The 44,374-nt window shown below is 62.6% G+C and carries 41 protein-coding genes and 2 pseudogenes; 19 read left to right on the top strand and 24 right to left on the bottom strand.

From position 1 onward, the window contains the following. A partial coding sequence (locus tag ACR2J1_RS09615; RefSeq protein WP_434019103.1) for a septal ring lytic transglycosylase RlpA family protein occupies positions 1 to 550 on the bottom strand: 550 nt, incomplete at its 3' end. 245 nt (positions 551 to 795) lie between these two features. After that, complete coding sequence (locus ACR2J1_RS09610) at positions 796 to 1,104, bottom strand: hypothetical protein (RefSeq protein WP_434019102.1); 309 nt, start codon at positions 1,102 to 1,104, stop codon at positions 796 to 798. Positions 1,105 to 1,372: 268 nt separating this feature from the next. On the opposite strand from ACR2J1_RS09610, the gene ACR2J1_RS09605 reads away from it, so the two are divergent. Next, a complete protein-coding gene (locus tag ACR2J1_RS09605; protein WP_434019101.1) occupies positions 1,373 to 1,615 on the top strand; it encodes a DUF3072 domain-containing protein in 243 nt (80 codons plus the stop codon). Positions 1,616 to 1,707: 92 nt separating this feature from the next. Further along, a complete protein-coding gene (locus ACR2J1_RS09600) occupies positions 1,708 to 2,925 on the top strand; it encodes a lytic murein transglycosylase (protein WP_434019100.1) in 1,218 nt (405 codons plus the stop codon). Positions 2,926 to 2,942: 17 nt separating this feature from the next. Here ACR2J1_RS09600 and ACR2J1_RS09595 read toward each other — a convergent pair whose 3' ends face one another. Next, entirely contained in the window at positions 2,943 to 3,398 is a 456-nt protein-coding gene (locus ACR2J1_RS09595; protein WP_434019099.1) for a DoxX family protein, read from the bottom strand. Positions 3,399 to 3,742: 344 nt separating this feature from the next. Continuing rightward, positions 3,743 to 3,865, bottom strand: coding sequence for a hypothetical protein (locus ACR2J1_RS09590; protein ID WP_434019098.1), 123 nt, complete (start codon positions 3,863 to 3,865; stop codon positions 3,743 to 3,745). Positions 3,866 to 3,987: 122 nt separating this feature from the next. Between ACR2J1_RS09590 and ACR2J1_RS09585 the strand changes: the two genes are divergently transcribed. Then, positions 3,988 to 4,251 carry a hypothetical protein gene (locus ACR2J1_RS09585; RefSeq protein WP_434019097.1) on the top strand — a complete coding sequence of 88 codons (264 nt, stop codon included), beginning with the start codon at positions 3,988 to 3,990 and terminating at the stop codon, positions 4,249 to 4,251. Between the two features lie 20 nt (positions 4,252 to 4,271). On the opposite strand, the gene ACR2J1_RS09580 is transcribed toward ACR2J1_RS09585, so the two are convergent. From ACR2J1_RS09580 to uvrB, 3 genes are all read right to left on the bottom strand, one after another. Then, on the bottom strand, positions 4,272 to 5,936 hold the full coding sequence (locus ACR2J1_RS09580) for a formylmethanofuran dehydrogenase subunit A (RefSeq protein ID WP_434019096.1): 1,665 nt from the start codon (positions 5,934 to 5,936) through the stop codon (positions 4,272 to 4,274). A gap of 15 nt (positions 5,937 to 5,951) precedes the next feature. Beyond that, positions 5,952 to 7,244 (bottom strand): formylmethanofuran dehydrogenase, encoded by a 1,293-nt coding sequence (locus tag ACR2J1_RS09575; RefSeq protein WP_434019095.1) that lies wholly within the window; start codon positions 7,242 to 7,244, stop codon positions 5,952 to 5,954. Positions 7,245 to 7,326: 82 nt separating this feature from the next. Next, on the bottom strand, positions 7,327 to 9,666 hold the full coding sequence (gene uvrB / locus ACR2J1_RS09570; protein ID WP_434019107.1) for an excinuclease ABC subunit UvrB: 2,340 nt from the start codon (positions 9,664 to 9,666) through the stop codon (positions 7,327 to 7,329). A gap of 324 nt (positions 9,667 to 9,990) precedes the next feature. Here uvrB and ACR2J1_RS09565 point away from each other — a divergent pair, with 324 nt between their 5' ends. The 3 genes and pseudogenes from ACR2J1_RS09565 to ACR2J1_RS09555 all read left to right on the top strand — a co-directional run bounded on the left by ACR2J1_RS09565 (position 9,991) and on the right by ACR2J1_RS09555 (position 12,542). Continuing rightward, complete coding sequence (locus ACR2J1_RS09565; RefSeq protein ID WP_434019094.1) at positions 9,991 to 10,746, top strand: histone H1-like repetitive region-containing protein; 756 nt, start codon at positions 9,991 to 9,993, stop codon at positions 10,744 to 10,746. A 338-nt stretch (positions 10,747 to 11,084) separates the two neighbouring features. Continuing rightward, positions 11,085 to 11,443: pseudogene (locus tag ACR2J1_RS09560) on the top strand (DMT family protein); the annotation flags it as partial. Between the two features lie 409 nt (positions 11,444 to 11,852). After that, positions 11,853 to 12,542, top strand: a complete 690-nt coding sequence (locus tag ACR2J1_RS09555; RefSeq protein WP_434019093.1) for an SRPBCC family protein — start codon at positions 11,853 to 11,855, stop codon at positions 12,540 to 12,542. A 21-nt stretch (positions 12,543 to 12,563) separates the two neighbouring features. Here ACR2J1_RS09555 and ACR2J1_RS09550 read toward each other — a convergent pair whose 3' ends face one another. Further along, the gene (locus ACR2J1_RS09550) at positions 12,564 to 13,151 is read right to left on the bottom strand and encodes a hypothetical protein (protein ID WP_434019092.1); all 588 of its coding nucleotides are present in this window, start codon (positions 13,149 to 13,151) and stop codon (positions 12,564 to 12,566) included. Between the two features lie 393 nt (positions 13,152 to 13,544). Between ACR2J1_RS09550 and ACR2J1_RS09545 the strand changes: the two genes are divergently transcribed. The 7 genes from ACR2J1_RS09545 (at position 13,545) to ACR2J1_RS09515 (ending at position 20,605) form a co-directional block, all read left to right on the top strand. Continuing rightward, positions 13,545 to 14,036 (top strand): ferritin-like domain-containing protein, encoded by a 492-nt coding sequence (locus ACR2J1_RS09545; protein ID WP_434019091.1) that lies wholly within the window; start codon positions 13,545 to 13,547, stop codon positions 14,034 to 14,036. A 175-nt stretch (positions 14,037 to 14,211) separates the two neighbouring features. Continuing rightward, the gene (locus ACR2J1_RS09540) at positions 14,212 to 15,414 is read left to right on the top strand and encodes a pyridoxal phosphate-dependent aminotransferase (RefSeq protein ID WP_434019090.1); all 1,203 of its coding nucleotides are present in this window, start codon (positions 14,212 to 14,214) and stop codon (positions 15,412 to 15,414) included. Between the two features lie 28 nt (positions 15,415 to 15,442). Next, a complete protein-coding gene (locus ACR2J1_RS09535) occupies positions 15,443 to 15,652 on the top strand; it encodes a TOBE domain-containing protein (RefSeq protein WP_434019089.1) in 210 nt (69 codons plus the stop codon). Positions 15,653 to 15,679: 27 nt separating this feature from the next. Then, entirely contained in the window at positions 15,680 to 16,579 is a 900-nt protein-coding gene (locus ACR2J1_RS09530) for an alpha/beta fold hydrolase (protein WP_434019088.1), read from the top strand. A gap of 16 nt (positions 16,580 to 16,595) precedes the next feature. Next, the gene (locus tag ACR2J1_RS09525) at positions 16,596 to 17,000 is read left to right on the top strand and encodes a VOC family protein (protein WP_434019087.1); all 405 of its coding nucleotides are present in this window, start codon (positions 16,596 to 16,598) and stop codon (positions 16,998 to 17,000) included. Positions 17,001 to 17,202: 202 nt separating this feature from the next. Then, positions 17,203 to 19,251, top strand: a complete 2,049-nt coding sequence (locus ACR2J1_RS09520; RefSeq protein WP_434019086.1) for an elongation factor G — start codon at positions 17,203 to 17,205, stop codon at positions 19,249 to 19,251. A gap of 121 nt (positions 19,252 to 19,372) precedes the next feature. Further along, the gene (locus ACR2J1_RS09515; protein ID WP_434019085.1) at positions 19,373 to 20,605 is read left to right on the top strand and encodes an aminotransferase; all 1,233 of its coding nucleotides are present in this window, start codon (positions 19,373 to 19,375) and stop codon (positions 20,603 to 20,605) included. An 83-nt stretch (positions 20,606 to 20,688) separates the two neighbouring features. On the opposite strand, the gene ACR2J1_RS09510 is transcribed toward ACR2J1_RS09515, so the two are convergent. The 4 genes from ACR2J1_RS09510 to ACR2J1_RS09495 form a co-directional block, all read right to left on the bottom strand. After that, complete coding sequence (locus ACR2J1_RS09510) at positions 20,689 to 21,408, bottom strand: OmpA family protein (RefSeq protein WP_434019084.1); 720 nt, start codon at positions 21,406 to 21,408, stop codon at positions 20,689 to 20,691. 263 nt (positions 21,409 to 21,671) lie between these two features. Next, on the bottom strand, positions 21,672 to 22,484 hold the full coding sequence (locus tag ACR2J1_RS09505; RefSeq protein ID WP_434019083.1) for a lytic murein transglycosylase: 813 nt from the start codon (positions 22,482 to 22,484) through the stop codon (positions 21,672 to 21,674). Between the two features lie 327 nt (positions 22,485 to 22,811). Further along, positions 22,812 to 23,399: a BPSL1445 family SYLF domain-containing lipoprotein gene (locus ACR2J1_RS09500; RefSeq protein ID WP_434019082.1), complete on the bottom strand. Its 588-nt coding sequence runs from the start codon at positions 23,397 to 23,399 to the stop codon at positions 22,812 to 22,814. 59 nt (positions 23,400 to 23,458) lie between these two features. Then, positions 23,459 to 23,602 carry a hypothetical protein gene (locus tag ACR2J1_RS09495; protein WP_434019081.1) on the bottom strand — a complete coding sequence of 48 codons (144 nt, stop codon included), beginning with the start codon at positions 23,600 to 23,602 and terminating at the stop codon, positions 23,459 to 23,461. A gap of 703 nt (positions 23,603 to 24,305) precedes the next feature. On the opposite strand from ACR2J1_RS09495, the pseudogene ACR2J1_RS09490 reads away from it, so the two are divergent. Continuing rightward, positions 24,306 to 24,830: pseudogene (locus ACR2J1_RS09490) on the top strand (CreA family protein). 27 nt (positions 24,831 to 24,857) lie between these two features. Here the strand turns inward: ACR2J1_RS09490 and trxB are convergent. Both trxB and ACR2J1_RS09480 read right to left on the bottom strand, forming a co-directional pair. Further along, a complete protein-coding gene (trxB, locus tag ACR2J1_RS09485) occupies positions 24,858 to 25,820 on the bottom strand; it encodes a thioredoxin-disulfide reductase (RefSeq protein ID WP_434019106.1) in 963 nt (320 codons plus the stop codon). An 84-nt stretch (positions 25,821 to 25,904) separates the two neighbouring features. Next, complete coding sequence (locus ACR2J1_RS09480; protein WP_434019080.1) at positions 25,905 to 26,951, bottom strand: mitochondrial fission ELM1 family protein; 1,047 nt, start codon at positions 26,949 to 26,951, stop codon at positions 25,905 to 25,907. A 109-nt stretch (positions 26,952 to 27,060) separates the two neighbouring features. Here ACR2J1_RS09480 and ACR2J1_RS09475 point away from each other — a divergent pair, with 109 nt between their 5' ends. Further along, the gene (locus tag ACR2J1_RS09475) at positions 27,061 to 27,594 is read left to right on the top strand and encodes an Lrp/AsnC family transcriptional regulator (RefSeq protein ID WP_434019079.1); all 534 of its coding nucleotides are present in this window, start codon (positions 27,061 to 27,063) and stop codon (positions 27,592 to 27,594) included. Positions 27,595 to 27,657: 63 nt separating this feature from the next. Next, positions 27,658 to 28,698 carry an asparaginase gene (locus ACR2J1_RS09470; protein ID WP_434019078.1) on the top strand — a complete coding sequence of 347 codons (1,041 nt, stop codon included), beginning with the start codon at positions 27,658 to 27,660 and terminating at the stop codon, positions 28,696 to 28,698. Between the two features lie 75 nt (positions 28,699 to 28,773). Here ACR2J1_RS09470 and ACR2J1_RS09465 read toward each other — a convergent pair whose 3' ends face one another. From ACR2J1_RS09465 to ACR2J1_RS09445, 5 genes are all read right to left on the bottom strand, one after another. Beyond that, positions 28,774 to 30,120, bottom strand: coding sequence for a TIGR03808 family TAT-translocated repetitive protein (locus tag ACR2J1_RS09465; RefSeq protein WP_434019077.1), 1,347 nt, complete (start codon positions 30,118 to 30,120; stop codon positions 28,774 to 28,776). Positions 30,121 to 30,122: 2 nt separating this feature from the next. Next, positions 30,123 to 30,809 (bottom strand): pyroglutamyl-peptidase I, encoded by a 687-nt coding sequence (locus ACR2J1_RS09460; RefSeq protein ID WP_434019076.1) that lies wholly within the window; start codon positions 30,807 to 30,809, stop codon positions 30,123 to 30,125. Positions 30,810 to 30,844: 35 nt separating this feature from the next. After that, entirely contained in the window at positions 30,845 to 31,852 is a 1,008-nt protein-coding gene (gene meaB, locus ACR2J1_RS09455) for a methylmalonyl Co-A mutase-associated GTPase MeaB (protein ID WP_434019105.1), read from the bottom strand. Positions 31,853 to 31,918: 66 nt separating this feature from the next. Further along, complete coding sequence (scpA, locus tag ACR2J1_RS09450) at positions 31,919 to 34,078, bottom strand: methylmalonyl-CoA mutase (RefSeq protein ID WP_434019075.1); 2,160 nt, start codon at positions 34,076 to 34,078, stop codon at positions 31,919 to 31,921. Then, a complete protein-coding gene (locus ACR2J1_RS09445; protein ID WP_434019074.1) occupies positions 34,075 to 35,931 on the bottom strand; it encodes a methylmalonyl-CoA mutase family protein in 1,857 nt (618 codons plus the stop codon). Before ACR2J1_RS09445 ends, scpA begins: the two co-directional genes overlap by 4 nt. A gap of 154 nt (positions 35,932 to 36,085) precedes the next feature. On the opposite strand from ACR2J1_RS09445, the gene ACR2J1_RS09440 reads away from it, so the two are divergent. Then, positions 36,086 to 37,669 carry a helicase HerA-like domain-containing protein gene (locus ACR2J1_RS09440; RefSeq protein ID WP_434019073.1) on the top strand — a complete coding sequence of 528 codons (1,584 nt, stop codon included), beginning with the start codon at positions 36,086 to 36,088 and terminating at the stop codon, positions 37,667 to 37,669. 97 nt (positions 37,670 to 37,766) lie between these two features. Here the strand turns inward: ACR2J1_RS09440 and ACR2J1_RS09435 are convergent, their stop codons facing one another. The 3 genes from ACR2J1_RS09435 to ACR2J1_RS09425 form a co-directional block, all read right to left on the bottom strand. Further along, positions 37,767 to 38,369, bottom strand: coding sequence for a superoxide dismutase (locus ACR2J1_RS09435; RefSeq protein ID WP_434019072.1), 603 nt, complete (start codon positions 38,367 to 38,369; stop codon positions 37,767 to 37,769). 291 nt (positions 38,370 to 38,660) lie between these two features. After that, positions 38,661 to 39,215 carry a hydrolase gene (locus ACR2J1_RS09430; RefSeq protein WP_434019071.1) on the bottom strand — a complete coding sequence of 185 codons (555 nt, stop codon included), beginning with the start codon at positions 39,213 to 39,215 and terminating at the stop codon, positions 38,661 to 38,663. 108 nt (positions 39,216 to 39,323) lie between these two features. Beyond that, on the bottom strand, positions 39,324 to 41,426 hold the full coding sequence (locus tag ACR2J1_RS09425; RefSeq protein WP_434019104.1) for a S9 family peptidase: 2,103 nt from the start codon (positions 41,424 to 41,426) through the stop codon (positions 39,324 to 39,326). Between the two features lie 517 nt (positions 41,427 to 41,943). On the opposite strand from ACR2J1_RS09425, the gene ACR2J1_RS09420 reads away from it, so the two are divergent. Beyond that, positions 41,944 to 42,351, top strand: coding sequence for a MucR family transcriptional regulator (locus ACR2J1_RS09420; protein ID WP_434019070.1), 408 nt, complete (start codon positions 41,944 to 41,946; stop codon positions 42,349 to 42,351). Between the two features lie 205 nt (positions 42,352 to 42,556). Continuing rightward, positions 42,557 to 43,105: a PAS domain-containing protein gene (locus ACR2J1_RS09415; protein ID WP_434019069.1), complete on the top strand. Its 549-nt coding sequence runs from the start codon at positions 42,557 to 42,559 to the stop codon at positions 43,103 to 43,105. Positions 43,106 to 43,305: 200 nt separating this feature from the next. Here ACR2J1_RS09415 and ACR2J1_RS09410 read toward each other — a convergent pair whose 3' ends face one another. Next, positions 43,306 to 43,761 (bottom strand): SufE family protein, encoded by a 456-nt coding sequence (locus tag ACR2J1_RS09410; protein WP_434019068.1) that lies wholly within the window; start codon positions 43,759 to 43,761, stop codon positions 43,306 to 43,308. Positions 43,762 to 43,952: 191 nt separating this feature from the next. Next, positions 43,953 to 44,374: DUF5330 domain-containing protein (locus tag ACR2J1_RS09405; RefSeq protein ID WP_434019067.1), on the bottom strand; the 422-nt coding region annotated here is incomplete at its 5' end.

The following is a 44,374-nucleotide window of genomic DNA, read 5'->3' as shown; positions in this document are numbered from 1 at the left end:
TCCCGGTGCGCGACTTGGACGCCACGTGTTTCTTGCCGCTGCTCGACTTGGATGCGAGTGACGCCTTTCCACGCGAACGCTGATGGCTCGCAACGTGCTTTTTGCTGGAGGTCTTTGAAGCCACTTTCTTCGGCTTGGAGGGAACCGCAGCAGCGACTTTCTGCGTCTTCGCCGCAGCGGCGAGCGCACCGCCGCCAGCCTGGCTCACCCGAACCTTGGCCGTGCCCGAACCAACCATGCCGAGGACAGAAGCTGCACCCTTTGAGACGTCGATGATGCGACCGCCAACGAAGGGGCCACGATCATTGATGCGAACGACCACCGATCGACCGTTGCTCAGATTCTCCACGAGAACCTTCGTGCCGAAGGGCAGGGAGCGATGGGCTGCGGTCAATGCGCTCGGATTCATCTGCTCGCCGCTCGCGGTGCGGGAGTAGAGCGCATACCAGGAGGCGTGGCCGACCTGATTGGCCTGCGCGAAACTCACCGGCAGCAACATGGCAGCGGCCAACAGCCCCACCGTAATAATCTTGGCTCGCATCTTCGACATGCGTTGTGCTCCTAGTCCTGAACTTGTTTGGGAGGGGGACCGACGACGAGTCGAGCCGGTCAGCACGCACTGGTGCAATGCTGTAACCTAAGGAATAAAAAGGCGAAACATCGACTCAGAATAGGTTATCCCGGGGCCATTTGGGGGCGGTCTTGGTATCCTTCGCGTTAAGGTTGCTGGATGTTTAAAGGCGCCGAACCGTCGAGGGTTGCGGCGCCTTGGAGGTTTTGGAAGCGCTGTTGGCTTTAGCGGTATTGCTCTGGAGAGTACCCCGCGCAAGAGCCCTTCAGCCTCACATCCTTCCCATACACTTGGCAGAGATACACCTTCTTCAGCGGATTTTTGTGGACCTCAGCAGCAGTGACCTTCGCCCCGAAAGACCGGGCAACCTTTGCGATCTGCTCTTCCTCGCAATAGGGCGTAGCGATGGGGCCATTTTTCGTCATCTGAAAGTTGCCCTCGCAGCGAATCTTGGCCGACGCGGGGTAGGCCGTGCCGGCGAGTAAGCTAAGGGCGCATACCGCCGGAGCGAAGTACTTCAAATAAGTGATCATCGTCAGGGTCCTTCTTTCCTTGAGGCCAAGGCAAACGGGGGCACCTTCCTGTCCCAGCCATGCCAAAGACGGCCAAAAATCCGATGAACGGGCGGGTAGGGGGTCTAGGATCTCATATGGGTTCGTTTTCTGACCGCGTCATTTATTCGACGCCCGTTGAGGCAGGTTTTACACTGAATCGCCTAACCATTGCCCTTTTCAATACCTATCTAAGTATGGTGAACTCGAACACTGAGGAAACATAGGGGTGGGACGAGCCCAAACTAGGATGCCGAAGAAGAACACATCGGCGACACAGGCTACACAGCAACTTCATTTCGAGCCGTCGGCCATCGTCGCTGCGCGGGAGCCAATGACTCCGGCCCAAGCCGCGGATCTAAAGATTCTGGCTGAAGAGGTGCGCGATCCCGCGGCTTTCCAAAACGGGCTCAGCCAGACTCAAGCCTCGCGCCGGATCGACGTGCTAAAGGAAACGCTCAGGCTGGGCGAATTGCCGCCGCATACTGACTAAATGTCGGTTTTGGAGCGAGGCAGTCGCCACAAATATCCTCGTCATTCCATCTGGGCACTCCATCTGGGCACTCCATCTATGACGGAACCTTCATGACACGCATGATGCAAACCACCGCGCGCGCCGGGATGCTATGTGTGCTCCTCGCGGCGAATGGAGGGTTGGCGTTCGCCGCAGCCTGTCCTGGACCGGCCGGCTTCAGCGCGTGGCTCCAAAAATTCAAACAACAGGCGATCGCGCAGGGCATCTCGCCCGAGACGGTCTCTACCGCATTGGACGGCTTGGCCTACGATCCGGCGACGATCGCCAAGGATCGGGGGCAGGGCGTGTTCGCGCAGACCTTCGCGCAGTTCTCCGGCCGCATGGTGTCGGCCAATCGCATGCAGATGGGATCCGCGCTGCTGAAGAAAAACGCGGACACGTTTGCGCGGATCGAACAGGAATATGGCGTACCGGGTCCCGTGCTTGTGGCTTTCTGGGGACTGGAGACAGATTTCGGCAAGGTGATGGGCAATCTGGAGACGCTCCGGTCGCTTGCGACCTTGAGCTACGATTGCCGGCGTCCCCAGGAGTTCCAGGAGCAACTGCTCTACGCCTTGCGTGTGATCGAGCGCGGCGACCTATCGCCTCCCGAAATGCGCGGTCCTGCTCACGGCGAGGTCGGCCAGTTCCAGTTTCAGCCGAAGAACTATTTCGAGCACGCGGTCGACTTTGACGGCGACGGCAGGCGCGACCTGATCAGGAGCGCACCGGACTCGCTCGCCTCCGCCGCCAATTATCTCCAGTCCATCGGCTGGAAGGCCAAACAGCCGTGGCTCGAGCAGGTCCGCGTTCCTGCCGATCTGCCGTGGCAAGAGGCAGACGTCACGATCAAGAAGCCACTTGCCTTCTGGGCCCAGCACGGCGTCACCTATTTGAACGGCAAGACGCTACCCGCCGACGATGTGCCGGTGGGCTTGGTCCTGCCAATGGGGCGGAATGGGCCGGCCTTCCTCGCCTATCCGAATTTCGACATCTATCTCGAGTGGAACAAGTCGCTCGTCTATTGCACGACCGCCGCCTATTACGCGACGCGGCTGGCGGGCGGCCCGGTCCTCAGCAAAGGCAACGGACCGATCGAGCCGCTCACCCAGGCGCAGACCAAGGAGCTGCAACAGCTTCTCGCGCGGCAAGGCTTCGACGTCGGAAAGATCGACGGAGTGATCGGTGCGCAAACCCGCGACGCCATCCGCACCATGCAGGTAAAGTTCGGTCTTCCCGCTGACTCCTATCCCACGGCAGAACTGCTCGCGCGGATGCAGGGGCAGTAAGTCTTCCCATTTCGCGCTCAATGCGCGGGCACAGGCTCCTGGTGCAAGCGCCGCCAGAGAAGATGATCGACCGAGATAGCGCCGGGGCCGCGCGCCACGATCAACAGCAGCAGTCCAAACCAGAGAATGTGATCGGGCCAACCGTCCGGGTAGACGAAGAGCTGGATCACGGCTGCCATGAACATGAGCCCGAGCGCAGAAAGGCGCGACGCGATCCCGACCAAAAGGAAAACCGAAAGCGCGTGCTCCGCAATGGTGGCGAGGTAAGCGGCCAAGTCGGGTGCCAGGAGAGGGACGTTGTACTCTTCGCGGAACAGGAAGAAGGTCTGGTCGCGGAGTTGGAAGCCCGAGACCTTGGTCTGGCCCGAGCGCCAGAAGACGCTTGCGACTCCAATACGCGCCACCAGCGCGACGACACTATAGGGAATGCGCTCCGCAAGATTGCGGCCTGCTTCAACCCAGCTCAGCCACATGACCCTCTCCTCGCCCGCTTGAGTCGCTCCAAGCGGCGACGATACTCCGGGTAGGAGCGCGTGAGCGTTCAAGTCTCAGCCACATCTGCGTGAGCAGAAGAACACGAGCGGGCCGGATGCAGAATCGCTTGCGGGCATCCAGGCGGCGCGGACCTGGGCCTAGGCAGCCGCGACCGCCAGAGCCAGAGCGGGCAGCGTCAAAAAAGAAGCCCGGCCAAGCCGGGCTTTTCCTGTCGGAGCAGGAGTGCTTTTCGAACCGCGTCACCAGCGATGCAGGTTCGGTCGCCGACGCGCAAACTTGCGTCGAGGAGACACGGAAGCAGCGCCGGCGTCAGGCCTCACGCCTATTTGAAGGGCGGATTGTTTACCGGCGGGAGTTCCGCGGTGTAGACCTGCTGCCGGTGATGAAAGCAGCCGCCCATGACGACCGTGGCGGCAATGACGACGAAAGCTACGATGGTGCGCATGACTAAGTTCCCTCTACTGATGCTCGGGAGTGTCACGCATCCGGCTTAGAAAATAGTTAACACCCGCGCCATTTTAGCACTCTGTTAGGCCTAACAGACGTTAGCGTTGAAGAGGACGGACCATGCGATCCAAGAGGTTTTTAGCGGTTGGGGCCCTGGCTGCGAGTTTCGCCTCCGTCCAGTTCGCGGCCGCGCAGTCGCAGGATGCGCAGCTCTGCTTCGATATGTCGGACCGCGTCCGCGACGGTGAAACATTGGCCGACGTCGCGAAGCGAGCCGCACACGATGCTTGCCTGCGTGCTTTGGCGGCAACGTCCAACGTCGTGCAGAAATATCATTTGCAGGAGGCGGACTTCGACATCATGGGAACCCGCCCGAAGAATTAGAGCGGGCGGCCACGAAGGATTCAGGAAACGCGCGGGGCTGTCGGCTGCACGACGAGGCCGCCGCGTCCTCCGTCGATGATCTCCCCGTCGGCCAGCTTGAAGTTTTCCATCTGCACCGTGTGAAAGCGCGAGAAATAATCTTGGAGCGACTTTTCGAGGCCGCGGTCGAAGTCCGGGCGCGCGACGTGGGTGGCGCCGTGGACGACCTTCACGACCTTGCCGTTGCGTACGATCAACTCGCCGTTCTTGAAGACATATTCGGGCGTGGCGAACATCGCTTCGCGGTCGGCATTGTCCTCGTACACGGTGATGTCGCCTGAGGCGCCGGCGCCCAGTTGCCCGCGATCCATGAGTCCGAGGCTGCGGGCCGGACCGGCGCGCGTCATGATCGCGATCTCGTCGAGCGTGTATTCCCGCGTCAGGGAGGGCAGAATGCTCATGGCCGCGGCGTCCGGGTTGATCTTCTGAAACATGTCGTTGCGGAAGCTCTTGTCCATCAAGAGCCGGATCAGGTGTGGGTAGGTGTAGAAGGGCGCGCCGTTGGGGTGGTCGGTGGTGAGGAAAATCCGCCAGGGATCCTCCATCAGCAGAAACGTCTCCAGCCCGATCGCCCATTGCAGCGCGTTGACGTAGCTCTTGTCGCGATAGCGCATCGGCACGACACCGCAGCCGGCGTCGCATTCGATGTCCATGATGACTGATTTCTTCGGGCTGGCGCTGCGCGAGATCGCGTATTGCCGCATACTGTCGCCGGAGGCCGTGCAGGTCTGTCCGAACAGCACCTGGCCGACGTCGATGGAGATGTTCGGGCATTTGTTGACGAGGTCGACAACGCGCGCGGCGCCCGACGAAAATTTGCGGGGACCCTCGGTTCCGTAGCTGTGAAACTGGATATGCGTCAGGTGCAGTCGCAAGCCCTCGGCGGCGCGAATGGTGCCGAGCGTAGTCTCGACATTGCCGGGCACGCCGAGATTGCAGCCATGGACATGGAGCGGGTGGGTGACGCCAAGCTCGCCTAACGCGCGCGCGAGATTTAGGATGATCTGACGAGGCGTGACGCCGTAATAGACGTGCTGCTCGTCCAGATCCAGCTTGCGCTGATTAAACTTGAAGGCGCTGATGCCTCCGGGATTGACGACCTTAACCGCAATCGCCTGGGCTGCATGCATTGTCCAGGCGACGTAATCCTTGATCCTTTGGAAATCCTCTTTCTGCGTGAGCTGGCGCAGGAAAAAATCGTCACTGCCAAGCATGACGAAAGCGCCTTTGTCGATCATGGGCGTGTCGCCCATTTCCATATGCGCCTGGCGCGCATTGGCGGCGAGCATGGCCGGCTCGAAGCAGGCGGTGTAGCCCATTTCCGCATAGCGATAGCCGGTGATCTGGGTCGAAGGGATGGCATGTCCGCATCCGGCCCGCGTGAGATCGGTGTGCGCGACCGGGTCCTTCAAATGGTCCTCGGGCATCATCGTGCGCGCGATCGTCATCTTGCCGCCGCCGATATGGGTATGCGGATCGATGGCGCCGGCCATCACGACGCGGCCTGTTACATCGTAGGTCTCATCGGCACGCGCGCTCGGGTCGGCCGCGACGATCTTGCCGTCCCTGACGTAGATGTCGCGGACCTCGCCACTGACCCCATTGGCAGGGTCGTAGATTTTTCCGCCGGTAAGCTTGGTCAGCATAGGAGTCTCCGGCCTTTAGAGGGCGGCTTCGATGGCGGCGAGAACGTCGGCGGCTCGCGGCAGCTCAGCACGGCCGAGATCCTGCAAGGGTAGCGACACCACGTTGTCGACGCGGATGAGGCGTCCTGCGTGGTCCACGCCCGGCGTACCAATCGGGATGAAGACATCCGGGGCTTTGGGAAGCTTAAGGCCCGGAGTGCCGAGGACAATGGTTGGGATGTCCGTTGGCGGCGGCACGAGTTCCGTCCCGATGGAGGCGATCCAGGTCAGGACATCGCCTTCGCCGGCGGCGAGCATGCGGCTGATGTGGTAGCGGTAGGGGTCATAGTCGGGAGCCCCGCTCGCATAACTCGTGCGCAAGGGATAGCCGCTCTGCCAAGCGCAAACCGCGCCCGCCGTGATCGCGCCTTCATTGCCGCCAAGGGACAGACCCGCAAAGCGGGTGGATTGGTTCAGGTCCTTCACGAGCCCGGTGATCTGCTCGACGACGATTTCGGCATGCGGGAAATCTAAGCTCGGCGGCGCCCAGACCACGACGCCGTAATTCGCCTTGCGGCAGTGCTCTGCGAGCGCGTCGATCTCGGCGAGCTCGATTCCGGGCAGCGCCTTGTCGGCAACGCGGAAGCCCTTCAGGCGCGCGCGCAATACGCCGAGGACCTCACCGACGCGGTCGCAGGGGAGGTTGATCACATCGCCGATGGTTTTGCCGCTTGCGCAGGAGCGATCGAGATCCTTGCCGATGAACACGACGGTGCGCCTGGCGGGCGTCACGTCGAACATGGATTCGGCGGGACAGACGATACGCTCGAAGAAGCGCGGATGCAGCCTGTGGACGTCTGTACCCACCACGATGATCAGGTCGGCGCGATTGCGCGTCTCCGTCAGCGTGGAGGTGGTCCAGCCGGTCGATTGCAGCACCTGGAAATTGCGATACTGCGCCTCACTGAGGGCATGATCGACGACGCCGCCGGTGCGATCGGCAAGGGACATCGCCGCGCGCATGCCGTCCACGTCGGTCGCCAGGCCTCCATACAGAGGCAGATCAGCCTGCCTAATGATCTGCGCGGCCTCGGAGATCGCATCCGAAAGCAGCACCTCTTTGCCGCCCACCAACGGCGGCGCTGGCGGCAACTGACGCTCGAAGCCCGCGACGGCCCGGCCACAGCCATTCTTCAGAACCTCAAGCCCCCTATCATTCCGCTCGATTTCGAGGTCGTCGCAAAGCATGCCGCAAAAAGGGCATGTGACGTTCTTGAATCGGTCGCATGGGTTGCGCTCGCCTGTCTTGGGCGCGGTCGAAGCTTGCATACCCTTCCCCTTAGAGTTGGCAGAAGAAAGCACGGGACGGCGGCCAACACAACGCGGAGGGTTGAGCCCGGCAGTGACTTGGCTAGCGGCTCTTGCCCTTGAACGCGTGGGTGCCGGGCTTGCCGGCCTTGGAGCGGGGGCGAGACTTATTGGCGAGGGGTATCTCGCGATTATGCGGGCCCATCTCGTCGAGGGTCGGCTTGTGGGGACGCGCCAAATTTGGTGCCGCGGTCTGGCGCCTTGCGTCCCGTTCAAGCTCGCTCTGGCGCGCCAAAGGATCGTTCGCGATGGCAAGTTCCATCTGGCGCAAGCGCTTCACCTCGTCCCTCAGCCGCGCTGCCTCCTCGAATTCGAGGTCGGCCGCGGACGCACGCATGCGCTTCTCCATGTCGGCGATAACCGACTCGAGATTGTGGCCGATCATCGCCTGATCGCTTTCGCCGAAGCCCACGCCAGCATCCACCAGCACATGGTCGCGCTCGTAAACGCTCGCCATAACGTCGCCGATGTTCTTTTTCACGCTTTCCGGCGTGATGCCGTTGGCTTCGTTCCACGCGGTCTGCTTCTCGCGCCGGCGATTGGTCTCCGCCATGGCGCGTTCCATGGAGCCGGTGATGTGATCCGCATAGAGAATGACGCGGCCGTCGAGGTTGCGCGCCGCGCGGCCGATGGTCTGAATGAGAGACGTTTCCGAGCGCAGAAAGCCTTCCTTGTCGGCGTCGAGAATCGCGACCAGCCCGCATTCGGGAATATCGAGGCCTTCGCGCAGGAGATTGATGCCGATGAGCACGTCAAAGGCGCCAAGACGCAGGTCTCGGATAATTTCGATGCGCTCCAGCGTCTCCACGTCGGAATGCATGTAGCGCACGCGGATACCCTGCTCGTGCATATACTCGGTGAGATCCTCCGCCATGCGCTTGGTGAGGGTCGTCACAAGCGTGCGGTACCCTTGCGCGATCACGTTGCGCGTCTCGTCGATAAGGTCGTCGACTTGGTTCGTGGCCGGACGCACGGTCACCGGGGGATCGATAAGGCCCGTCGGGCGGATGACCTGCTCGGTGAAAACCCCGCCGGTCTGTTCCATCTCCCAACTGCCGGGTGTCGCGGAGACATACACGGTCTGCGGTCGCATGGCATCCCACTCCTCGAAGCGGAGCGGGCGATTGTCCATGCAGGACGGCAGCCGGAAACCGTATTCGGCGAGGGTCGATTTGCGCTTATAGTCGCCGCGGAACATGCCGCCGATCTGCGGAATGGTGACGTGGCTTTCATCCACGAAGACAAGCGCGTCGTCGGGCAGATACTCGAACAGTGTCGGCGGCGGCTCGCCGGGTTTGCGCCCGGTGAGGTAGCGCGAATAATTCTCGATGCCGGCGCACGACCCGGTCGCCTCCATCATCTCCAGGTCGAACAGCGTGCGTTGCTCCAGGCGCTGCGCTTCCAAGAGGCGTCCGGCGCTGTGGAGTTCGTTCAGCCGCAGCTTCAACTCCTCCTTGATGCCGCGCACGGCCTGCTTCAGCGTCGGCTTCGGCGTGACATAGTGGGAGTTGGCGTAGACCTTCACCAGGCTGAACTCATCGGTCTTGGCTCCGGTGAGGGGATCGAACTCCACCAGACTTTCGATCTCGTCGCCGAAGAGCGAGATGCGCCAGGCACGGTCGTCCAAATGCGCAGGCCAAAGCTCGATGGTGTCGCCGCGCACGCGAAAGCTGCCGCGGGCGAAATTGATGTCGTTGCGGCGGTATTGGAGGGCCACCAGATCGGCGATCAACTGGCGCTGCTCGATCTTGTCGCCGCGCTTCAGGCTGAAGGTCATTGCCGTATAGGTCTCGACCGAACCGATACCGTAGATGCAGGAGACACTCGCCACGATGATAACGTCGGAGCGCTCGATCAGGGATCGCGTCGCCGCGTGGCGCATGCGATCGATCTGCTCGTTTACCGAGCTGTCCTTCTCGATATAGGTGTCGGTGCGTGGGATGTAGGCTTCCGGCTGGTAGTAGTCGTAATAGGAGACGAAATACTCGACCGCGTTATCCGGGAAGAAACTCTTGAACTCGCCATAAAGTTGCGCGGCGAGCGTCTTGTTGGGCGCCAGCACCAGCGCCGGCCGCTGGGTCGCCTCGATCACTTTCGCCATGGTGAAGGTCTTGCCGGAACCGGTGACTCCGAGCAGGACCTGGTTGCCCTCATTCGCATGCACTTGCGCCACCAGTTCGGCGATGGCATGGGGCTGGTCACCCTTGGGCTCGAGATCGGATTCGATGCGGAGCGGGACCCCGCCCTCGGATTTTTCCGGCCGCGGCGGTCGGTGCGGCACGAAGGGAGGTGCACCGACCCCGGAAACCAGGGGATGATTCTGGATCAGCGGCTGCGACGCCTCCCCGAATCCCGGCTCGCGGCGGTCGCCGGAGAGCGGCATTCCGCTTGCCTCGCCGGTGACGGCGCGGGGCTCGGCGCGGGAGCCGAAGGTTTTCGGAACGCGAAGGGGCATCAACGGAATATGGCCGCTGGACACGGCTGGGGGAAGGGCCCCAGTTTGGCGCGTGTCCGCCATTTCATGCCGACGACACAAAAGATACGCCCGCGAAAATGCCACTTTCTTCCGTCATCGGCGTATAGTTACAAAAAAACAATTGACTCGTTTGGTGGGACGTCAAGCTTGGACCGGTGAAGCGTGATTCGTGCATGTACCCGTCCGCCTCAGCGGCCGCGTGCTGCAACAGAGCAAGATCGGAGCACAACCATGGCCACGAAAACGACTGGGAAGAAGCGCACAACGACGAAGACAACGGTGCGCAAGAGCGCCACGCGATCTCCCGCGCGGAAGACAGGCGCGAAGAAGACGGCCGCGAAGCGGACCACGAGCAAGGCGCCGGCGCGCAAGAGCGCCAGCCGCACCAGCGCGGCGCGCAAGACCTCCACGAAGAAGACCACTGCGCGCAAGAGTCCGGCGCGCAAGACCACCGCGCGCGCATCCACGGCGCGCAAGAGCACGGCTCGGAAATCGAGCGGGCGGTCAACGGCGGTGCGTGGATCGACGGCTCGCAAGACTTCGGCTCGCAAGACTTCGGCTCGCAAGACTTCGGCTCGCAAGACTTCGGCCCGCAAGATTTCGGCCCGCAAAACGGCGGCACGCGGAGCGACGGCCCGCACGACTACCGCGCGCAAGCCTGCCGCCAAACGCGCGACCCCGACACCGAAGCCGGCAATTTCCGCCGCTCCGAAACCGGCCATGCAGTCCGCAAAGTCGGCTGCGCCGTCGATGCCGCAACCGTCTCGACCGGCAACGCCGGTCATGGGCGGTGTGGGTGACGGCATGGCTCCACGCCCCGCGACTCCTGCGAGCTCCCCCGGCGGCGGCCTTGGCGGGTCGTCGGATTCGTTCGGCAACCCACGGCCAGCGTCGCCAAGCGGAATGCCCGGCACGAGTCCGAACCCGAGCGCCCCGAGTTCACAGCCTTACCGGCCGTCCTGGGCGCGAGACGAAGACGATTTCTAGGCGGGGGAGCCGGCGTTTCGCGCGCCGGCTCACCGCTCTCCTAATGTCTGGCGACGATAAGCTTCGCCGCCGTCGACCAGAGCGCCGCGGCTAAGCCGTTCCATGCCCGCGGAGCTCGTGCTCGGCAATGCGGAGATCGTCCAAGGATAGGTCTCAGGCGCCTCGCGGCGCTCGCCCGCCTGGGTGACGAGATCGTTGCATCCTTCCGGCTCGGAGCCGCCCCGCCTTCAACCCATCAGGGCGACGAGGTCGGCACGTTGGCCGGGCGTTCGGTCCTCTGGCCTCCGTGGCGCAGTGTCTATCCGTTCGAGGTCCAATTTCCTGCCGAGGCGCACATGATGACTCCCGGACTGATCCCGCCCACCTTCTGGCCTTACCTCACGCCCATCCTGCTCCTCGTCTGCTCGAACATCTTATGACGTTGGCCTGGTACGGGCACCTCAAATACAAATCGGTGCCGATCGTCACGGTGGTGCTGATCAGCTGGGGTAGCGCGTTCGTGGAATATTGCTTTGCCGTGCCGGCCAACCGCATCGGCAGCGCAGTCTATTCTCCGGCCGAACTCAAAACGATGCAGGAGGTGATCACGCTCATCGTATTCGCGGGATTTACGGCGATCTATTTCAAGGAGCCGCTCACCCTCACCCAAGGCGCGGGGTTTGGCCTCATCGCGCTCGGCGCGGGGTTTGTCTTTCGCGGCCAGCCGTGTGTCCGGCGCATCGCATTACTCTTCGATGGTAGGGGAGCGGAAGCCTGCCTCCGGACGGCGCGCAGCCTTCCGGAGGCAAGTAGAGACCTACATGCCTCTAAAGACGTTGGCGAGCGCGAGGATGAAATAGGCGACCGCTGCGACCCAGAATGCATGCTCGCTCACGAATGGGATCGTGGGGACAAGGTGGCCGATAATGGCGAGCACCCACAAGATTACCGTAATCACAAACACCACTGTTGTCGGTGGTGAGAGATTCATCTCCAGCCCTCCCTTATTGTTGACGAGCGGACTTTAATCGTTTTCTCTCGAAATGCGAGCGGATTGCGGTTGCGAGCGCGGGACCAAACCTCGGAATTGGAGGCCCTCCAAGCTCGGCGAGGAGGAGGAAAAGACGATGGGTCCCGTGCTGCGGCTGGTCTTGGGGCTGGTTGTTCTTTTGCTGGTTTTTGCCGGCATTGCGTTTGCGCTCCCGAATCACATCACCGTGGCGCGCGCGGTGGTGATCAATGCGCCAGAAGGGGCGGTGTTTCCCTATCTGAGCAATCTGCATAATTTCAAAGCGTGGGCCCCTTGGGCGGAGCGCGATCCGAATCTGCGCGTGAGCTATTCCGGCCCCGAGATGGGGAAGGGCGCCAGCATGAGTTGGGCCAGCGAGGAGCGTTCGGTCGGTCGCGGCAGCATGCAGATCACCGAGGCCGATCCCAACCGCCGTATCGATCTCGCTATCGACTATAACGGCTTGAAAGGCACGGCTTACTACACCGTCGTTCCGGCCGGCTCGGGCAGCAAGGTCACGTGGGGCTTTGGCCACGACACGGGTACGAGCCCCATTAAAAGGTGGCGGGGATTGATGCTCGACGGCTTCGTTGGCTCGGAGTACCAGATTGGGCTTGTCAATTTGAAAGAACAGATCGAGTCGGAACGGCGCCCGACCGCCCCGGGGGCCGATCTGCCTGCCGGAAGCGACGCGCCCGCGCGGGCAGAGCAACAAGCTGCCCCCGCCGCGCCACCGGCGGCTCAGACTCCGCCGGCAGCGGAGCAACCGGCTCAAGCCCAGCCCAAGAAGACGCAACGCCGCCGATAGCCTCAGCGCGAAAAGTAATTCCTAAAGCCGTTGTTCGGCGCTCGGCGCTGGCGTTTTCGGGCCCGCATGGATGGCTTCGATGATGAGGCGAAGCGAACCCTCGACCACAGATTCGAAGGGGAGGCATGCGTCGGGCTGCGGCTCGTCGCTCGGGGCCAATGCGCGGCCGGTCACCGTGTAGACCTGAGACAGTCCCTTGGACGTGGTCACGGTGACGCGGTCACCGATTGCCACATCGCCGAGCTGAAGGTCATGGCCGGCAGCTTGTGCCCGCGTGTCTCCCGGCTCGTCCAATGCGGCCGCCTTGTGCTGCGCGACGTTGTCCTGGGAGAGCAGGGTGGCGCTCAGCCCGAGGCGGCGCACTTCCGGCTTGGCGCTCGCGGAGACATTTTCCCAAGGCCACGGCGTCTGTATCGGAGCGTCTGCAAGGGCCTGTTTCCAAACGCGTTGTTGCAACGCCTGTCCTAGGTCATGTTTCGGTTCGATTCCGTCGCCGGCCTGCACCGCACCGATAAGGCCTAGAACGACCAGCGGCACCGCGCGCTTTAGGACCCGCTTTGCGCCGTCGCGGGACAAAAAGCGATGCTGAAAATACCCCCGTTGCCGCATTAGATCCTCCTCCCGATGCGCCGCGATGCGGCGCGTTTTTGCCGGCGATGCCTGACGATAAGCGTGGCCGAGACGATAAGAGCGAGCAGCAACAGGATCATCGATCTGCCTCTCGTCGAGGGTGGTTGGACGTTCGGACTGCCGCGACCCCTGAGCCGCCAGTCTAGCATGAGAACCGGCTTTATGCAGGCAGAGCCGGTGCCGTCGCCCGGTTCACTTCAGTATTGGCACACCCGGTTCACTTCAGTATTGGGACAAGTGTGGCTGAAATGAGTGGTCAACGCGCGGAACCTCCATCGCGTCTGATAGTTACGTGACCTCATCACGAACGGTTTACGGCTGAGGACAAGGCCTCGGCCATTCGGCAAACCAATCCCAAGGAGGCTAGCAGCCATGTCCACAGTGAAATCTCTGGAGGACCTCTTCGTCCACCATTTGAAGGATATCTATTACGCCGAGAAGCAGATCGTGAAGGCCTTGCCGAAAATGGCCAAGAAGGCCGACTCCGACAAGCTGCGCAAGGCGTTCGAGGATCACCTCAAGGAGACCGAGGGCCAGGTTAAGAGGCTCGAGCAGGTTTTCGAGCTGTTCGGTGTCAAGGCCGCAGGCGAGACCTGTCCCGCCATCGAAGGCATCATCAAGGAAGGCGAGGAAGGCATCAAAGACGCCAAGGATCCCGATGTTCGCGACGCCGGCATGATTGCCGATGCGCAAGCCGTGGAGCACTATGAGATTTCCCGCTACGGCACGCTGATCGCCTGGGCCAAGCAGCTCGGCAAGAAGGAAGCCGCGAGCCTGCTGCAGCAGACGCTCGATCAGGAGTACAAAGCCGACCAGCTGCTGAGCAAGCTTGCTGAAGGCCAACTCAACAAAGAGGCGGCATAGTCCATCCCCTGTGAATTGCGACTATCGAACAGCGCGGCCGAACCTCTGGCCGCGCTGTTTGCATTTGCGACATAGAGTCGTCCGGCCCGATTTCCGCGCGGCCGACCTTGCGGTCAGTCACGCACCCGCTTAGGGTGCGGCCGTTTCCACCGCATGGCATTTGCAGGAGAACGAGATGGGACTGGTCGCTCGCACCCTTGCACGGGTCAAGCCTTCGCCGACCATGGCCATCACGAACAAAGCGCGCGAGATGAAGGCGGCGGGCTTCGATGTCATCGGCCTCGGCGCGGGCGAGCCCGACTTCGATACACCGGACAATATCAAGCAAGCGGCGGTCGAAGCGATCAAGCGCGGCGAGACGAAATACACGGCCGTCGACGGCATTCCCGAACTCAAGCTCGCCATTGCCGAAAAGTTCCAGCGCGAGAACGGGCTTGCCTACAAGCCGACCGAGATCACCGTCGGCAGCGGAGGCAAGCAGGTGCTTTACAACGCACTGCTCGCGACGCTGGATCCCGGCGACGAGGTGATCATCCCGTCGCCCTATTGGGTGAGCTATCCCGACATCGTGCTGCTCGCAGGCGCTGAGCCCATCATCGTCGAGGCCAAGCTCGAGGACGGTTTCAAGCTCAAGCCGGAGGTGCTAGACGCCGCGATAACGGCGCGGGCGAAATGGTTCATCTTCAACTCGCCCTCGAACCCGACCGGCGCGGCCTACACTCGCGAGGAGATCAAGGCGCTCACCGATGTTCTCCTTAAGCATGAGCATGTCTGGGTGCTCTCCGACGATATCTACGAGCATCTCGTCTATGACGGCTTCGCGTTCACGACGCCGGCCTCGGTCGAGCCCAAGCTCAAGGAACGCACCTTGACTTTGAACGGCGTCTCGAAAGCGTATTCGATGACAGGCTGGCGCATTGGCTATGCCGGCGGCCCCGCGCCGCTGATCAAGGCCATCGCGACCCTGCAATCGCAGTCGACCTCGAACCCGTGCTCGATCAGCCAATGGGCGGCTCTCGAAGCGCTGAAGGGACCGCAAGCGTTCCTGAAGGACTGGGTCAAGTCGTTTCAGGAACGGCGTGACCTTGTCGTGTCCATGCTCAACCAGGCGACCGGCATCGAATGCCCGACGCCGGAAGGCGCGTTTTACGTCTATCCGTCCTGCGCCGGCTGCATCGGAAAGACGACCCGCGAAGGCGTCAAGATCGACAGCGATGAGAAATTCGCGACGACGCTGCTCCAGGAGGAGGGGGTCGCGGTCGTGCACGGCGCGGCTTTCGGCCTGTCGCCCTTCTTCCGCATCTCCTACGCGACCGGCAGCGACGCATTGGAAGAGGCCTGTCGCCGCATCCAGCACTTTTGCGGCAATCTAAGCTGAGGCGACAGCGTCGAGTTCGAGGGCACAGATGAAGCTCAGCACCGGCAATGTGATCACCGGCAAGATAATGGAGATCCGCAAAGGCGCGGTGACGGCGATCGTCTACGTGACCATCGCGGGCGACGCCACACTAGAGGCCAGCGTCACCATCGCGGCGCTGGAAAGCCTCGGCCTCTATGAGGGCAAGGTTGTGAACCTGATGATCAACCCCGGCGATATTATCATCGGCTGCGACTAGCCGCTCGCCGTTAAAGGGCGCAGGTGGATGGACGCACGACCTGAAGGCATCTTGGCCGACACGAATGTCCTGCGGCTTCCAGATGGCCGGCGGGTCGGGTACGCCGAATATGGCGACCCCGATGGCTTGCCGGTGTTCGCGCTCCACGGCACGCCCGGCTCGCGCTTCATGTTTGCGCTCACGAACGAGGCTGCGCAGGAGCGGGGCTTGAGGCTCATTGCGCCTGAGCGGCCCGGCTACGGGCTTTCGGAATTTCGCCACGCGGATTCCCTAGGCGACATTGCCGCGGACGTCGTCGCGCTCGCGGACGCGTTGGGCATCGGCAGATGCGCCATCATCGGGGTGTCCGGCGGGGGGCCGCACGCTGTCGCGACCGCTGCGGCGCTGCAAGGGCGCGTCGCTCTGCTCGCCTTGATCAGCCCTGTCGGACCCGTCGCCGACGGAGCCGACACGATCAGCTTGTCGTTCATGCACAAACTTATTTTCCTTCGCATGGGCCGCTCACCGCCATTATGCCGGGGATTCTTTTACGGCCTTCGCGCGGTATTGCGGTTCATACCGAATTTCGCGCGCGGCCTCCTGAAGCGTCGCGTGCCGCCGTCGGATCGAGCAATGTTCGCCAGGCCGGAGGTTCTTGCCAATCTTCAGGACGCGGTGCGGGAGGGCTTGCGCCGAGGCGTGGACGGTGCGGTTCAGGACCTCAGGCTGTTCACGCGGTCGTGGGACATGGCGCTGGCCGAGCTCGCCGTGCCGGCCGTGCTGTGGCAGGGCAGCGACGACACCATCGTTCCGCCCGAAGCGGCTTATCTTCTCGCCCGGAGCCTCCCGCATTGCAGGCTGGAGGTGATCGAGGAGGCCGGCCATTATTGGATTTTCGGCCGGTTCAACATGGTGCTCGACGCGGCCGCTGCCGCATTGCACGCCTAGCGCGCCGGGAGGCCGAATGACGGAGACCTTCACCCATTGCGCGCTGCATGTGCGCGATCTTGCCGAGTCGGTCGCGTTCTATGAGAGCTACTGCGGTCTCACGATCGTGAAGGAGCACGGCGAAGGGGCGGGGCGCGTCGTGTGGTTGGCCAGTCCGGGATCTGAAAAGAGCTTCGTCCTCGTCCTTCTCGGCGGCGGACAGGAGCATGTTCAAGATAACGACGACATGACACATTACGGCTTTAGCGTTCCGTCTCGCTTGGATGTGGACCGGATCGCGGAGCGGGCGAAGCGTGACGGCTGCCTGCATTGGGAGCCGCGCGATTACGCACCGCCGACGGGCTATCTCTGCGGGGTCAAGGACCCCACGGGCCACATCATCGAATTCTCCTACGGCCAGCCGCTCGGCCCCGGCACGTGATCGCGCCGTCGCGGATGATCATTGCCGTGAAGCCGCCAAAGGCGTCATAGGCCCACGTCCAAGCGCGTGGCCGACCGCCGTGCCGAGAGCTGATCGGGGGGCTTGCCAGCGCGCCCGGCTCTTGACACGATAGCGTCCATAAAGGCAGGCGCGGGAAGCGCGTAAGTCCTTCCCGCGGAGAACGCCGTCAAGGGAGGAGAGTATGGGCCAAGCGCAGGGCCAGCCAGCCCGCAGCGCCCGCTGCATCGCACTGGTTGGCCCCTATCTCAGCGGTAAGACAACACTGCTCGAAGCCATTCTCGCGCGGACGGGAGCCATTACCCGCCAGGGCGCCATGGCCGCCAAAAACACCGTCGGCGATGCCTCCGACGAGGCCCGTCACCACGGCATGAGCGTCGAGCTCAACGCGGCGACCGTGGATTTTCTCGGCGACTCCTTTACCTTTCTCGATTGCCCCGGCTCGATCGAGTTCCAGGCCGACGCCTGTTATGCGCTCACCGCGTGCGATGCTGCGGTTGTCGTCTGCGAGCCCGACGAGAAGAAGTTGCCGGCGTTGCAACTAATCCTCAAGCAGCTTGAGGATCGGGGCATTCCCCACTTCCTCTTTCTCAACAAGATCGACAAGGCGGAATCGCGCGTGCGCGACATCGTGCCCATGCTGCAGCCGGCGAGCACGAAGCCGCTGGTGCTGCGGCAGGTCCCGATCTGGGAGAACGATATCGCCACGGGTTTTATCGACCTCGCGCTGGAGCGTGCCCACGTCTATCGCGAGCATGAGCCGAGCGAAGTCATCGAGATGCCTGCGACCCTGGCGGACCGCGAGAAGGAGGCGCGGTTCTCCATGCTGGAGAAACTCGCTGACTACGATGACGAGTTGATGGAGCAATTGCTGGAAGACGTGCCGCCGCCGCGCGACCGCATCTTCGACGACCTATCCAAGGAGCTGCGGGACGGGCTGATCTGCCCGGTGCTGCTCGGCTCGGCGGAGAACGGCAACGGCATCTTGCGTCTCTTCAAGGCGCTGCGTCACGAAGCCCCGTTCGTGCAGAACGCGGCGGAACGGCTCGGGGTCGAGAGTGCCGCATCCTGCGCCGCGGTCCTCAAGACATTCCACACCGCTCATGGCGGCAAGCTCACCCTTGCGCGCGTGCTCAAAGGGAGCTTCGCCGACGGCGCGTCGGTCTATGGCGGCGCCGACGAGGAACGCATCTCCGGCATTTTCAGTCTCATGGGGCAGGAGCCCCTAAAGCGTGGAGAGGCCAAACCCGGCGATACGGTGGCCTTCGGCCGTCTGGACAGCGTTACCACCGGCAACACGCTCTCGACCGAGAAGGGCAAAAGTCCCGGAGTCGGGACGCCCGAGATTGCCCGGCCGGTGTTCGGCCTCGCGATCGCCGCCAAGGAGAAGAAGGACGAGGTGAAGCTCACCGCGGCGATCGCCAAGATCGTCGAGGAGGATCCGTCCATCTCGCTTACCCACAGCCAGGACATGGGGGAGATGGTGCTGTGGGGGCAGGGGGAGATGCATCTGCGCGTCGCGCTCGAGCGGCTCGTGCGCAAATACGGCGTCGACGCCGCGACGCGGCAGCGTCAGATTCCCTACAAGGAAACCATCCGCAAAACGGTGGAGGTGCGGGGCCGCCACAAGAAGCAGTCAGGTGGCCACGGCCAGTTCGGCGATGTCGTCGTCACGATTGCGCCGCAGGCTCGCGGGCAGGGCTTCGCCTTCTCCGACAAGATCACCGGCGGCGTCGTGCCGAAGAACTACATTCCCTCCGTCGAGATTGGCGTGCGCGATTATCTCGGTCACGGCCCGCTCGGTTTCCATGTCGTGGACGTCGCGGTCTGCCTGATCGACGGCTCGTATCATTCGGTCGACTCGTCCGACATGGCGTTCCGCCAGGCCGGACGCATCGCCATGAGCGAGGGCATGCCGCAATGCCAGCCCGTCCTGCTGGAGCCCATCATGGCGGTGGAGATCGCGGTGCCCAACGAGGCGACCGCGCGCATCAACTCCATCGTGTCCTCGCATCGGGGCCATATTCTCGGCTTCGACGCGCGCCCTGGCTGGCCGGGCTGGGATCTCGTCGAGGCGCATCTGCCGGAGGCCGAGATCCAGAACCTGATCGTGGAGCTACGCTCGGCGACGGCCGGCGTCGGCACCTTCAGCGCAAGTTTCGACCATCTCGCGGAGCTCGTGGGCAAGGCAGCCGATCAGGTGCTCGCCAGCCGCTCGCAAAAGGCCGCTTGAGCGTATTTGAAGGGACGTTCCGTGCCCGCATCTGCTTGTAAAGCTTGCCCCAACCGGCGCGGCCCGCTAGACGGTTGTGCCGCCTTTTCCTTGATCCATGACCGTTAGCTGAGGTGTTTCCATGACCGTATATTCGCCTCTTGAAATCCCCGAGACCCTTGCCGCCGGCCCCGGACCCGGGAACACCGACCCGCGCGTGCTGGAGCGCTTCGCCAAGACCGGCGTCGCCGACCACATGCAGAAGGACGTCCTGCGCGGCATGATCGAGGCCAAGGAGATGCTGCGCGAGCTGTGGGGCACCAAGAACGTCTATACCTACGGCGTCGCCGGCACAGGCTTTTCCGGCCTTGATTGCGTGCTCTCGCTGATCCTGCCGGGCGACAAGGTTGTGGTGTTTCCGAACGGCACCTTTTCCGGCATCGACAGCCTCACCATCCGCATGAAGGCGGCCACTGCGGAGGAGCTTGCAACCGACAGCCTCAACCCGAAGCCGAAAAGCGTCACGACCGTCGACACGCCGCACGGCCAGTCGGTGACGGGCGAGACCGTCGACAAGGCGCTCGCCGAGCACAAGCCGATATGGGCCTTCATGGCGCATTGGGAGACCGGCTCTGGGCGTATCAACGACGTGAAGGGCTTCAGCGATGCCTGCCTCAAGCATGGCGTGATGGGCATCTGCGATGCGGTGTCGAGCCTCGGCGTCGCCGATTTCGACATCGACGACTATCCCGGCATCGTCGCCTGGGCGTCGTGTCCGCAGAAGGGCGTGCTCTCGCTGCCGCTTACCTACGCGCCGGTCAGCTTCACCGACAAGGCGATCGAGATGGTGCGGAAGCGCGGCTGCCGCACCTATGTGCATCACCCCATCCTCGACGCGCGGCATTGGGGCATCGTCGATGGCAAGGACGTGCCGGCCGGAACCTATCACCAGACGCATTCCTGCTATGCGGTGGCCGCGTTCCACGAGGCGCTGCGCATCATTCTGAATTTCGGCAGGGCCGCGAAGGCATCCTCTTACGCCTATCACGAGAAGGCGCTGCGCCAGGCCGTGGAGGCGATGGGCTGCGAGGTTACGTCGAACATGACCAGCCTCGTCGTGCTCAACCTGCCGGGCAAGCTCGCCGGCAAGGAGAAGGATCTCGTCGCCGGCGCGCGCGCGCAAGGCTTCGGCATCTGGCCGACGCTGTCGGAGCCGGTGCAGATTCGCATCGGGATTCTGAACCAGCTCTCGCCCGAGCAGATCACCGAGATCACGAGCCGCTTCGCCGACGCCATGCTCGGCATGGGCGCCGAGTTCGACAAGGCCAAGGTGATGGCCGGCCTCAACTCCTATTACGCCAAGAAGGCCGCTTAGGGCCCGCTCGCTGTTTCTCGATCACTGATGTGTTGGAAGGCGTGGGATATCGTCCCGGGCCTTCCTATGCCGGAGCTTGCCGCTTACGGCGCGACAAGTTCCACGCGCCGGTTGAGGGCGCGGCCCTCGTCGGAACTATTCGCGGCAACGGGGGCGAGGAACCCGACGCCCGCCGTGCGCATGCGCTTCGGCGGGATCTTGTAAGCGGAGGCGAGCGCCGCGGCGACCGCCTTGGCGCGGCGCTGCGACAGGTCCAAATTGTACTCATGCGTGCCCTGATTGTCGGTGTGGCCGACGATGAACACATTGAGCGCTGGTTGCGCGCCGAGGAGCTTTGCGATCTCGGCGAGGGTGGGCGCGCTCTCCGGCTTGATCGCCGCTTTGTCGGTATCGAAATAAATCCCGTAAAGGGCGATGTGGCCTGTCTCGCCGAGCTCTTTGGCCATGGCGGCGGCGTCGATCATCTTGTTCTCGATGGCGCCGACCACGGTGACCACGAGTTGCGCGTAAATCTCATCGTTGTTTTTGCTCACTAGCACGGTGGCGAATGTTTCGCCCGCCTCGGTGGCTTTGCGGCTGGAGAAATAGCGATAATCGAAACCGTCCACCCACATTTGCGGGATCGGCAGCGTGTCGAGAGCCTCGGTAAAGGGGATGCCGCCGCATTGATCGGTGGTGCAGGAGAGCAACGTGTCGAACCCCGCCTTCGAGAGCTGCGTCTCGAAATTGCGCGCCACTTCCAATATCGAAGGGCCGTGACCGGTCTTGTAGGCGATGCGCGTGATGCGGCCCTCGGGCGTCATCTCGCGCGTCGGCGTGCCATCCTTGAAAGGCGGAGGCGCGCCGCGTCGAAGTCCTTAGCCTCATAGCCCGTTATCACACTGCCGCCGAAGCGGCCGATGCCGGGATAGTCCTTGCTGCCGGGGACATCGCCGGTTTCGGCATGCGCGCCCGCGATCCCGCACCCCAGTACTGCAAGCAGAAAGAGACCAGCCGTCAATTTCCCCATGATGGGCCTCACGATTCTGCGAACGACGGATCGGGGCGACGCTGGGCATGTCGCTTGTTACCCGCCGTCGATCTGCCGCGCGATGAGCGCGATCGCCTGCTGGTAGACGCCGGCGGCGTTCCAGCCCTGGATGGCGGCGAAGTTGGGCTGCCCCGGCTGATAGCCCGCGCCCGCGGTCCAGCCATGCCCTTTGAGGAAATTCGCGGTGGAGGCGAGCGCGTCGGCTTTGGTGTTCAGGTTCACGACGCCGTCGCCGTTTCCGTCCACGCCGTAGAGCAGGATCGATTTCGGCAGGAATTGCGTCATGCCCACTTCGCCATGCATCGCGCCGCGGGTCTGTGGCGTCAGCACGCCGCGATCGGCGAGCTGCAGCGCGGCCATCAGCTGGTCGGTGAAATATTCCGGGCGGCGGCAGTCGTAAGCGAGCGTTGCGGTCGCGGAGATGGTGGGCTGGTTGCCCATGAAGGAGCCGAAGCCGGTCTCCATGCCCCAGATCGCGACCAGCGGCCCGGCCGGCACGCCGTATTTCCGCTCGATCGCGTTGAACAGCGCGGCATTCGCTGACTTCATGCGCTTGCCCTTGGACGCGATCGCCGGCCCGCCTCGCTTCGCCATGAACTGATCGAGGCTGAGTTTGAAGCTGTGCTGGCCGCGGTCGGCGCGGATGGTGCCGACGGAATAGCTCGTGGCCTGGAGCGCGGAGATGCCGCGCTGGCCGATGCCTTGCGCCTGCGCTTCCTGCGCGAAGGCCCGCTTCCAGTTCTCGAAGCCTGCTGCGGTCTTGCCGCATGGGGCGGCCTCGGCCGCGCCCGCCATGATCCCGAGCGCTGCGGCGCACAGCGCGATCCTGCCCAAACCCATTTGCACCATCGAAGCCTTTCGCTAGGAGCGCCCGGGCTTGAGCAGCGCCGAACCGGCATCCCTGTTCCTGGCCGGTCGGTCGGCCCACGCAGTTCTAACCTGTCCGCTTCGGAATGGGCAATCGCCGTCAGGCAGGGCCGGGCGCGGCCTTTGCGACCGGGGTTAATGTCCCGGGGCGTTTTTCTCCTCTCCCCAGCGGGGAGAGGTCGACACGCTTTTAGCGTGGCGGGTGAGGGGGTCATCCTAGGCGTCTTTCCGGCGCAAGACGGAATCCAGAGGAAACGTGAGGGCCTGGACCCCGGCTTTCGCCGGGGGACGAGATTGGGCCAGCTTCACTCACCCCAGCGGGGAGAGGGAGATCTCAAGGATTGATGCGCTGATCTTGGACCCTTCCAAGGTCAGATTATACATCAGGCCCTTTGGATCGAGCACGAAGCCAATCACCGGGCTCGTGATGGAGTTGGTGTCGATGGCGCCGCCGGCGCCGACCGTGATGAGCGCGACCGAGCCGTCGACGCCAACCTTCCAGCCTGCCTTGTTCTGGAAGCCGTCGAGCGCGCGCGGCGTCATGAACATGATTATGATGGTACGCGCCTGCGCGCCGAGCTGGAAGCCGAACGAGGCGGAGACGAGATTGTAGTAGCCTGCGGTCCTGCCGCCCGAGAGCATGACGCCTTCGCCATATTCGCCGCCGAAGCCGATTCCCGCCTTGATGACGGTGGGAAAGACGAGAACGCCGGCGGCGCGGCTCGCAAGCTCGCGCGAGCCCGGCACGCTCGCATAGAAATTATTCAGCGTTGCGCGCACATCGGCGTTGATCTGCGCTGCCGATGCGTGGGCTGGCGACGCGAACGATACGGACATGGAGACGGCGAGAACGGCGCCGACCAAAGCGGCGAAGATGGCGCGGCGCAAGACCCTCATAGCGTAACCCCCTGATTCGAAATTGATGTTTGGGTGAGGGTAGCATGGAGGGGTAGAGCTTAACGCCCCTTCTTGCCGCCACCGCTTTGCGCCGGCTTGCCGCCCTGACCGATTGAGGTCGCCGGTGTTGCGGCGGCGATCTTCTTCTTGTCCTGTTTCGGCTTCTTCTTCTCTCGATTGCTCTTCTGCTGGCCCTTCGCCATGGCGTGCTCCTGTCGCTCTTTAGGTGGTGTAACGCGTCACTTTATCTGCGCCTTCCGCGCAAGAAAAGCGAGCGCGGTCCTCGGGCCGCGCCTAAATCTATCCCCGCCCGCCGAAGCTCCGTTACACTCCCCGTCACCTCGTCCTTCTAAGGGGACGTTTCATGAGGCGTCGTGAAGCGGGACGGGGTGCGGCGCCTGAGGTGTGCCGGCGGACATACAGTCGGTAAGTTCTGGCCCGACCCGCCGGCGGGTAAACAGCGACCAGCCTCAGGGGTCCTAACTCGCGGCTGCCTGGTCATGGAAAACCCAGGTCAATCTGCCAAGAGGCGGAACAGAGGTAAGGCGTCGCGACATGGGCTCTAATATCGCCGCTATGCGTTCGTGTTGCGCTTTCCTGTGCTGCATGAGCGCGAATGGCGCGCCGCGAGGCGCCCGCCGTGGTCCTTTCAAGGATCGCGGACACCAAAGGTTTGCGTCTTTCGGCGCGCCATCCCCCTTGAGCCTTGCGGGCGCCGCCCGGCGGGAAATTTTCTGCTGCGCCCCTTGCGGGTCACCCCGGCGAAAGCCGGGGTAGAGCGAAGCATTCTGGATCCGGCTTGCGCCGGAATGACGAGGAACGCCAGGCGCAGTCCCCATGAAGTTGCAAAACACCCGATGATGACTAGGTGAGACGCAGGCGGTGTCGAACGAGATCACCGGCCAAATGGATGGAGCGAAGCATGCGGCGATTCAACTCGTTGCCGTTCTGCGGAAGGCAGCCGTGACGGCGCTGCTATCCTGCGCGGTGGTCGTCCTGGCGCCGTCGGCTTCCGTACGCGCCGACGATCTCGATTGCCTCTCGACCACATTCAATCTGCTGTCGCCGAACGACAAGGTCTGCATCAGTCAATTCGACGATCCCAAGGTGGCGGGCGTCACCTGCTACATCTCGCAGGCGAGGAAGGGCGGCTGGGGCCAGCCGTTCGGGCTCAACGAAGACCCGTCCAATTTCTCGGTGTCGTGCCGGCAAATGGGGCCGATCACGATCGACATCGCGACGCTGCCGGATCGGGAGGCCGCGTTCAGCGAGAAGACCTCCATCTTCTTCAAGAAAACGGGCATCTAAAGCATCGTCGACCGGAAACGGAGGACGCTCGTCTATCTCGCCATCAGCACCAAGATCATCGATGGGCCGCCGGCGAATGCGATCAGCGCCGTGCCGATCATGCCTTGGCCGGCGGCGAAGTGATGGCGTCGAAATGAGGGACGCGCGAGGCTATTCGGCGGCGTGTGCCACGAGATCGATACCGGCGAGATGGCGCTCGATGTCTAGCGCGGCCATGCAGCCCATGCCTGCGGCGGTGACGGCCTGGCGGTAAATCTCGTCGGTGACGTCGCCGGCGGCATAGACGCCGGGCACGCTGGTCTGGGTCGTGCCGGGTGCGGTGACGATATAGCCGGACGGCGTCATGTCGAGCTGCCCCTTGAACAAATCCGTCTGCGGCGTGTGGCCGATGGCGATAAAGACGCCGTCTGCGGCTATCGGAACGATTTCGCCGGTCAGCGTGCTTTTCAGTCTCACGCCGGTGACGTTGTGGGGATCATGTGTGCCGAGCACCTCGTCGAGCTCGTAGTTCCACATCACGTCGATCTTCGTGTTGGCGAAGAGCCGCTCCTGCAAGATCTTCTCGGCGCGGAGCACGCCGCGGCGATGCACGAGGATGACTTGGCTCGCAAGATTGGCGAGATAGAGCGACTCCTCGACCGCCGTATTGCCGCCGCCGATGACCACGACGGTCTTGTCGCGGAAGAAAAAGCCGTCGCAGGTAGCGCACGCCGACACGCCGAAGCCCTTGAAATGGTTCTCCGACGGCAGCCCCAGCCAGCGCGCCTGCGCGCCCGTGGCGATGATGACGCTGTCCGCGCTGTAGTCGGTGCCGCTGTCGCCCCTAAGCAGGAAGGGGGTGCGCTTCAGATCCACCTGCTCGATATGGTCGGCGATGATCTCGGTGCCGACATGCTCGGCCTGGCGGCGCATCTGCTCCATGAGCCAGGGGCCCTGGATCACGTCGGCGAAGCCCGGATAGTTCTCGACGTCGGTGGTGATGGTCATCTGGCCGCCGGGCTGGATGCCCCCAATCAGGAGCGGCTTCAGCATAGCGCGCGCGGCATAGATCGCGGCCGTGTAGCCTGCGGGGCCCGACCCGATAATGATCAGCTTGGCGCGGCGGGAAGCCATGAAACCTGCCTCGGAGATGCGGAAGGACTGCAAGAGGTAAGCATACATGGCGTGAAGCGCAACCCGGCGCGGCCGGCGAGCGATTTACGTTGTGGTTTCAAGCTTCAGCGCGCGGCGGATGGCGCCAGCGACCAGTTCGGTATCGTTGATAGGGGGATAGCTCCAGGTCTCGATTCTGCCCTCGAACGAGCGGGTGGCGCCGCGTTCGCGCATCGCTGCGTGGAAGCGCCCGAGCCGCCGCGATTTGCCGGGAAGGGACAGCACATAGACCGGCTTGCCGGTGCCTGTGGCCTCCGTGACCATGTTGACGGAGTCTTCCGTCACGACGATCGCATCGGCGCTGCCGAGCATCGCGAGATAGGGGTTCTCGCCGCCGCCGTCCCAGAGGAAGTGCGGCACGCCTTGTATCGCTTCAGAGAATGCCGCGATTTCGTCCCTGTCCGTCCGCCGCGAGGGCGTGACAAGCAGGCTGCCTCCGGTCTCCTTGACGAGGCTCGCGAGTGTCGCGCCCAACGCTTCCGCCTCGCTTGCGCCGAATGTAAAAGCCCCGCTCGTGCCGCCGAGCAGCACGGCGATGCGGGGGTGGGGCAGGATAGCGAAGCTTGGTTCGAAGCGCGCGGCTTCTTCCGCAACACGCTGTGGCGAGACACGGTGCACGGAGCCCATGGTGGCGATGACATTGGGCCCGTTGAGATCGTCATGGAGCGGGGCAGCGACCAAGTCGAACAGACGCGCCGGGACTTTCGGATCCTGGATGTGCACGGCAAGCGCGCCGGAGAGGCGCTTCACCGCAAGAGCGGTGGGCACGCCGCGCCGGCCGCTGGAGAGGATCAGGCGCGGCCAGGGCGGGGTCAGCGGCTGGCTCGCGTCCGTGAAACGAAGGCGGATATGAGGGGGCACGGCAAGCTGAAGGCGCACCGGGAGAAGCCGCAAGGCGCCGCGCGGGTGCACGCGTCGCGCGCTGTAGGGGAGCCCAACCCCCTCGGCCACCGCGATGCATTGCGCCTCCGTCCCCGCCGTCCCGTCGGTCAGAATCCAGGTCTCGTCTGCGAAAGTCTTTGCGTGGGGCCAGCCACCCTTTTCTGCGGAAAATTGCGCGTCGTCAAAACTTTTGGAACGGACCGTGGTCATTTTCTTTTCGATTCTTGCGTCCGTTGAACTAAAGTGACGCGAATGGCCGCGTGGATGAGGCGATCGCCGCTTCTAACGCGGGGTCTCAATTGCGTCCAGGAGCATGCCTATGCGCTCGGCCCGCCTCGATACGACAGACTGGCATATCCTGCGGGAGCTGCAGGCCGACGGCCGCCTCACCAATATAGAACTCTCCCGCCGGGTCGGCATCTCCGCCCCGCCCTGCCTCCGCCGCGTCCGCGCTCTCGAGGAGGCGGGAATCATCAAAGGCTTCATGGCGCTCCTCGACGAGAAGGTGCTCGGCTTCGAGGTGACTGCTTTCGCCATGGTGGGGTTGCACAGCCAGGCGGAGGCCGACTTGATCGCCTTCGAGGAGCGCGCGCGCAAATGGGCAATCGCGCGGGACTGCTACATGCTGTCGGGGGAGATCGACTTCATTCTGCGCTGCGTGGCGCCGGACCTGAATGCGTTTCAGGACTTTATTATCCATGACCTCACGGCAGCGCCTAACGTCGCGAGCGTCAAGACCTCGCTCGTGATCCGCACCTCCAAGCATGCCACGGGCGCGCCAATGGAGTTTGCGCCTGCGAGTCACGCCGTGCCCAGACAGGTGCATCGCGCCGGCAGCCCAACGGCCGAGTGATCGGCATCGGCGAAAAGTTGATTCCGGTAAGCACGTTAGCGGTGCCGGCGCAGGATTGGATTCATGCCTGAAGGCGCATCCGACAATCCCGTCCTCGTCGAGGTTACGAGGGGCGGCATCGTCGAAAGCCGCCATCGCGGCGCGTTCGCAGTTACTCATGCGAGCGGGCGGTTGCTTCTCGCTATGGGAGACGTCGAGACGCCGATCTTTCCGCGTTCTGCGGTCAAAGCCATGCAAGCTCTACCGCTCGTAGAGAGCGGCGCGGCAGACGCGTTCGGTCTCGGCAACGATGAACTTGCGGTGGCGTGCGCCTCGCATAGTGGAGAGGCTATTCATGTGGCCGCCGTGCGCAGCTTGCTCGCCAAGGCCGGTCTCGACGAGAGCCTGCTTGCCTGCGGCGCACATTGGCCTCTCAGCGAAGAGGCCGCGCGGGAGCTATTCCGTGGCGGCTCAAGTCCGCTTCCAGTCCACAATAACTGTTCGGGAAAGCACGCCGGGATTCTGGCGACGTCGGTGCATCTCGGTTTCGAGGTTCGCGGCTATGAACAGCCCGAGCATGCGCTTCAAATCATGATCGAACGAGTCATTTCAGAGATTTGCGGCGTCGCGCTCGCGCAGAGTCCGATGGGAGTCGATGGCTGTTCAATTCCGACATGGGCGGTCCCGCTCAGGGCGCTGGCGCAAGGCTTTGCACGGTTCGGAGCGGGGAAGGGGTTCACAACAGAGCGCAAGGTAGCGGCGGAACGGCTTCGCCGCGCTTGCCATGAAGCGCCTGCGCTCGTTGCCGGTGCGGGGAGACTCGATACCATAATCTTACGCGGCGTCGGTCCGCCCGTCTTCGTCAAGGGTGGCGCGGAGGGTGTGCATTGCGCGGCCTTCCCGGAACTTGGTCTCGGCCTTGCCCTCAAGGTCGACGACGGTACTAAGCGGGGCGCCGAGCATGTCCTTTGCGCGTTGATCGGCGCGATCATTCCCGCGGCGTCTTCCCCTCTCGCCGAGCGGCTTTCCGGAAGGATCCGAAACTGGAAAGGCCTTCAGGTGGGAGAGATCCGCGCCAGCGCTAAACTCATAGCGGCCGCTGCCGAAACCCTGCATCCGTCCTGATGCTTCCGTCAGGTGCAAAGTACCGATCAGCGGCAATGAGCGCGCCAGTCCAAAAGCGCAGCAACCGCGCCGTGCTCAGCCGGTAACGTTGGAAAATGCAGCGATGTTGCGATAGGCCTCCGCGTTTGCACGAGCGAGGTCGAGACCGATGGGCGTTGCGCCGTTCATGGCGCGGATCGCCCCTTCTTTCGACCCGGTGATCAAGTTGTCCGTGATCAGGGTGGGGCCGGTCGTGGAATCCGCCGATACGCCGATACCGATGTGAGCATTTCGGATTAGATTGTCTGTGACGGTCACGTCGCGGAGATAGCTGCCCCAACCGATGCGAATGCCGTAGGCAGGGGCGCCCTCGATGACGTTGTTACGGACGACGCTGTCGGCTTCGACCGCGATCCCAACGCCGCGTGAGTCGACGTCCTTGCGCAGAAAGAGATTGCGGATGAGGTTTCCCTGCACCACCGCGAGCCTGCCGCCCTGCTTGAAGTTGGTGACCGAGACTCCCATTGCCGCCTTGTCAACCACGTTGTTGGCGATGATGACGCCTTCGAAGGTGAACTCGGCATAAAGCGCGACCTCGCCGAACCGGGCACAGGAATTGCCGATCATCTGACAATTGGCGCTGGAATTGGCGCGAATGGCGGTGAACGCGCAATCGGTGATGCGGTTCGCGCTGACGAGAACCGAGCCGGCGCGAAAGACGTTCACGCCATTGCCGTTCTGGCCCCTGCCGCCGCTCTCGGCGCCGATGCGTTCGATACGGTTGGCGGTGACGATCGTGCCATCTTCGCCCGGCTTGGACCGCCAAATCTGTATGCCGTTGTTGCCGCAGTCACGAACGTGGTTGTCCGTGATCTCCAGGCCGGCAGCGTCCTCGCTGAAAATGCCGCCGTTGCGGCTGCCGCCGATCTCGCACTCGCAGATCCGGCCGGCGACACGGCGCAGCACCACGCCGTCGCCGGTGCTCCCAAGGAAGCGGCAATCCGCCACGCTGAGATGTTTCGCGTCGACAGCGACGAGGAGCGCGCCACCCTCGCCAAGCGGCTGATCGGCGCCATCGAGAACAAGGTCCTTCAGCCCGACATCATCCGCTTGGTTGATGCTTAGGACCGCGCCGCCCGAGCGATACCGTAGAATCGTGCGTCCGGGCACGCCGTGGACCTGAGTGCCCGACTTAAGCTCGATGCGGCCGACGGAGTAGATGCCGGCAGGAAGGAAAAGGGGCGTGCCTGACTGTGCGGCCATGTCCGCTGCACTTTGAAGCGTAGCCGTTTGGTCGATCTCACCGCCCGCCGGCACGACACCATAGGTGCTGAAGGCACCGCCCGTTTGCTCCTCGCGCGCGACCACAACGCGCAAACCTGCAACAGCGGCGAGACCCACACCCAAACCCGCGAGCATCCATTGTCGGCGGCCAATCGTCATCTTCAAAAACCTTTCGCTGCGGAAGCATTCCAAGCGGCAAGCTCGGGACCACTTCGAGCTTGTAGCATTATTGTGCGGTCCCGCTCGCTCGCGAAGGCGACCAAAAAACCCAAAATCTGCTCGGCCGCGCGCAAAAGCTCCACTTCGCTGAAAGGCCCGCCATCCGCCGGGAGCGGCGGCATGTGGACGAAAGCCGCAAGACAAGGACTTTCCTGCCGTGCGGCCCAATCCAGCGAAAGATAGTAAAGAAAGTTACAGAGATAACGGCCGGCGCACCCAGATGGCGAGGCGCGCATGCCGCAGCCGCAGAGGTGGCCGGCAAGGTCGCTCGCAGGGAGCCGCGTTGCGAGACGGATCGCGCCGCCAGCGACAATCGTGCTTCGATCAGGAACCATGCCCGCGGCGTCTGCTCGAGCCCTCATTTCGTTATGCGCGAAGCGCTCGATGCGAAAACTGGAGGTGCGCGGACTGACGCCAAAATGCAGGGCAATGTCCGACTTCAAAGTATCGAGAAGGCTGGGAAGTATGCGGGCAACGGCATCCCATTCGGTGGGCAAGACCTCGGCATGCAGTTGGTATGAACGTTCGCCTGTCCTTGTCGCGAAAGAGTCAGCAAGCCAAGCGGACGAATTGTCAGGCGTGCCGGGGAAGGGGCCGAATCCTGTGAGGAGTACGCGAAGCTCGGTCATGCCGTGAACGGTCGCCCGCCTCCTTCACACTTAGTCTATTCGGAGTCCTTGACGCCTACGAGTCGGCTGAGTTCAAGGGCGGCAGCGGCCGGAGTCATATCGCCGGCGCGAACGTTGTCCTCAAGCTGCGTCCATTGTTTCGCGGCTTGGCGGCTGCCCTTAAAGGACGCTAGAAGGCGCTGCTCGAAGATCTCGCGCATCCAGGCAACGGCCTGTGCACTGCGGCGCTTCAGCAATGCACCGGACTCCCGCAACGATTCATGCCGTTCCAGAACCTTCGTCCATAGTTCATCGAGACCGAGATTGTCGCGCGCCGACACCGTAAGTACGACCGGCGACCAGTTTTGTTGACCCGCGGCGAGAATGTGCAGCGCGGTGCGATACTCCATGGCGGCGCGGTTGGCGCGATCGACATTGTCGCCTTCGGCTTTGTTGACGGCAATGACGTCGGCGAGCTCCAGGAGACCGCGCTTGATGCCTTGCAACTCATCGCCTGCGCCGGGCAGGCCGACGACAACAAAGACGTCGACCATGTTCGACACGGCCGTCTCGGATTGCCCGACGCCCACCGTCTCGACCAGCACCACGTCATAACCTGCAGCTTCGACGAGCGCGATCGTCTCGCGCGTCGTCTTGGTCACGCCGCCGAGGCTGTCGCCGGCCGGGGAGGGGCGGATGAAGGCATTGGCCTCCATCGCGAGGCGGCCCATGCGGGTCTTGTCGCCGAGAATGGAGCCGCCGCTGCGGCTGGACGTTGGATCGACGGCGAGCACGGCGACCTTGTGGCCTTGTGCGACGAGGTTGAGACCGAGCTGATCGATCAACGTGGATTTGCCGGCACCGGGGACGCCGCTGATGCCAACCCGGATCGCTTTGCCGGTGTCGGGAAGGAGACGGTCGAGCAATCCCTGCGCGCGATGATGATCGTCGGGCCTTTGGCTCTCGACCAGGGTGATGGCGCGGGCGAGCGCGACACGGTCACCGCTGCGGACGCTCTTGACCGTGGCATCGATGTCGATCTGGGATTTCGCGTTGCCGCCCATGGCGAGCGGGGTAGGGGCAAACGCGGCACAGCGCAAGGCGTAAGTCTTGCAGTTACGCAGACCAACCTATTCCGCGGCTTGCTTGGCGCCGGCGCCGGTGAGCAGCTTCTGCAAGATGTCCATCCCCGCATCTGCAATTGGCGTGCCCGGGCCGAAGATTGCCTTGGCGCCGCCTTCGTAGAGGGCGGGGTAATCCTGGGGCGGAATGACGCCGCCGACTACGACCATGATGTCGCCGCGACCCTCGGCTTCGAGTGCCTCGCGCAAGGCTGGCACGAGCGTCAGATGGCCGGCGGCGAGCGACGACACGCCGACAATATGCACGTCGTTTTCGACGGCTTGGCGCGCGGCTTCCTCTGGTGTCTGGAACAGGGGCCCGATATCGACATCGAAGCCAAGATCGGCAAAGGCCGAGGCGATAACCTTCTGCCCGCGGTCGTGGCCATCCTGACCCATCTTCGCCACCAAAATGCGCGGGCGGCGGCCCTGATCCTCTTCGAAACGCTCGATCAGATCGTTGAGCCGGCTCATGCTTCCGTCCATAAGCCCCATCTCCGCTTTATAGACGCCCGTCACCGCCGAAACGTCGGCCCGGTGGCGGCCATACACCTTCTCCAGTGCATAGGATATCTCGCCTACCGTCGCCTTAACACGGGCGGCTGCGACAGCGGCCTCCAAAAGGTTTTCCGTGCCGGTTTCAGCAAACTGGGTCAAGGCGTCGAGGGCGCATTGCACCTCGGCTTCGTCGCGCTCGGCCCTAAGGCGCGCGAGTTTTTCCAACTGCTGACGGCGCACATCGCGATTGTCGACCTTCAGAATGTCGATCTCCGCGTCGCTGCCCGGCCGGTATTTATTGACGCCGACGATCGTCTGGCGGCCGGAGTCGATGCGGCCTTGGGTGGCGGTTGCCGCCTGTTCGATATTGCGCTTCGGGATACCGGCCTCGATGGCCCGCGCCATGCCCCCGATCTTCTCGACTTCCTCGATGTGCTGCATCGCGCGCTTGGCGAGATCGGCCGTGAGGCGCTCGACAAAGAAGCAACCGCCCCAGGGATCGATGGTGCGAGTCGTCCCGGACTCCTGCTGTAGAATGAGCTGGGTGTTGCGGGCAATTCGCGCCGAAAAATCCGTCGGCAGCGCCAGCGCTTCGTCCAGCGCGTTCGTATGCAGCGACTGCGTATGGCCTTGCGTTGCCGCCATCGCTTCGACGCAGGTGCGCACGACATTGTTGAAGACATCTTGTGCGGCGAGACTCCAGCCGCTCGTCTGGCAATGCGTGCGCAGCGTGTAAGAGCGCGGATCCTGCGGCTTAAACTCTTGCATGAGCTGCGCCCAGAGCAGCCGCGCGGCGCGCATCTTGGCGATCTCCATGAAGAAGTTCATGCCGATGGCCCAAAAAAAGGAAAGTCGCGGCGCGAAAGCATCGACATCGAGTCCGGCCTTCACACCGGCGCGCACATATTCGATGCCGTCGGCGAGCGTATAGGCGAGCTCGAGGTCCGCGGTCGCTCCGGCTTCCTGCATGTGATAGCCGGAAATGGAAATGGAATTGAACTTGGGCATGTTCTTGCTAGCGTAGGCGAAAATGTCGGACACGATCCGCATCGAGGGCGCGGGCGGGTAGATATAGGTGTTGCGCACCATGAACTCTTTCAGGATGTCGTTCTGGATCGTTCCTGAAAGCTGTTCCGGCGGTACGCCCTGCTCTTCGCCGGCGACAATGAAGAGCGCGAGCACTGGCAGCACCGCGCCGTTCATGGTCATGGATACCGACACGCTGTCGAGCGGGATGCCGTTGAACAGCGTGCGCATGTCGTAGATGGAGTCGATCGCGACACCTGCCATGCCGACATCGCCGGTGACGCGGGGGTGGTCGGAATCATAACCGCGATGCGTAGCGAGATCGAAGGCGACGGAGACGCCTTGCTGGCCGGCAGCGAGGTTGCGGCGGTAGAAAGCGTTGGAGTCTTCAGCGGTGGAGAAGCCGGCATATTGGCGGATGGTCCAGGGCCGCTGCACATACATCGTAGGATAAGGGCCGCGCACGAAAGGCGGCAGGCCTGGGACGCCGTCGAGAAATTCCAGTTGGCTGAGATCGCTGGAATCGTAGGCAGGCTTCACCGCGATGCCTTCCGGCGTTGCCCATGCCGGGGCATCCGCCGAAGTTGAAACTTCGCATGTGGCGTCCTGGAAGGCGACGGTGCTGAAGGCCGGTATGCGGGTCATGGCCGCTCTACCTTAATGTTCATGGCTGCTCGCAACACGGCAAGCGTATCACAGCCTTGAGACAGGAATGTCTCTATGCCGGCAGCCTTCAAGTCTGCCTCGTTGCCGCGCGGCTTGCCAGCGAGATAGAGGCGCGTCGCGCCCGCCGCCTTCAGGGCCTTCGCTGTGGGCTCTGCTTCGGCGGCATAAACTTTGTCAGACGAGCAGAGGCAGGCGAGGCCGGCGCCGGACGCCCTGAATGAGGTTACGATGTCATCGATGGTCTGAGCACCTTGCGGCACAAGAGCCTCGATGCCGCCAGATTCGAACAGGTTCTTGGCGAAACCTGCGCGGGCACTGAAGTCCGCCGGCCTGCCGAGGCAGGCGAGAAAGACTTTGGGACGTTGGCCACTGCCTACAAGTTTCGCATTGCTCGCATCTCGCAAGGCCTCGAAGGCCTCGGCGAGACGCATTCGATTGAGAGGCTCGACCATCTCCGGTGGAGTTGCCGGTTGCTGCCGCGGCGAGCTTTCAAGAATGCTGGCGGGCCGTTCGGCGAGGTCGGGAAAGTCGCTGGTGCCGATCAGAACGTCCTCGCGCCGCGCCACCCTGGCTTCGCGCTCGCCGCGGACCTTCGCCACCTGGCGCTGAATGAGACCCGTGTTCAACGCTTCGGCTGCACCGCCGGCCTGCTCGATCTCCTGGAAGAGGCTCCAAGCTGCAAGGCAAAGCGCATCGGTCAGCGCTTCGATGGCGCCGGCGCCAGCGGCAGGGTCCACGACGCGATGCAGGTTCGACTCTTCGATGAGGATGGTCTGGGTATTGCGCGCGATGCGCCTGGCGAAGCCGTCAGGTAATCCGATGGCGGCGGTGAACGGCAGCACCGTGATGGCGTCCGCACCGCCGACCGCTGCGGCAAGGCTCGCGATCGTGCTGCGCACAATGTTGCTGTGGGGATCGCGCTTCGTCATCATGCGCCAGGCGGTTTCCGCCGCGATGAACTTGGGGCGCGGCTGAAGACCGCAAGCAGCCTCGATCCGAGCCCAGAGTTTGCGCAGGGCGCGGAACTTGGCGACCGTGAAGAATTGATCCTGATCTGCGGCGAGACGGAAGTAGATCGCCTCCCGTGCCGCATCGAGATCCATGCCACCGGCTTCCAAAGCACGCAGATACGAAACAGCGGTCGCAAGCGCGAAAGCGAGCTCCTGCGCCTCGGAGCCCCCCGCGGCGTGGACAGGCCGGCCGTCGCCGGCGGCGAAGGGCCCCGCGAAGCCCTGGTCCTTCAACTCGGTGACGAGCGCGGCGAAGAGCGGGCCCATGGCGTCCCACGCGGCCGAGTTCCGGCCATTCGCGGCGAGGACGCTCAAGGGTGCGAGCCCGAATCGGATATTGGCGCTGCCGGGCGACGTTCCTCGCGCTTTCACCAGATTGGCGAGCATGAAGGTTGTGTCTTTGCAGGCGGGTCCGAGGTCGAGCTCGATCGCAACGCCTGCATCGAGATAGACCCCTTCCAGCGACTGCGCGATCGTGTCGGGTGTCGGCTGCAAGGCATTGCCGTAGTCGCCGATCGCGCCGTCAAACACGAGTACGAGCCCGGTGGCGGCGTTGTTCAAGTCCTCAAGGATTTGCTTATTCGCGGCAAGGGAATCGGGAAGCTCGACCCGCTGCATGACCCCCCATGGCCCCGCCGCCATGCGGCGCGGTAGTGGGTGCGCGTCCGAGGCACGCGCGTAAAGTGGCTCGATAACGATGCCATCAAGACTGTACGATTTCAGCGAGCTAAACGGGGCGCCCTTGAGCGCCTGTTCGACAAGCGCCTGCCATTCGGCCTCGCCGGAAGGAGGAAAGTCGTGCCCAAAAGAGAGTTCCGCCATTGCTATCAAGACCTAAGCTCCATCTCGTCCTAGCACGAGGGGAAGCGCCATACCAAGCGATGGAGACGTCCTCATGGAGCGACGTGTCGAGGCGCCTTTGCCGATACCGCGCCAGCCACTAGAGTAAGCGGAACCGGGAGTAGAGGGAGGCACCATGGCGAAGCGCAAAGCCGCACCGGCGAAAGGGACCAAAGGAGATGGCGAGACAGCGGCGCTAGCCCCGGCAGAGTCGATCTATATCGGCCAAAGCGTCAAACCCGAATTCATCCTTCTGCGGCTCGCCAATCGTCATGGCCTGATCACGGGGGCGACGGGGACCGGCAAGACCGTCACGCTCCAGGGTTTGGCGGAAGCCTTTTCCGATCAGGGCGTTCCGGTCTTCTGCGCCGACGTGAAGGGCGACCTCTCAGGGATAGCAGAGACCGGGGAGTCGAAACCCTGGATTGAGGCGCGCGCCAAAGAGATCGACTATACAGTCCACTATCAGGCCTATCCCGTGATCTTCTGGGATCTCTTTGGCGAAAGCGGTCATCCGATCCGGGCAACGGTCTCGGAGCTGGGGCCGCTGCTGATCTCCCGCCTCATGAACCTGAACGATACGCAAGAGGGCGTACTCAACGTCGCGTTCAGGATCGCCGACGAGGAGAAGCTGCCGCTGATCGATCTCAAGGATCTCCAAGCCCTTCTGGAGGACCTCGCCGCGCGCGCAGACACGCTCACCACGAAATACGGAAACATCGCCAAGGCCTCTGTCGGCTCAATTCAGCGCTCCTTGCTGGTGCTGGAGCAGCAGGGCGCCAATCATTTCTTCGGCGAGCCGGCGCTGAAGATCACCGACCTGATGCGGACCGCGCGGGACGGCCGTGGCTATATCAGCATCCTCGCCGCCGACAGATTGATGGACTCGCCCAGGCTCTACGCGACCTTTCTGCTGTTTCTGCTCTCTGAGCTTTTCGAGGAAATGCCCGAGGTCGGCGATCCGGACAAACCGAACTTGGTTTTCTTCTTCGACGAGGCGCATCTCCTGTTCAAGGATGCACCCAAGGCGCTGCTGGAGAAGGTCGAGCAGGTCGTCCGGCTGATCCGGTCAAAGGGGGTCGGGGTTTATTTCGTGACGCAAAATCCGCTCGACATTCCCGACACGGTGTCGCGTCAGCTTGGCAACCGCATCCAGCACGCCTTGCGCGCCTTCACGCCCGCGGAGCAGAAGGCGGTGAGGGCAGCGGCGCAGACCTTCCGCAAGAATCCGGAGATCGACACCGAACAGGCGATTATGCAGCTCGGCATCGGCGAGGCGCTGGTCTCGACTCTCGATCCCAAGGGGCAGCCGACCATGGTCGAGCACACTCTCATCAAACCGCCGAATGCACGCGTCGGTCCAATCACCGAGGGCGAGCGCAAGGCGGTGATCAAGGCAAGCCCAGTGCGCGGGGAGTACGATGAGGCCATGGACCGCGAGTCTGCCTATGAGATTCTAGCGAACAGGACGGCCGAACGTGCAGAGGCCCAAGCAGGGCAGGCTGAAGAGAAAGTTGCACAGAAGAAGACCGGCGGTGCATCGCGCAGCGATGGGTTTTGGACGACGCTTGGCAAGCAGCTCGTCAAGTCTGTCGTGCCTGCGGCAACCCGAATGGCGGAAAAAGCAATAAAGGACGGCGTGGCCGATGCCATCAAGCGCGGCCCATTCGGCGGGATAAAGCGCGGAAGCAGCGGTGGGGGATTCACGGGAATCCGCTGAGACCTGAATCGGTTGGGGAGATCGGCTCAATCAGCCTGCGAATCAAAATGGCCGGGTGCAACCCGGCCATTTCTTGTTTTAGCCGTGTGGTGCGCCGCTAACTCGACGCCTTCTCTAGCATCTCTTCGACATGGTCCCAGTTGATGAGATTGTCTACGAAGGCCTCGAGATATTTTGGCCGGGCGTTGCGGTAGTCGATGTAATAAGAGTGTTCCCAAACGTCGACGCCGAGCAGCGGCCAACCGCCGTGAACGAGCGGGTTCTCTCCGTTCGGCGTCTTCGTCACTTCGAGCTTGCCGTCCTTCAGCGTTAGCCAAGCCCAACCTGAGCCGAACTGGCCCTTGCCGGCTTCGATGAAGTCGTTGCGGAATTTGTCATAGCCGCCGAGATCTTTGTCGATCATCGTCTGCAGCTTCGCGGGAAGTTTCTTGCCGCCGCCGCCTTTCTTCATCCACCGCCAGAAATGGGTGTGATTGAAGTGCTGACCGGCGTTGTTGAAGATCGGTTGGTTCTTGCCGTAGCTCTCTTTCACGATGTCCTCGAGGCTTTTGCCCTCGAAACCCGATCCCGGCAGCAGCTTGTTCAGCGTGTCGACATAGGCCTGGTGGTGCTTGTCGTGGTGATACTGGAGCGTCTCAGCCGACATGTGGGGCTGAAGCGCATCATAATCGTAAGGCAATGGGGGGAGTTCGAATGCCAAGGCAGCCTCCACTTGTATTGGGAATGTAAGAAAAGCCAGCGGGAAGCTAATAGTTCCCACCGCGTGAGGCAAGGCAGGCTCGGCGGGGCCGGACCCGCCGCGCGCCGCTCCGAACGAGCGATGATTTGGTGAAGGGGTGGACGCGGGACCCCTGAATCCCGCGCCCGGTGCCGAGGAAGGTTTGCTACATCAGTACAGGGATCTGACGCTTTAGAATTTGCCTGCGCTCGGCTGAACGCCGGCTGAACCGGTTTTGCAGCTTCCGTTCAGCTTCGCAAACGATCGGCCAAGCTATTTCACCAGAGGGTGAAGTTCCTTGAACTCCGGCGTTCCGGCCCGCTCTAGCCACTCGAAGATCACCATATCGCTGTTGACAACATCGGCGCCGGATCTGCCCAGCCTGGCGATGGCAAGCTTGCGACTCTCTTTGGCGCGTGAGCCGACGGCGTCGGCGACGACGAAGGCCTCGAAGCCCTGCGCCTCGAGATCGATGGCGGTTTGTGTCACGCAGACATGGGCCTCTATGCCGGCGATGACGACTTGCGAGCGTCCCTGCCGCCGCAATTCGTGGAGCCGCTCTCGCAGCGCTTCATTCTTGACGCAAGAAAACTCGATCTTTTCGAGGACGACATCCGCGTTGCCGAGAAGATCGCGAAGCGGATCGACGGTGGGACCGAGCCCTTTGGGATATTGCTCGGACACCGTGACGGGAATGTTGAGCGCGCGTGCGGCGCGGAGAAGGCGCTGGCAGCGCTCCAAAACCCAGTCCTTGCCGTCGATGGCTGCGAGCAGATTGCCCTGGACATCGACAATGAGGAGTTGGGACTTTTCGCGGGAAAGCAACATGGGTTGGCTCAACGGTTTTGAAACTGCGAACGCCACTGTCGCATAGGTGGCGTCGCACCGACTAGAGGTGGAAAGGCTAAGCCGCGAATGCGAGCTCGGCCAGTTCCATTAAACGCAAGCCTTGTTGGTGATCTTCAGCGCGAAGGCATAGGCAAGGGCCACCTCTTTCAGCCGATCGAAGCGACCGGAGGCGCCGGCGTGTCCGGCTTCCATGTTTGTGCGCAGCAGCAGCAGCGCATCGCCTGCCGCGAGGTCGCGCAGCTTCGCGATCCATTTCGCCGGCTCCCAATAGGTGACGCGGGGGTCGGTCAAACCCGCCAGCGCAAGAATGTGCGGGTAGGGGTGAGCAGCAACATTGTCGTAAGGCGAGTAGGCGGCGATGGTCCGATAGGCTTCGGCACTTTCGATGGGGTTGCCCCACTCGGGCCACTCCGGCGGTGTCAGCGGAAGCGTGGTGTCGAGCATGGTGGTCAGCACATCGACAAAGGGCACCTCGGCGATGACACCGAGAAAAAGCTCCGGCGCCAGGTTTGCCACCGCGCCCATGAGCATGCCGCCAGCGCTGCCACCTTGGGCGACAATGTGGCCTTTGCTGGTGAAGCCTTCGCGCGCGAGAAAGTCGCCCGCGGCGATGAAGTCGGTAAATGTGTTCGGCTTCTTCTCGCGCTTCCCGTCCGTGTACCAGTGATAGCCCTTATCCTTTCCGCCGCGGACATGGGCGATGGCATAGACGAAGCCTCGGTCGACCAGGCTAAGCGCATTAGTGGAAAATCCAGCCGGAATGCTGATGCCGTAGGCGCCATACCCGTACAGCAGAAGAGGCGCGGTGCGGTCGAGGGCCGTGTCCTTGCGGTAAAGGAGGGATACGGGAACCGTCTCGCCATCCTGGGCGGGTGCCATCACCCGTCTCGTCACATAAGACGATGGATCGTGGCCGCTCGGAATTTCCTGAGTCTTACGAAGGACCCGCGTGCGCGTGCTCATATCGTAGTCGAAGACTTGCGCCGGCGTGGTCATCGAGGAATAGTTGAAGCGCAGCGTCGTAGTGTCGTATTCGTAGCCGGGCGAGATGCCGAGCGAATAGGCTTCTTCGGCGAACGCAATCTCATGCTCTTCGCCGTCGGAGAAGCGGCGGATCACGATGCGCGGCAGGCCGTCTTCGCGCTCGAGCCGCACCAGATAATCGCGGTAAGAGACCACATCCAGAATGAGACGTCCCTCACGGTGCGGTTCGATCTCCGCCCAGTGCTCGCGCCCTGGCGTGTCGATGGGTGCTTCCACGATGCGGTAGTCTTCTGCGCCGCCGGAATTGGTGCGGATGATGAGGCGGCGGCCGTGGTGATCAACGGAATAATCGTGTTCGGCTTCGCGCGGGGCGACGAGGCGGGGTGGTGCAAAGGGCGCCGCGGCATCGATGAGGCTGATTTCCGCAGTCTCATGATCGTGCACGCTCAGGAGCAGGAAGCGGTGGCTTTGAGTCGCGTCGATGCCCAAGAAGTAGCCGGGATCAGGCTGCTCATGAATCACGGTGTCGGTGGCGTCGGTCCCGAGCGTTCGGCCCACGACACGCCTTGGGCGATGCTCTTCGTCGAGCCAAACATAGAGCAAGGTCTTGCTGTCCGCCGCCCACTGCAGATTGCCGTTGGAGTTCGTGATCCGCTGATCGACGAGCGCGCCGCTCTCGGCGTCAATGACCCGGACGCCATAGAATTCGGAACCTTTGGTATCAACGGCATAGGCTATCAGTCTGTGGTCGGGGCTGTGCGCCACGCCGGCGATACGGAAGTAGGCGTGGTCCGCGGCAAGGGCATTACCGTCGAGGAGGATCCGTTCCTCGCCACCGTCGCGGGGCCTACGACAAAATAGGGGGTGCTGCCCGCCGGTAACGAAGCGCGCGTAATAGGAATAGCCACCGTCGGGAGCCGGGACGCTCGAGTCGTCTTCCTTGATGCGTCCCTTCATCTCCTGAAAAAGCGCCTCCTGGAGTTGCTCCGTGTCGGCCACGATGGCGGCCGTATAAGCGTTCTCCGCTTCGAGATGGCTTTTGATGTTCCGATCGAGCAGGGTTGGATCGCGCATGACATCTTGCCAGTTCGAGGCGCGAAGCCAGGCATAGTCGTCGGTGCGCGCAATCCCGTGATGTGTCGAGATGAGCGGTTGGCGTTGGGCGCGCGGAGCCTGAATGCCCGCGTTAGATTGGTTTCCATGCATGTCGGGATCATTAGCCCTGTCGTTGCCGGACCGAACACCGGTCGCCAGCGGCAACGCTATCCTATTGATGCGCTCGAGATCCGCTCCAGTGATCTCGGGCATGGCCTGCTTTGCGTTGTCGCTCGTTTTGGTCATGGCTTGAACTTTCGTGGAGGGGTTATTCCCTCTCATATAATGGTCCCCAGATTTCATCAGTTGCTGAGCATTAGCCAACGACGGTCTTGGCACCGTATGCTGAGTATATGAGACTGCGGAACGCAATCGGTGTGCAAAATCCGTAGTCTTCCTTAGAAGAGGCGTGTTGCAGTTCGCTCCCAAAGTGCTAAAGAAGGTAATTGAATCGAGCTTAGCTTCGGGGTGCACATTTTCTAGTTGATAAATCACTGTAACTCACGTCACAAAAACGGCGTAATCAGGCGACTCAACAGTCTCGTGGGACTCGGAGACGCTTCAGCGCCTACGAATAAGCACGGCGGTTGGTGATCTCGAGGACTAGGCAGGAATCAAGGAGGCACTCATGGAAGCGAACCTCGAAAAAAACGAGCTGGTAGAGCTCACCGCTGAAATCGTCTCGGCCTATGTCAGCAACAACACAGTGGTGGCAACAGACCTTCCCGCCGTGATTCACAACGTCTTCGACGCGTTGAGCAAGGCATCGTCAGCCTCGGGCGTTCCGACCAGGGAAGAGCTCAAGCCTGCTATCCCCGTGAAGAAATCGATTACTCCGGAATATATTATCTGCCTCGAAGACGGGAAGAAGTTCAAATCTCTGAAGCGCCATCTTCGCACGCATTACGATCTATCGCCGGAAGAATACCGCGAGAAGTGGGGCCTGCCGCACGATTACCCGATGGTTGCACCGAATTACGCCGCGGCACGTTCCGATCTCGCCAAGCGCATGGGGCTCGGCCAGCGCCGCAAGTAGGCCCTCCGTCGTGTGTGCGGCCGGGCCGCGTCTAGCGGGGTAGAAGACTCCCAGATCGAGTAGATCGCCGGAAGCTCCGGCACAAGCCATTGTGATTCTTAGCGAATCCGGCTTTCCAGCTTGCAAGTGCTGAATCCAGGACTCATAGTCGGAGGCATGGAGGCGATTCGCGAGCCATATAGACTCGCGGCGGGGGAGCCCAACGATGTCCGGCCGAGCTTTTCGAGCCCAATTGGTGACGCACGGCCAGCGCGAACTTTTCGACTATTGGTGTTTGTCCGCTGGCCCTCGGTCGATGCCGGCACGCACCGATTTTGACCCGCTAAGCGTCCCGAGATTGCTGCCCCATATTGGTCTCATCGATGTGCGCGAGGGCATCGACCAAGCCTCGTTCAGGCTTGCGGGCACCCAGCTCTACAGCGTCTATGGCTGCGAGATCACCGGTAAGCGGGTCGCTGATGTTTTCTCAGGCACCCAGGGCGAATATTGGGGTCGCATCCACAGTCGTGTCGTAGAGCAAGGGCTCCCCGCCCACGGTGTCGTGCAGGGGCCAGTCAGTGAGCGGGACCATGTCATTTTGTTTTGGCTGAGGTTGCCCTTTTCCAGCGACGGGGCCCTCGTGGATACGATTTTGTGCCTCGACGTCGCAGGGCCCAGCGGCAGTGTTCAATTGCGCAAGGGAACTCCGGTGATGCACTATGCTGCTCTCCGATCTAATCTGCGCGCTCAGGCGCAACGCGCGCATTGCTGCTGAGTCTCTCCCCTTCAACGCAAGGCAGAGACGCAAGCTCCGCCCTGTAAGCACTCCACAGGCCCAAGTGCCGGTTGAGATCATAGCTCCAATGGCCGCGAGCCCGCGGCGCCGTTCAGCCCTCAGCGCACGACACAGCTTCCTCAAAATGACGAGCGACCCTTGCGGCGTCGGGGCTGCGAGCTGTGGCGTGGCAAGGGCAATCAGTGAAGCGAAGCGCTGCTCCTGAGCGCCTTGGCGGCCTCCGCGCGAATGCGCTCCACCATCGCAATTAAGCCGTTCGATCGTTGCGGGGTCAGGTGCTCCTTCAGATGCAGGCGCTCGAGGACGCGAAGTGCGTCGATCTCAACGATCTCGTCCGCCGCTTTGCCCGAGTAGATCGTGAAAAGGATGGCGATGAGGCCGCGCACGATATGGGCGTCGCTGTCGCCAAGAAAAGTCAGCCGCGGCTTTCCGCCGTCGGATTCCAAATGAGTGGAGAGCCAGACCTGGCTCGCGCAACCTTGCACCTTGTTGGCGGCCGTGCGCTCGGCATCCGGCAGTGGCTGCAGCTTGCGCCCGAGCTCGATCACGTAACGGTACCGATCCTCCCAATCTTCGAGGAGCTCGAAATCGGCCAGGATCTCCTCGAAGCTGGGCGAGGGGCAAAAGTGGCTCACGTCGGGTGCTCGCTGGTCCATTGACTGAATATAGGCCGTAATGGCCAGGGCCGCGAGCCGGCTTGGGAGAATGATAGGCGCAGCTGAGAAGGAAAGGGGGCAACCTTCCCAGCTGCGCGTTGCAGGCAGCGTACACTGCTCTACACGTTCGATACGGCCGGCGAAGCTTGGCGCTGGACCTATTTGAATGACTAGGCGCCGGCCTCAGCCGTTCCGCCCCAATCGACTTCAAGATCGTCAGGATTGAGTGTGTCCTGCGTCCGAGATTCCGGCCCAACAAAAGGATCCCAGCTGATGGGATCGGCTGCAGGCGCGCGGCCTTCGCTTGCAGGATCGAGCGCAGGAGCGAAGGCTTCGGTCTGGTCGCTGGTACCCGCCGACTGCTCCTGGAAGAAACCGACGAGCATATGGGCGCCGAACTGCGCCTTTTGCACGAGCATGCTGAAGATGTTCATGCCCTTTGCGCAAGCGTCTGGGTTGCGCTCACAGAATCCCGTGACATCCTTCACGGCGGCTTGCGCGGTACCATAGACATCGCTTTGCTGCCGAGAATCGGTCGGCAACAGCAGGATAATGATCATGAGCCAAAAAGCTGTTCGGATGAGAAACATGG

It is taken from the genome of Methyloceanibacter sp., assembly GCF_050999895.1.
GTDB lineage: Bacteria > Pseudomonadota > Alphaproteobacteria > Rhizobiales > Methyloligellaceae > Methyloceanibacter.
Note: the sequence above shows the minus strand (reverse complement) of the source record. Positions and strands in the feature narration are given on the sequence as shown.

Bases quoted from the DNA above. Each gene is read 5' to 3' on its own strand.
- ACR2J1_RS09610 (WP_434019102.1), bottom strand. From the start codon at position 1,104: ATGATCACTTATTTGAAGTACTTCGCTCCGGCGGTATGCGCCCTTAGC.
- ACR2J1_RS09605 (WP_434019101.1), top strand. From the start codon at position 1,373: ATGCCGAAGAAGAACACATCGGCGACACAGGCTACACAGCAACTTCAT.
- ACR2J1_RS09600 (WP_434019100.1), top strand. From the start codon at position 1,708: ATGACACGCATGATGCAAACCACCGCGCGCGCCGGGATGCTATGTGTG.
- ACR2J1_RS09595 (WP_434019099.1), bottom strand. From the start codon at position 3,398: ATGTGGCTGAGCTGGGTTGAAGCAGGCCGCAATCTTGCGGAGCGCATT.
- ACR2J1_RS09590 (WP_434019098.1), bottom strand. From the start codon at position 3,865: ATGCGCACCATCGTAGCTTTCGTCGTCATTGCCGCCACGGTCGTCATG.
- ACR2J1_RS09585 (WP_434019097.1), top strand. From the start codon at position 3,988: ATGCGATCCAAGAGGTTTTTAGCGGTTGGGGCCCTGGCTGCGAGTTTC.
- ACR2J1_RS09580 (WP_434019096.1), bottom strand. From the start codon at position 5,936: ATGCTGACCAAGCTTACCGGCGGAAAAATCTACGACCCTGCCAATGGG.
- ACR2J1_RS09575 (WP_434019095.1), bottom strand. From the start codon at position 7,244: ATGCAAGCTTCGACCGCGCCCAAGACAGGCGAGCGCAACCCATGCGAC.
- uvrB (WP_434019107.1), bottom strand. From the start codon at position 9,666: ATGCCGCTCTCCGGCGACCGCCGCGAGCCGGGATTCGGGGAGGCGTCG.
- ACR2J1_RS09565 (WP_434019094.1), top strand. From the start codon at position 9,991: ATGGCCACGAAAACGACTGGGAAGAAGCGCACAACGACGAAGACAACG.
- ACR2J1_RS09555 (WP_434019093.1), top strand. From the start codon at position 11,853: ATGGGTCCCGTGCTGCGGCTGGTCTTGGGGCTGGTTGTTCTTTTGCTG.
- ACR2J1_RS09550 (WP_434019092.1), bottom strand. From the start codon at position 13,151: ATGCGGCAACGGGGGTATTTTCAGCATCGCTTTTTGTCCCGCGACGGC.
- ACR2J1_RS09545 (WP_434019091.1), top strand. From the start codon at position 13,545: ATGTCCACAGTGAAATCTCTGGAGGACCTCTTCGTCCACCATTTGAAG.
- ACR2J1_RS09540 (WP_434019090.1), top strand. From the start codon at position 14,212: ATGGGACTGGTCGCTCGCACCCTTGCACGGGTCAAGCCTTCGCCGACC.
- ACR2J1_RS09535 (WP_434019089.1), top strand. From the start codon at position 15,443: ATGAAGCTCAGCACCGGCAATGTGATCACCGGCAAGATAATGGAGATC.
- ACR2J1_RS09530 (WP_434019088.1), top strand. From the start codon at position 15,680: ATGGACGCACGACCTGAAGGCATCTTGGCCGACACGAATGTCCTGCGG.
- ACR2J1_RS09525 (WP_434019087.1), top strand. From the start codon at position 16,596: ATGACGGAGACCTTCACCCATTGCGCGCTGCATGTGCGCGATCTTGCC.
- ACR2J1_RS09520 (WP_434019086.1), top strand. From the start codon at position 17,203: ATGGGCCAAGCGCAGGGCCAGCCAGCCCGCAGCGCCCGCTGCATCGCA.
- ACR2J1_RS09515 (WP_434019085.1), top strand. From the start codon at position 19,373: ATGACCGTATATTCGCCTCTTGAAATCCCCGAGACCCTTGCCGCCGGC.
- ACR2J1_RS09510 (WP_434019084.1), bottom strand. From the start codon at position 21,408: ATGACGCCCGAGGGCCGCATCACGCGCATCGCCTACAAGACCGGTCAC.
- ACR2J1_RS09505 (WP_434019083.1), bottom strand. From the start codon at position 22,484: ATGGTGCAAATGGGTTTGGGCAGGATCGCGCTGTGCGCCGCAGCGCTC.
- ACR2J1_RS09500 (WP_434019082.1), bottom strand. From the start codon at position 23,399: ATGAGGGTCTTGCGCCGCGCCATCTTCGCCGCTTTGGTCGGCGCCGTT.
- ACR2J1_RS09495 (WP_434019081.1), bottom strand. From the start codon at position 23,602: ATGGCGAAGGGCCAGCAGAAGAGCAATCGAGAGAAGAAGAAGCCGAAA.
- trxB (WP_434019106.1), bottom strand. From the start codon at position 25,820: ATGGCTTCCCGCCGCGCCAAGCTGATCATTATCGGGTCGGGCCCCGCA.
- ACR2J1_RS09480 (WP_434019080.1), bottom strand. From the start codon at position 26,951: ATGACCACGGTCCGTTCCAAAAGTTTTGACGACGCGCAATTTTCCGCA.
- ACR2J1_RS09475 (WP_434019079.1), top strand. From the start codon at position 27,061: ATGCGCTCGGCCCGCCTCGATACGACAGACTGGCATATCCTGCGGGAG.
- ACR2J1_RS09470 (WP_434019078.1), top strand. From the start codon at position 27,658: ATGCCTGAAGGCGCATCCGACAATCCCGTCCTCGTCGAGGTTACGAGG.
- ACR2J1_RS09465 (WP_434019077.1), bottom strand. From the start codon at position 30,120: ATGACGATTGGCCGCCGACAATGGATGCTCGCGGGTTTGGGTGTGGGT.
- ACR2J1_RS09460 (WP_434019076.1), bottom strand. From the start codon at position 30,809: ATGACCGAGCTTCGCGTACTCCTCACAGGATTCGGCCCCTTCCCCGGC.
- meaB (WP_434019105.1), bottom strand. From the start codon at position 31,852: ATGGGCGGCAACGCGAAATCCCAGATCGACATCGATGCCACGGTCAAG.
- scpA (WP_434019075.1), bottom strand. From the start codon at position 34,078: ATGACCCGCATACCGGCCTTCAGCACCGTCGCCTTCCAGGACGCCACA.
- ACR2J1_RS09445 (WP_434019074.1), bottom strand. From the start codon at position 35,931: ATGGCGGAACTCTCTTTTGGGCACGACTTTCCTCCTTCCGGCGAGGCC.
- ACR2J1_RS09440 (WP_434019073.1), top strand. From the start codon at position 36,086: ATGGCGAAGCGCAAAGCCGCACCGGCGAAAGGGACCAAAGGAGATGGC.
- ACR2J1_RS09430 (WP_434019071.1), bottom strand. From the start codon at position 39,215: ATGTTGCTTTCCCGCGAAAAGTCCCAACTCCTCATTGTCGATGTCCAG.
- ACR2J1_RS09425 (WP_434019104.1), bottom strand. From the start codon at position 41,426: ATGCATGGAAACCAATCTAACGCGGGCATTCAGGCTCCGCGCGCCCAA.
- ACR2J1_RS09420 (WP_434019070.1), top strand. From the start codon at position 41,944: ATGGAAGCGAACCTCGAAAAAAACGAGCTGGTAGAGCTCACCGCTGAA.
- ACR2J1_RS09415 (WP_434019069.1), top strand. From the start codon at position 42,557: ATGTCCGGCCGAGCTTTTCGAGCCCAATTGGTGACGCACGGCCAGCGC.